This is a genomic window from Saccharothrix sp. ST-888, assembly GCF_000955975.1.
In the GTDB taxonomy this organism is placed as follows: Bacteria; Actinomycetota; Actinomycetes; order Streptomycetales; family Streptomycetaceae; genus Kitasatospora.
The window spans coordinates 1-57671 of sequence record NZ_JYJF01000015.1 but is presented as its reverse complement, the minus strand read 5'-3'; the positions used below and the strand labels follow the sequence as shown (position 1 = coordinate 57671).

49 protein-coding genes (1 of these 49 running past the window's edge) are annotated in these 57671 nt (G+C 73.2%); 15 read left to right on the top strand and 34 right to left on the bottom strand.

Going from position 1 to position 57671, the window contains the following annotated elements; genetic code table 11:
- On the bottom strand, window positions 1–1901 hold the 5' portion of the coding sequence (locus UK12_RS08575) for a DUF5682 family protein (RefSeq protein WP_045301377.1). 739 nt of this gene lie to the left of the window's left edge; the window shows 1901 of its 2640 coding nt (coding positions 1–1901); the start codon lies at window positions 1899–1901; its stop codon lies off the left edge, out of view.
- A gap of 31 nt (window positions 1902–1932) precedes the next feature.
- Window positions 1933–3045, bottom strand: a complete 1113-nt coding sequence (locus UK12_RS08570; protein WP_045301375.1) for an ATP-binding protein — start codon at window positions 3043–3045, stop codon at window positions 1933–1935.
- Between the two features lie 237 nt (window positions 3046–3282).
- On the opposite strand from UK12_RS08570, the gene UK12_RS08565 reads away from it, so the two are divergent.
- Both UK12_RS08565 and UK12_RS08560 read left to right on the top strand, forming a co-directional pair.
- Window positions 3283–4602: an SWIM zinc finger family protein gene (locus UK12_RS08565; protein WP_045301373.1), complete on the top strand. Its 1320-nt coding sequence runs from the start codon at window positions 3283–3285 to the stop codon at window positions 4600–4602.
- Window positions 4603–4876: 274 nt separating this feature from the next.
- Window positions 4877–6589: a DUF5691 domain-containing protein gene (locus UK12_RS08560; RefSeq protein ID WP_045301371.1), complete on the top strand. Its 1713-nt coding sequence runs from the start codon at window positions 4877–4879 to the stop codon at window positions 6587–6589.
- A 131-nt stretch (window positions 6590–6720) separates the two neighbouring features.
- Here the strand turns inward: UK12_RS08560 and UK12_RS08555 are convergent, their stop codons facing one another.
- Complete coding sequence (locus UK12_RS08555; RefSeq protein ID WP_231591098.1) at window positions 6721–7194, bottom strand: cobalamin B12-binding domain-containing protein; 474 nt, start codon at window positions 7192–7194, stop codon at window positions 6721–6723.
- A 333-nt stretch (window positions 7195–7527) separates the two neighbouring features.
- On the opposite strand from UK12_RS08555, the gene UK12_RS08550 reads away from it, so the two are divergent.
- Entirely contained in the window at window positions 7528–8328 is an 801-nt protein-coding gene (locus UK12_RS08550) for an esterase/lipase family protein (protein WP_045301367.1), read from the top strand.
- A 107-nt stretch (window positions 8329–8435) separates the two neighbouring features.
- Window positions 8436–9230 carry a M23 family metallopeptidase gene (locus tag UK12_RS08545; protein WP_156178605.1) on the top strand — a complete coding sequence of 265 codons (795 nt, stop codon included), beginning with the start codon at window positions 8436–8438 and terminating at the stop codon, window positions 9228–9230.
- 93 nt (window positions 9231–9323) lie between these two features.
- On the opposite strand, the gene pcrA is transcribed toward UK12_RS08545, so the two are convergent.
- Window positions 9324–11699 (bottom strand): DNA helicase PcrA, encoded by a 2376-nt coding sequence (pcrA, locus tag UK12_RS08540; protein WP_231591102.1) that lies wholly within the window; start codon window positions 11697–11699, stop codon window positions 9324–9326.
- 583 nt (window positions 11700–12282) lie between these two features.
- On the opposite strand from pcrA, the gene UK12_RS44325 reads away from it, so the two are divergent.
- The gene (locus UK12_RS44325; RefSeq protein ID WP_045301363.1) at window positions 12283–13311 is read left to right on the top strand and encodes a C40 family peptidase; all 1029 of its coding nucleotides are present in this window, start codon (window positions 12283–12285) and stop codon (window positions 13309–13311) included.
- Window positions 13312–13354: 43 nt separating this feature from the next.
- Here the strand turns inward: UK12_RS44325 and UK12_RS08530 are convergent, their stop codons facing one another.
- Entirely contained in the window at window positions 13355–14860 is a 1506-nt protein-coding gene (locus UK12_RS08530; RefSeq protein WP_052681718.1) for a glycosyltransferase family 39 protein, read from the bottom strand.
- 55 nt (window positions 14861–14915) lie between these two features.
- Window positions 14916–16223 carry a hypothetical protein gene (locus UK12_RS08525; protein WP_045301361.1) on the bottom strand — a complete coding sequence of 436 codons (1308 nt, stop codon included), beginning with the start codon at window positions 16221–16223 and terminating at the stop codon, window positions 14916–14918.
- A 211-nt stretch (window positions 16224–16434) separates the two neighbouring features.
- Here UK12_RS08525 and UK12_RS08520 point away from each other — a divergent pair, with 211 nt between their 5' ends.
- Window positions 16435–17760: an acyltransferase family protein gene (locus tag UK12_RS08520; RefSeq protein WP_082119434.1), complete on the top strand. Its 1326-nt coding sequence runs from the start codon at window positions 16435–16437 to the stop codon at window positions 17758–17760.
- 19 nt (window positions 17761–17779) lie between these two features.
- Here the strand turns inward: UK12_RS08520 and UK12_RS44320 are convergent, their stop codons facing one another.
- Genes UK12_RS44320 through UK12_RS08510 form a run of 3 tightly spaced genes read right to left on the bottom strand, consistent with a single transcriptional unit; the run spans window position 17780 to window position 20233 of the window.
- Window positions 17780–18058 carry a helix-turn-helix domain-containing protein gene (locus UK12_RS44320; protein WP_269432000.1) on the bottom strand — a complete coding sequence of 93 codons (279 nt, stop codon included), beginning with the start codon at window positions 18056–18058 and terminating at the stop codon, window positions 17780–17782.
- Window positions 18059–18114: 56 nt separating this feature from the next.
- Window positions 18115–18792, bottom strand: coding sequence for a LuxR C-terminal-related transcriptional regulator (locus UK12_RS08515; RefSeq protein WP_045301359.1), 678 nt, complete (start codon window positions 18790–18792; stop codon window positions 18115–18117).
- The gene (locus UK12_RS08510) at window positions 18785–20233 is read right to left on the bottom strand and encodes an ATP-binding protein (RefSeq protein ID WP_045301420.1); all 1449 of its coding nucleotides are present in this window, start codon (window positions 20231–20233) and stop codon (window positions 18785–18787) included. Before UK12_RS08510 ends, UK12_RS08515 begins: the two co-directional genes overlap by 8 nt.
- A 135-nt stretch (window positions 20234–20368) precedes the next feature.
- On the opposite strand from UK12_RS08510, the gene UK12_RS44315 reads away from it, so the two are divergent.
- Window positions 20369–22015, top strand: a complete 1647-nt coding sequence (locus UK12_RS44315; protein ID WP_052681716.1) for a PspC domain-containing protein — start codon at window positions 20369–20371, stop codon at window positions 22013–22015.
- Window positions 22012–22224 carry a hypothetical protein gene (locus UK12_RS08500; protein WP_045301357.1) on the top strand — a complete coding sequence of 71 codons (213 nt, stop codon included), beginning with the start codon at window positions 22012–22014 and terminating at the stop codon, window positions 22222–22224. Before UK12_RS44315 ends, UK12_RS08500 begins: the two co-directional genes overlap by 4 nt.
- 27 nt (window positions 22225–22251) lie before the next feature.
- Here UK12_RS08500 and UK12_RS37255 read toward each other — a convergent pair whose 3' ends face one another.
- From UK12_RS37255 to UK12_RS08470, 6 genes are all read right to left on the bottom strand, one after another.
- Complete coding sequence (locus UK12_RS37255; protein ID WP_063838226.1) at window positions 22252–23223, bottom strand: Rieske 2Fe-2S domain-containing protein; 972 nt, start codon at window positions 23221–23223, stop codon at window positions 22252–22254.
- 209 nt (window positions 23224–23432) lie between these two features.
- Entirely contained in the window at window positions 23433–25028 is a 1596-nt protein-coding gene (guaA, locus tag UK12_RS08490; protein ID WP_045301355.1) for a glutamine-hydrolyzing GMP synthase, read from the bottom strand.
- Window positions 25029–26152: 1124 nt separating this feature from the next.
- Window positions 26153–27988, bottom strand: a complete 1836-nt coding sequence (locus tag UK12_RS08485; protein WP_045301352.1) for a GMC family oxidoreductase N-terminal domain-containing protein — start codon at window positions 27986–27988, stop codon at window positions 26153–26155.
- An 85-nt stretch (window positions 27989–28073) separates the two neighbouring features.
- Window positions 28074–29705: a succinic semialdehyde dehydrogenase gene (locus UK12_RS08480; RefSeq protein ID WP_045301350.1), complete on the bottom strand. Its 1632-nt coding sequence runs from the start codon at window positions 29703–29705 to the stop codon at window positions 28074–28076.
- A 94-nt stretch (window positions 29706–29799) separates the two neighbouring features.
- Window positions 29800–31452 carry a serine/threonine-protein kinase gene (locus tag UK12_RS08475; protein ID WP_045301348.1) on the bottom strand — a complete coding sequence of 551 codons (1653 nt, stop codon included), beginning with the start codon at window positions 31450–31452 and terminating at the stop codon, window positions 29800–29802.
- A gap of 208 nt (window positions 31453–31660) precedes the next feature.
- Window positions 31661–32779 carry a hypothetical protein gene (locus tag UK12_RS08470; RefSeq protein WP_156178603.1) on the bottom strand — a complete coding sequence of 373 codons (1119 nt, stop codon included), beginning with the start codon at window positions 32777–32779 and terminating at the stop codon, window positions 31661–31663.
- A gap of 109 nt (window positions 32780–32888) precedes the next feature.
- On the opposite strand from UK12_RS08470, the gene UK12_RS08465 reads away from it, so the two are divergent.
- A complete protein-coding gene (locus UK12_RS08465) occupies window positions 32889–33401 on the top strand; it encodes an SHOCT domain-containing protein (protein WP_045301346.1) in 513 nt (170 codons plus the stop codon).
- 78 nt (window positions 33402–33479) lie between these two features.
- On the opposite strand, the gene UK12_RS08460 is transcribed toward UK12_RS08465, so the two are convergent.
- On the bottom strand, window positions 33480–35393 hold the full coding sequence (locus UK12_RS08460; RefSeq protein WP_045301344.1) for a serine/threonine-protein kinase: 1914 nt from the start codon (window positions 35391–35393) through the stop codon (window positions 33480–33482).
- Window positions 35394–35687: 294 nt separating this feature from the next.
- On the opposite strand from UK12_RS08460, the gene UK12_RS08455 reads away from it, so the two are divergent.
- Window positions 35688–36149: a hypothetical protein gene (locus UK12_RS08455; protein WP_045301342.1), complete on the top strand. Its 462-nt coding sequence runs from the start codon at window positions 35688–35690 to the stop codon at window positions 36147–36149.
- Between the two features lie 121 nt (window positions 36150–36270).
- Here UK12_RS08455 and UK12_RS08450 read toward each other — a convergent pair whose 3' ends face one another.
- From UK12_RS08450 to UK12_RS08435, 4 genes are all read right to left on the bottom strand, one after another.
- On the bottom strand, window positions 36271–37398 hold the full coding sequence (locus tag UK12_RS08450; protein WP_045301340.1) for a GuaB3 family IMP dehydrogenase-related protein: 1128 nt from the start codon (window positions 37396–37398) through the stop codon (window positions 36271–36273).
- A gap of 126 nt (window positions 37399–37524) precedes the next feature.
- A complete protein-coding gene (gene guaB, locus UK12_RS08445; RefSeq protein ID WP_045301338.1) occupies window positions 37525–39027 on the bottom strand; it encodes an IMP dehydrogenase in 1503 nt (500 codons plus the stop codon).
- A gap of 316 nt (window positions 39028–39343) precedes the next feature.
- Entirely contained in the window at window positions 39344–40030 is a 687-nt protein-coding gene (gene shbA / locus UK12_RS08440) for an RNA polymerase sigma factor ShbA (RefSeq protein ID WP_082119429.1), read from the bottom strand.
- 305 nt (window positions 40031–40335) lie between these two features.
- The gene (locus UK12_RS08435) at window positions 40336–40947 is read right to left on the bottom strand and encodes a response regulator transcription factor (RefSeq protein ID WP_014136228.1); all 612 of its coding nucleotides are present in this window, start codon (window positions 40945–40947) and stop codon (window positions 40336–40338) included.
- A 525-nt stretch (window positions 40948–41472) separates the two neighbouring features.
- Here UK12_RS08435 and UK12_RS08430 point away from each other — a divergent pair.
- Window positions 41473–41799 (top strand): WhiB family transcriptional regulator, encoded by a 327-nt coding sequence (locus UK12_RS08430; protein ID WP_045301334.1) that lies wholly within the window; start codon window positions 41473–41475, stop codon window positions 41797–41799.
- Window positions 41800–41884: 85 nt separating this feature from the next.
- On the opposite strand, the gene UK12_RS08425 is transcribed toward UK12_RS08430, so the two are convergent.
- From UK12_RS08425 to groES, 3 genes are all read right to left on the bottom strand, one after another.
- The gene (locus UK12_RS08425; protein WP_045301333.1) at window positions 41885–42886 is read right to left on the bottom strand and encodes a LysR family transcriptional regulator; all 1002 of its coding nucleotides are present in this window, start codon (window positions 42884–42886) and stop codon (window positions 41885–41887) included.
- 208 nt (window positions 42887–43094) lie between these two features.
- Window positions 43095–44726 carry a chaperonin GroEL gene (gene groL / locus UK12_RS08420; protein ID WP_045301331.1) on the bottom strand — a complete coding sequence of 544 codons (1632 nt, stop codon included), beginning with the start codon at window positions 44724–44726 and terminating at the stop codon, window positions 43095–43097.
- A gap of 96 nt (window positions 44727–44822) precedes the next feature.
- Window positions 44823–45128 (bottom strand): co-chaperone GroES, encoded by a 306-nt coding sequence (gene groES, locus UK12_RS08415; protein WP_045301329.1) that lies wholly within the window; start codon window positions 45126–45128, stop codon window positions 44823–44825.
- A gap of 261 nt (window positions 45129–45389) precedes the next feature.
- Here groES and UK12_RS08410 point away from each other — a divergent pair, with 261 nt between their 5' ends.
- Both UK12_RS08410 and UK12_RS08405 read left to right on the top strand, forming a co-directional pair.
- A complete protein-coding gene (locus UK12_RS08410; protein WP_156178602.1) occupies window positions 45390–45800 on the top strand; it encodes a DUF6234 family protein in 411 nt (136 codons plus the stop codon).
- A gap of 72 nt (window positions 45801–45872) precedes the next feature.
- Window positions 45873–47072: a class I SAM-dependent methyltransferase gene (locus UK12_RS08405; RefSeq protein WP_045301325.1), complete on the top strand. Its 1200-nt coding sequence runs from the start codon at window positions 45873–45875 to the stop codon at window positions 47070–47072.
- On the opposite strand, the gene UK12_RS08400 is transcribed toward UK12_RS08405, so the two are convergent.
- From UK12_RS08400 to tsaB, 5 genes are all read right to left on the bottom strand, one after another.
- Window positions 47048–47929, bottom strand: a complete 882-nt coding sequence (locus UK12_RS08400) for a polysaccharide deacetylase family protein (protein WP_082119428.1) — start codon at window positions 47927–47929, stop codon at window positions 47048–47050. The two genes, UK12_RS08405 and UK12_RS08400, sit on opposite strands and share 25 nt — an antisense overlap.
- A gap of 71 nt (window positions 47930–48000) precedes the next feature.
- Complete coding sequence (locus UK12_RS08395; RefSeq protein WP_045301323.1) at window positions 48001–48261, bottom strand: hypothetical protein; 261 nt, start codon at window positions 48259–48261, stop codon at window positions 48001–48003.
- The gene (gene tsaD, locus UK12_RS08390) at window positions 48258–49340 is read right to left on the bottom strand and encodes a tRNA (adenosine(37)-N6)-threonylcarbamoyltransferase complex transferase subunit TsaD (RefSeq protein ID WP_045301320.1); all 1083 of its coding nucleotides are present in this window, start codon (window positions 49338–49340) and stop codon (window positions 48258–48260) included. Before tsaD ends, UK12_RS08395 begins: the two co-directional genes overlap by 4 nt.
- Entirely contained in the window at window positions 49333–49917 is a 585-nt protein-coding gene (gene rimI, locus UK12_RS08385) for a ribosomal protein S18-alanine N-acetyltransferase (RefSeq protein ID WP_231591097.1), read from the bottom strand. Before rimI ends, tsaD begins: the two co-directional genes overlap by 8 nt.
- Window positions 49914–50567: a tRNA (adenosine(37)-N6)-threonylcarbamoyltransferase complex dimerization subunit type 1 TsaB gene (gene tsaB / locus UK12_RS08380; RefSeq protein WP_045301318.1), complete on the bottom strand. Its 654-nt coding sequence runs from the start codon at window positions 50565–50567 to the stop codon at window positions 49914–49916. Before tsaB ends, rimI begins: the two co-directional genes overlap by 4 nt.
- A 133-nt stretch (window positions 50568–50700) precedes the next feature.
- Between tsaB and UK12_RS08375 the strand changes: the two genes are divergently transcribed.
- A complete protein-coding gene (locus UK12_RS08375) occupies window positions 50701–51297 on the top strand; it encodes a hypothetical protein (protein ID WP_052681714.1) in 597 nt (198 codons plus the stop codon).
- A 127-nt stretch (window positions 51298–51424) separates the two neighbouring features.
- Here UK12_RS08375 and UK12_RS08370 read toward each other — a convergent pair whose 3' ends face one another.
- From UK12_RS08370 to UK12_RS08345, 6 genes are all read right to left on the bottom strand, one after another.
- Entirely contained in the window at window positions 51425–51622 is a 198-nt protein-coding gene (locus tag UK12_RS08370; RefSeq protein WP_045301314.1) for a hypothetical protein, read from the bottom strand.
- A 160-nt stretch (window positions 51623–51782) separates the two neighbouring features.
- Window positions 51783–52295 (bottom strand): tRNA (adenosine(37)-N6)-threonylcarbamoyltransferase complex ATPase subunit type 1 TsaE, encoded by a 513-nt coding sequence (tsaE, locus tag UK12_RS08365; protein ID WP_045301312.1) that lies wholly within the window; start codon window positions 52293–52295, stop codon window positions 51783–51785.
- An 89-nt stretch (window positions 52296–52384) separates the two neighbouring features.
- Window positions 52385–53791: an alpha/beta fold hydrolase gene (locus UK12_RS08360; protein ID WP_045301310.1), complete on the bottom strand. Its 1407-nt coding sequence runs from the start codon at window positions 53789–53791 to the stop codon at window positions 52385–52387.
- On the bottom strand, window positions 53788–54987 hold the full coding sequence (alr, locus tag UK12_RS08355) for an alanine racemase (RefSeq protein ID WP_045301309.1): 1200 nt from the start codon (window positions 54985–54987) through the stop codon (window positions 53788–53790). Before alr ends, UK12_RS08360 begins: the two co-directional genes overlap by 4 nt.
- A 223-nt stretch (window positions 54988–55210) precedes the next feature.
- Window positions 55211–56758, bottom strand: coding sequence for a bifunctional ADP-dependent NAD(P)H-hydrate dehydratase/NAD(P)H-hydrate epimerase (locus UK12_RS08350; protein ID WP_045301307.1), 1548 nt, complete (start codon window positions 56756–56758; stop codon window positions 55211–55213).
- A gap of 16 nt (window positions 56759–56774) precedes the next feature.
- Window positions 56775–57143 (bottom strand): holo-ACP synthase, encoded by a 369-nt coding sequence (locus tag UK12_RS08345; protein ID WP_045301305.1) that lies wholly within the window; start codon window positions 57141–57143, stop codon window positions 56775–56777.
- Window positions 57144–57234: 91 nt separating this feature from the next.
- On the opposite strand from UK12_RS08345, the gene cspE reads away from it, so the two are divergent.
- Window positions 57235–57444: a transcription antiterminator/RNA stability regulator CspE gene (gene cspE / locus UK12_RS08340; RefSeq protein WP_045301303.1), complete on the top strand. Its 210-nt coding sequence runs from the start codon at window positions 57235–57237 to the stop codon at window positions 57442–57444.
- The last annotated feature ends 227 nt before the right edge of the window (window positions 57445–57671 follow it).

The following is a 57671-nucleotide window of genomic DNA, read 5'->3' as shown; positions in this document are numbered from 1 at the left end:
AGGCGGCTGCGCATGGCGGTTGCGCCGTCCGCGTCGAGGCCGGCGCAGGCTGCTGGGAGGCCGATGCAGATCCGGTCGGCGAGACCACGGGCGACGCCGTCCAGGGCGCTGCCGTCGGTGCCCCGGACGTCGCCGTAGCGCAGCGCCCGGACCAGTGCGGGGAGGGCGTCGGCGAGGTGGGCGACGTCGGTGTCCAGTGCGGCCCGGTCGGCGAGGATCCGCATCACGGCGGGCAGTGCGGCGGGCAGCCCGGCAAGCAGGCAGTGTTCGGCGAGGCCGGTGAGTTCGGCGAGTTCGGTCGCGCCGACGGCGTTCTCGACGGCCTTGCCGGTCGCCGCGTCCTCGACCGTCGTTCCCCACTGGGCGGCTTCGACGACGCGTACCGCGAACTCCGGCTCCCAGCGCAGTCGCCAGCTCTCCCGGAAGGTGCCGGTGGAGTTGACGGCGGATCGGCTGGGGGTGCCCCAGCCGAGGCCGAGCAGCCGCAGGCGGTGCAGGAGTCGGGAGCGGGCGGCGTCCAGCTCCTTGCGCAGGTCGAGGTCGAGCGTGCGCTCCCCGGGCTCCGGCTTGAGCCGGAGGCTGCGCTGGAGTCGGGCGAGGTCGCGTTGGAGCGGGACGGCGGGCACCGCGTCGGGAACCTCACCGAGGGCGTCGCCGACCACCAGCCGGTCGTGCACCAGGGCGAGGGCGACGTCGGAGCCGTCGCACATGACGGACCGTACGGCGTCGAGGGTCTCGGTGAGCCCCGCGAGCGGGCGGCCGCGCATCACGGCGAGCGTGTCGGCGAGGCGGACGGCCTCGATGACGTGGGCCGAGGAGACCGGGTGGTCCTCCGCCCTGAGCAGCTCGGCGACCCTGGTCATCCAGCGGACCACCGGCTCGGACCCGGCGGTGAAGAGGTGCTGGTACCAGCCGGGCGAGTCGATCCCGGCGCCGTAGCCGGTGTGCTGGGAGAGCCTGCGGTGAGTCCAGGGCACCCAGGTGATGTCGGTCTTCACCTTCTTGGGCAGCCCGGCGAGCTGGGCCCGGTCGTGGGCGACGGTCGGCATGGTCTGCAGGGCGGGGACGTGCCAGGCGCCGCAGACCACGGCGATCCGGGTGTGCCCGGCGCGGCGGGCGGCACGGATCTGCTGGCGCATGTGGGCCTCGCGCAGTTCGTCCCGGCGGCCGACGGCCACGGCCGTGCCGGGACCCGGGCCGGCGGCGGTGCCGCTGCCCTCCGGGTCGGCGGCGGGGCGCGGCTCGCGCAGGGCGGTCATCGCCTCGGCGACGGCGGCGAAGGGGGCGAGGGCGTCGGCGCCGGGTGCGCGGTGCTCGATCACGTCCTCCCACCAGCGCTCGGGGTCGTCGTGCCCGGCGGCCTGTGCGAGGGCGCCGATCGGGTCGTGGACGACCGGCTGCGCGCCCGCCGCGCCGGCCTCGGCACCGCCCTCCGCCCCGCCCTCCGAACCGGTCGACGGCCCGGTCTCGGATCCGGGCTTCGAACCGGTCTCCGGCGCGGTTGCCGGCGCGTTCTCCGGATCGGTCGCCGCCGGTGCCGGGGAAGTGCCCCCCGGCACTCCCCCGGCACCCTCTACCAGGGCGAAGGTCTGGGCGGCGGGCAGATCGATGAACCTGACCGGGATCTCGTGCTCGATCGCGTGCCGGATGGCGACCCATTCGGGCGAGAAGGCCGCGAAGGGCCAGAACGCGGCCTTGGCCGGGTCGTCGACGGCGTGGGCGAGCAGGGCGACGGGCGGCACCATGTCCTTCTCACCCGCCAGCGCGATGATCTGATCGGCCTCGGGCGGGCCCTCGATCAGGACGGCGTCCGGCCGCAGTTGCTCCAGCGCGGCGGCCACCGCGCGGGCCGAGCCGGGCCCGTGGTGCCGTACGCCCAGCAGGGTCACGTCGGTGCTCATGGTGTCCTCCCCTCTCAACAAGTCCGGTGGATCAGCGGGAGTTCTCGCGGGCGGCGCGGTAGAAGTCCTTCCAGCCGTCGCGCTCGCGGATCACGCCCTCGACGTACTCGCGCCAGACCGCCTGGTCGGCGACCGGGTCGCGGACCACGGCCCCGGCGATGCCGGTGGTGACGTCGGCCGCGCGCAGCACGCCGTCGCCGAAGTGGGCGGCCAGGGCGAGGCCGTTGGTGACGACCGAGATCGCCTCGGCCGTGGAGAGGGTGCCGCTGGGCGTCTTGACCTTGGTGCGGCCGTCGGCGGTGATGCCGTCGCGCAGCTCACGGAAGACGGTGACGACCCGTCGGATCTCCTCGGCGCCACCGGGCAGCTCGGGCAGGTCGAGCGAGCGACCGAGCTGGTTGACCCGGCGGGTGACGATGTCGACCTCCTCCTCCAGCGTGCCGGGCAGCGGGAGGACCACGGTGTTGAACCGGCGGCGTAGCGCGCTGGAGAGGTCGTTGACGCCGCGGTCGCGGTCGTTGGCGGTGGCGATCAGGTTGAAGCCGCGGACGGCCTGGATCTCGGTGCCGAGCTCAGGTATCGGCAGCGTCTTCTCGGACAGGATGGTGATCAGGCTGTCCTGGACGTCCGCCGGGATACGGGTCAGCTCCTCGACCCGGGCGATCATGCCGTCGGCCATCGCCCGCATCACCGGCGAGGGCACCAGGGCCTCCCGGCTCGGGCCCTGGGCCAGCAGCTGGGCGTAGTTCCACCCGTAGCGGACGGCCTCCTCCGGGGTGCCCGCGGTGCCCTGGACGAGCAGCGTGGAGTCGCCGCTGATCGCCGCGGCGAGGTGCTCGGAGACCCAGGTCTTCGCGGTGCCGGGGACCCCGAGCAGCAGCAGCGCGCGGTCGGTGGCCAGCGTGGTGACGGCGACCTCGACGACCCGGCGCGGGCCGATGTACTTGGGGGTGATCACGGTGCCGTCGGGCAGCTCGCCGCCCAGCAGGTACGTGGCGACGGCCCACGGCGAGAGCCGCCAGCGCTCGGGGCGCGGCCGGTCGTCCTGCTCGGCGAGGGCGGCCAGCTCGGCGGCGAAGGCGTCCTCGGCGTGCTGACGCAGGACCTCGGCCGGGGCGGTGGATTCACTCGTAAGGGTGGTCATCAAAAGCTCCTCGGGGTCGGCCGCCGAGCCCCTTGGCGAGGGTGCCCGGACGGTTGTGGATCAGTGGGGAGCATCGGCGCAGATGTCTTCTGACGTGCGAGAACGGGTGAATCGTACGTACGTTCCCGACTCGCAGGAACAACCATGCACCCACCCACTGACAACGGACGCCGGCTCGATGACCGGGTGTCAGTTCGCCGGGCCCGTCTGTCAGTGGCCCGTCCTAGCGTCGTCGGCATGGAGGAACGCTGGAGCACCGAACACGTCCTGTCCCTCGCGCCCGACCAGGCGTCGTGCAAGGCGGCCGGAAAGCTGTCGGCGCCCGCCCCCTGGTCGCAGACCGGCTGGGGGCAGGGCGCGCTGTGGGGGCAGTGCAGGGGCAGCGGCAGTACGCCGTACCGGACAGTGGTCGAGCTGACCACGCCCGCGTACAAGTGCACCTGCCCCAGCCGGAAGTTCCCGTGCAAGCACGCACTGGGGCTGCTGCTGCTCTGGAGCGGCAGCCCGGAGGCGGTCGCCGAGGCCGCCGAGCCGCCCGAGTGGGCCGCCGAGTGGCTGAACGGCCGTCAGCAGCGCAGCGAACAGGCGGTCCAGCGGCGGACGGCCAAGGCGGAGGCGGCCGACCCGGCAGCGGCCCTGCGCCGGGCCGACCGGCGGGCCGCCCGGGTCGCGGCCGGCGCGCAGGAGCTGCGGCTGCGACTGGCCGACCGGGTGCGGCACGGGCTCGCCGACCACACCGCCGCCACCGGCGGCTGGGGCGAGGTCGCGGCCCGGATGGTCGACGCCCAGGCCCCCGGCCTGGCCTCCCGCGTCCGGGAGTTGGACGACACCCCGCAGCAGGGCCTGCTCGCCGAGTACGCACTGCTGCACCTGCTGGCCGGCGCGTACGGCCGGGTCGAGCAACTGCCCGACCCGCTCGCCGCGACCGTCCGGGCCCGGGTCGGCTTCACCACCGAGACCGCCGAGCTGCTCGCCGGGCCGACCGTGCGGGACCGCTGGCTGGTACTCGGCACCCGGGACACCTCGGACGAGCGGCTGACCACCCGCCGGCTCTGGCTGCGCGGCGCCAAGACCGGCCGGCCGGCCCTGCTGCTCGCCTTCGGCCGCCCCGGCCAGGCGCCCGACCTGGCCCTGCCCACCGGTCGGCTGCTGGAGGCCGAGCTGGCCTTCCACCCGGGCGTCCGGCCCCTGCGAGCCGTCCTCGGCACCCGGTACGGCGCTCCCGAGACGGGCCCGGCCGAGGCACCGGCCGGCCTCTCGGTGACCGAGGCGGTCGCCGAGTACGGCGCGGCGGTCGCGGACGATCCGTGGCTGGAGTCCTGGCCGACCACCCTGAGCGGCGTCGTGCCCGTCCTCGGCTCCGACGGCTGGCAGCTGACGGACGGCCGGCACGGCGTCCCGGTCCGTCGCGGCAGCGCCCCGGAGTCCGCGCTCTGGCGGCTGGCCGCGGTCTCGGCCGGCCACCCGGTCACCCTCTTCGGCGAGTACGGGCACGCGGGCTTCGCCCCGGTCACCGCCTGGGGCCACGACCACCGCCCGACGGGGGTGGCCCAGTGACCTTCCGCCCACCGTCGTCAACTGCCCGACGGAGCCCGGCAGTCCGGGCCGGCCTCGACGGCCTGCCTGACAGGCCCGGCAGGCTGGACGGGCTCGACCGGGCCACCCGGCGCCCAATGTCGGCGCACTCCGCACGCGGGGCGAAGCAGCCGACCGGGCCGGCCGAGCCGCCCACCCGGACTCGCCCACCGCGCACGGACCACGTCCCCGATCCGGCCGACATCGCACGCACCGCCGCGGACCGACCCGCCCGCCCGAGCAGAGGAGCCGACCAGTGACCGCTCTCACGACCGCCAGCGACAGCTGGGAAGAACTCCGGACCACCGCCATGCTCGGCACCGACCGCCGCCCGCTGCCCGAGCTGAGCGGCTCGCCCGCGCTCACCGGAGCCGCACACTCCGTGGACCGCACGGACGCCGCCACCGCACTGCTGGAGCTGGCCGCGCTGGAGACCGTCCGGCGCCGGGCCGGAGCGGTGGCCGCCGAGGCCGACGCGCTGCCCGAACCGGCCGCGCCCGACCCGCGCCGCGAGCTGCCCGAGGCAGCGGCCCGCCGCCTTGCCGTCCTGGTCGGCGGTCGGGGCAGCGCGGGCATGGTGGCCAACCTCGGCGAGCTGCTGCCGCAGTGGCTCGCCACCGCCCGGGAGCGTGACTACCGGGCACCCGCCGCACTCGTCCCCGCGCTGCTGGACGCGGCCCGGGCCCGCAGCGAGCTGCGGCCCGACGCGGTCGCGCTGGCCGGCCCGCTCGGCCGCTGGCTCGCCGAGCGGAACCCGGACTGGCGGTTCGTCACCCGCACCGCGGTGGAGCCGGGCACCGAAAACAGCACAGTCCCGACCGGCCCGGGCGGCACCACCGATCCGGGCGGCACCACCGATCCGGGCGAACGGCTCTGGCAGGAGGGCCTGTTCGCCGAGCGGGTCACCCACCTCACCAGGCTCCGCCGCAGCGACCCGGCCGCCGCCCTCGACCTGCTGCGCTCCACCTGGTCCACCGAGCGCGCCGAAGACCGCCTGCTGTTCCTGGACTCCCTGCAGGAGGGCCTGTCGCCGCTCGACGAGCCGTTCCTGGAGGCCGCGCTCTCGGACCGCAGCAAGAACGTCCGGGCCACGGCCGCCGAACTGCTCTCCACCCTGCCCCGGTCGGCACTCGCCGCCCGGATGGCGGAGCGCGCCCGCGCCGCCGTGCGCCTGGCCCGCCCGGCGGCCGGCACCGACGGCCTCCGGCTCGCCATCAGCCCCCCGGCCGAGTGCGACGCGGCGATGCAGCGGGACGGCATACCTCCCAAGTCGCCCACCGGGCGGGGCCAACGGGCCTGGTGGTTCGGCGAGATCATCGCGGCGGCCCCGCTCGACCTGTGGACCTCCGACGTCGGCCGCACTCCCGAGGAGCTGCTCCGACTGCCCGTCGTCGACGCCGACCCGGGAGACATCGACCCCGGCGCCATAGAGGGCAGTGACGCCACCGAGAAGGGAGTCAACTACCCGGCCCAGGTCGGCAGTTGGGCCGAGGACCTCCGCGAGGGGTGGGCGCGGGCCGCCGTCCGCCAGCACAATGCCGACTGGGCCCGGGCCCTGCTCGGACCTGTTCCGCAGCCCGGCCGGGCAGGTGCTGCGGCGGGTGCACCGGCCAAACTGCTCGCCGTCCTGCCGGCCGCCGAACGGGCCGCCTGGACAGCCTCGTTCATCGAGAGCCACGGCCTCGGCGAGGCGTTCCAACTGCTGGGCGCCTGCGCCACCCCGTGGACGCCGCCGCTGAGTACCGCCGTGGTGGCGGCACTTGAGCGCGCCGCCCGGTCCGGGGCCTACCCGTGGAGCCACAGCGGGGTACTGGGCATGACGGAGCGCGCACTCGCTCCCGAAACCGCCCCGGCCGTCGAGGCGTTGGCGTCCGGCACCGCCCCGGACAGCACCTGGGCCGACACCTTCAACCGGCTGGCCGCGACACTGCGTTTCCGGGAGGCGATGCTGGCCGAGCTCACCGCATAACGCCAGGACAGCGGTCCGGGCCGGGCCGGCTCAGGACGTGCAGTTGCCCCGGAGGCACGGCACTCGACCACGCCCCGGGCTACCCAGACCGGCAGCAGCCGGTGCCAGGTACCCGATGGCCGTGGTCCGCCTCAGCCGGCGGCGCGCAGGTTGGCCTCGACCCAGGCCACCACGTCCCGGGTCGGGGTGCCCGGGGTGAAGATGTCGGCGACGCCGATCCGCTTGAGCTCGGCGATGTCGTCGTCCGGGATGATCCCGCCGCAGAAGACCTTGATGTCGGCGGCGTCCCGCTCCTTGAGCAGTTCGATGACCCGCGCGCACAGGGTCATGTGCGCACCCGAGAGGATCGACAGCCCGATACCGTCCGCGTCCTCCTGGATCGCGGTGTCCACGACCTGTTCCGGCGTCTGGTGCAGGCCGGTGTAGATGACCTCCATACCGGCGTCGCGCAGCGCCCGGGCGATGACCTTGGCACCGCGGTCGTGACCGTCCAGCCCCGGCTTGGCGACCACCACACGGATCGGCCCTGACACACCCATCACTGCCTCCTGGACCACGTCGTCCGCCACACCGGCCGACACGGTCGGACGCGCGCGGTTAACCACCGATAACGAACCTGAGGGGAGGTTAGCGCCACCAGGGCCGGTTGGCTGTTTCGCCCGTCAAGAGGAGGGGAAAATCACAGCACCACCCACCCGTCACCCCCGTACATACCCGCTTCCGTGCGGTGCGTACCCACCGTTGTGCCCCGTCCACGCCCGGGTCGGCACCGCATGCGCCGCCGTGTGCACTGCGCGCGCCCGTATGTGCACTGCCCACGGCCGTCCGAGCACTGGAGACTCCCGGGCAAGCGCTGTCGCACCCGCCCGTGCGAGCACCGCCCGCCCCGGCGCCGACCGGCCCGTGGGTACCCGCGCAGCCCTGCCGGGGAGAGCCGAATGACCATCCCGTTCCAGCGGACCGCCGACACCGTCCGTGGCGCGGGCGCGGAGGCCGCCGCCCTCGCCGGCCACCTGCTCCGCTATCCGACCGGCGTCCCGCCGGAGCGGCAGCCGCGCCCCTGTCCCGGGCGCTACGCGGCGGCGCCCGCGCACCACGGACCGGTTCTGCTGCTGCACGGCTTCATCGACAACCGCGCGGTCTTCGCCCCGCTCCGCCGCGCACTGGGCAACCACGGCTGGACTCATCTGCACGCCCTCAACCACAGCCCGCTGACCAGGGATGTGCGCGCCGCCGCCGTCCTGCTGGCCCGGCACGTCGAGTGGGCCAGGCAGGCCCACGGCGGCGCTCCGGTCGCGCTGGTCGGCCACAGCCTGGGCGGGCTGATCGCCCGGTACTACGTCCAACGCCTCGGCGGGGACGAACTGGTCGACACCCTGGTCACCCTGGCGACCCCGCACGAGGGGACGACCGCCGCCCTGCTCCCGACCCCGTTCCCGATCACCCGTCAACTGCGGCCCAGCAGTGCCCTGATGTCCGAGCTGCGGCTGCCTGCACCGGACTGCCGTACCCGATTCACCGCCGTCCGGGGCGAGTTGGACGAGCTGATCCTGCCCGGCCCGCACGCCTGGCTGCGCCACCCGGACCTGGCCGCCGACAACCGGCTGATCGCGGGCGCCGGGCATATCGGCCTGCCCTCGCACCCGCGTGCGGTCGAGTCCGTACGGCTCGCGCTGGAGGCGGGGGAACGGGGCCGCACCGGAGCCGAGGAGCCTCCGACCGAGCGTCACGCCTCGTGAGATGTGCGTTTTGTCCGTACTGTGCCGCAAGCACTACAGTCTCGGCTGCTCTCCCCGGTCTCCGATCCCCCGGTCTCCGACCCGGCCTCCGACCTTTCGAGGCAACCATGACAGCCGACAGCCTCCGTTCCGCTTCCCGGTCTGCCGCCCGTGCCCAGGCACGCGCCCGTGAACGGGCCGCCGCCCGGACGGCGGTGCTGACGGTGGCGCTCCCCTCCGTGGCCACGCTCGCCGTGTTCGCGGCGGCCGCCCTCGGCACGACCGTCATCGCGCCGGCCCCCACCACACAGGCCAGGGCGACCGGGGCGACCGGGCGGGCCGACACCCCGGGGTCCGGCCCCACCGTCGCAGCCGGCGAATTCAACGACCGATCCGCCGGCCAATCCGCCGATCGGGCGAACCGTTCGCAGTCCCGTGACAACCTGGCGGAGCGTCAACAGGACGCGCAGCAGGGCCTCCGGCACCAGCAGGAGGCCCCGGAGAAGGCCCAGGAGGAGCAGGACCGCCCCCGCTTCGTGCTCCCCGTGGCCGAGCGCGGTCTGAGCGCCGGGTTCGGGGCGACCAGCACCCACTGGCGGACCCGGCACACCGGTATCGACTTCCCGGTCCGCCGGGGCACCCCGGTCCGGGCCGTCACCGACGGCACCGTCCACGTGCGGTGGAACCCCGCCTACGGCTACCTGGCCAAGGTCACCGCCGCCGACGGCACCCAGACCTGGTACTGCCACCTCAGCACCTACCGGATCCGAAGCGGCCCGGTACGGGCCGGGGACGTCATCGCCTACTCGGGCAACAGCGGCAACAGCACCGGCCCGCACCTGCACTTCGAGGTCCGCCCGGCGGGCAGCGGTCCGGTCGACCCGGTGCCCTGGCTGCTCGAACGCGGCCTGGATCCGCGCTGACCGGCCCGGGCGGAGGCACGGCAAGCCCCCCACCCGGGGCAGCCGGTCGGCCAAAACTGGCCCACGCCCCACGCCCCGGGGCGGGTCAGGCTGTCAGAGCTTCTCCACCGGCGCGTACCGCAGCAGCAGTTGCTTGCGTCCGGCACCACCGAAGTCGATCGTCGCCTGCGCCTTGTCGCCCACGCCCGTGGTGGCCACCACCGTGCCGAGGCCGAAGCTGTCGTGGGTGACCCGGTCGCCGACCGCCAGTGCGACCACCTCGCGCTCGACCACCCGCCGCGCCGACTGCCCCCAACCGGCCTTCGGCCCGGCGGCCGTCCGCGAGGCCGAGGACGACGAACCGTACGACGACGACCGCGAGGACGACGACGAGGACGAGGACGACGAGCGGGAGGAGGACGAGAAGCCGCGGGAGGACGGTGCCGACGCCGCACCCGTCCGCTTCCACTCCACCAGCGTCTCCGGGATCTCCTCCAGGAAGCGCGAGGCCGGGTTGTACGAGGGCTGGCCCCAGGCGCTGCGCAGCACCGAGCGGGTGAGGTAGAGGCGTCGGCGGGCTCGGGTCAGGCCGACGTACGCCAGCCGGCGCTCCTCCTCCAGCTCCTTGACCTGGTTGAGCGCGCGCATGTGCGGGAAGATCCCGTCCTCCATGCCGGTCAGGAAGACGACCGGGAACTCCAGGCCCTTGGCGGTGTGCAGGGTCATCATCGTGATGACGCCCGCGCCGTCCTCGTCGTCCGGGATCTGGTCGGAGTCGGCGACCAGCGCGACCCGCTCCAGGAAGTCGGCGAGCGAGCCGACCGGCGGCGCGCCCTCGTCGTCGGCGTCCGGCCGCTCGCCCGGGTCCTGCTCGTACTCGAGGGCGACGGACGCCAGCTCCTGGAGGTTCTCCACCCGGGTCTCGTCCTGCGGGTCGGTGGACGCCTGGAGTTCGGCCAGGTAGCCGGTCTCCTCCAGGACCGCCTCCAGCACGGCGGCCGGGCCGGCGCCCGACTCGACGACCTGGCGCAGCCCGGCCATCAGCGCGTTGAACTTCTTCACCGCGTTGGCCGAGCGCGCGGCCATTCCGTACGCCTCGTCGACCCGCGCCAGCGCCTGGGCGAAGCTGATCCGCTCGCGTGCGGCCAGTGCGTCGATCATGGCCTCGGCGCGGTCGCCGATGCCGCGCTTGGGCACGTTGAGGATCCGGCGCAGCGGCACGGTGTCCTCGGGGTTGGCCAGCACCCGCAGGTAGGCGAGGACGTCCCGGACCTCCTTGCGCTCGTAGAAGCGCACTCCGCCGACGACCTTGTAGGGCAGGCCGACCCGGATGAACACCTCTTCGAAGACGCGGGACTGGGCGTTGGTGCGGTAGAAGATCGCCACGTCACCCGGCCGGGCGTGGTCCGCGTCCGTCAGCCGGTCGATCTCGTCGGCGATGAACTGGGCCTCGCCGTGCTCGTCGTCGGCGACGTAGCCGACGACCTTCTCGCCGTCCTCGCCGGCCGTCCACAGGTTCTTCTTGCGGCGGTTGGTGTTGCGCTCGATGACGGCGTTGGCGGCGGTGAGGATGGTCTGCGTGGAGCGGTAGTTCTGCTCCAGCAGGATGGTGGTGGCGTTCGGGTAGTCCTCCTCGAACTGGAGGATGTTGCGGATCGTGGCGCCGCGGAAGGCGTAGATCGACTGGTCGGCGTCACCGACCACGCAGAGCTCGGCGGGCGGCACCTGGGCCAGCCGCCCGGCGGCCTCGTTGACCCAGTCGCCGTCCACGGTCCGCTTGGGGGCGGCGGCGACCGCGCCGCCGCTGAGCTCGCGGACCAGCATGTACTGGGCGTGGTTGGTGTCCTGGTACTCGTCGACCAGGATGTGCCGGAACCGGCGCCGGTAGTGCTCGGCGACGTCGGGGAACGCCTGCAGCAGGTTCACCGTGGTCATGATGATGTCGTCGAAGTCCAGCGCGTTGGCCTCGCGCAGGCGCCGCTGGTAGAGCGTGTACGCCTCGGCCAGCTTCCGCTCCGTCGGGTTGGCGGCCTGGCCGGCGTAGGTCTCCTCGTCGATCAGCTCGTTCTTCAGGTTGCTGATCTTCGAGGTGAAGGACTTCGGCGGGAACTGCTTCGGGTCCAGGTCCAGGTCACGGCAGACCAGGGACATCAGCCGCTGCGAGTCGGCCGAGTCGTAGATGGAGAAGCTGGAGGTGAACCCCAGCAGCTTGGACTCCCGGCGCAGGATCCGCACGCAGGCGCTGTGGAACGTGGAGACCCACATCGCGCGGGCGCGCGGGCCGACCAGCTGCTCGACGCGCTCGCGCATCTCGCCGGCCGCCTTGTTGGTGAAGGTGATCGCCAGGATCTCGCCCGGCTGCACCCCGCGTGCGCCCAGCAGATGGGCGATCCGGTGGGTCAGCACCCGGGTCTTGCCGGAGCCGGCGCCGGCCACGATCAGCAGCGGGGAGCCCGCGTGCAGCACGGCCTCGCGCTGCGGGTCGTTCATCCCCTCCAGCAGCTGCGCCGGGTCGATCACGGTCCGGGCGGCGCCGTTGCGGTGCCAGGCGTCACGCTCGGTGGCGGCGGCGTAGTCGGTCTGGAACAGGCCGTCGGGGAGCGCCTCCTCGTACGGGGCCTCCTCGTACGGGGTGCCCTCGTACGGAGCCTCGTCGTACGGCTCGTAGGGCTCGTACGGCTCATCGGTGCCGTGCGGCGGCTCGGCGGCGGCGGTCGGCTTCGACCCGGCGGCAGGGGCCTCGAAACCGGGGAGCGGGAGGTCGTCAAAGAGGCTAGTCATGGCCCTTCGAGTCTATGACCCGGCGCCGACAACCCCGGGCGCGATCCCACCACTCCGGCACCCGGCCGGTTCGCGACCACTCCGACACCGTTCCGATCAGGACTTTTCAGCGGAATGGTCACTTCCGCAGAAATCCGTTCAGCGCCGTGACTCTCGGCCCTGCGGGCCCCACCGGCCGACTAGCGTCCCGCTCCGAAGCCGGTCCGCAGCGGGTTCCCACCCGCACCAGGTTCCACCCGTACCAGGTACCGCCTGCACCGCCCGTGGCCCGGCTCGAAAGGAGAACGCCGCCATGGCGTTGCACAGAAAGCCCCGCCCCGGCCGCTTCCGCCCCCGTACGGTGGCGGGGGTCGCCACCGGAGCCGCCGTCTCGGTGACCGCCTCGGTCACCGCCCTCGCCGCTCCCGCCCACGCCGCGCCGCCGCCCTCCGCCGCGCAGATCAGGTCGCAGGTGGACGGGCTCTACCGCGAGGCCGAGCAGGCCACCCAGCGCTACGACGGTGCCAAGGAGCAGGCCGACGCCCTCCAGCAGCAGGTCGGGCGGCTCCAGGACGAGCTGGCCCGCAAGGCCGCCGCGATCGAGGCCACCCGCACCCGGCTCGGTGCCCTCGCCGCCGAGCAGTACCGCAGCAGCGGTCTCTCCACCGCCCTCCAACTCGCCCTCGCCGACGACCCGCAGCAGTTCCTGCAGCGCGCCGGGATGCTCGACCAGGCCGGGGCGATCGAGCAGCAGGCCCTCCAGCAGTACGGCCAGCAGCAGGTCGCCCTGGACGCGCAGACCGCCGAGGCCCGGTCCCGGCTGGCCGAGCTGACCCACTGCCAGCAGCAGCTGGACACCGAGCGGTCCGCCGTCCAGCAGAAGCTGGCCCAGGCGCAGGCCCTGCTCGCCGAGCTCACCGGCGCCGCGTCGGACGCCGGGGGCGCCGCAGCCGCCGATACTGCCGCAGCCGCAGCCGCAGCCGCAGCGGCGTCGGGCCGAGCCGCTGCCGCGATCGCCTTCGCCCGGTCCCAGCTCGGCAAGCCCTACGCCTGGGGAGCCACCGGCCCGGACGCCTACGACTGTTCCGGCCTGGTCCAGGCCGCCTGGCAGTCCGCCGGGGTCTCGCTGCCGCGCACCACCTACGCCCAGATCGTCGCCGCCCCCCGGGTCGGACGCGGCCAACTACACCCCGGTGACCTGGTGTTCTTCTACTCGGGCATCAGCCATGTCGGCCTCTACGCCGGAAACGGCCGCATGATCCACGCACCGCACCCGGGCGCACCGGTCCGCTACGAGTCCGTGGACGCCATGCCCTTCGCCGGAGCCGTCCGACCCGCCTGACCCGCCCGACCTGCCAGACCGGGCCGGCCGTCCGGCCCGTGGGTCACCGCTCCAGCAGCGTCACGACCATCCCCGGCACAGCCGTCACCGTGCGCTTGGGGAAGAGCCTGGTCAGCGCCTCGGCCTGTGGCGGGTCGTACTCCTCCAGCGGCTTGTCCACCGAGGAGCCGGTGGCGACCACCCACACCCGGGAGGTGTCGCCGATGCAGGGGACGGGGTCCGTGCACAGCTGCGGGTAGATGTCGCCGACGGCCTCCGCGCTGCGTGCCACCAGGACGTCGTTCAGCTTGACCCGGTCCGGCAGGTAGTAGTGCAGCGCGGTGTCCACCTGGAGGTACGCGAGCGAGCTGCCCCGCAGCGCCACGATGCCGTCGCCCGGCCGGTAGCCGTCGGCGATCACCTTGGCGGCCGACTCGGCGTCCCAGTTCTCCCGCGCGAACTGCCGGCGGCTGTCGAGCTGGTCGTGCGCCCCGGCCAGCAGGACCACCACCAGCCCGAGCGGTGCCAGCCACCGCGGCCGCAGCGCGGTCAGTCCGGCTCCGGCCAGGACGGCCCAGGCCGGCAGGGTGAACAGCAGATAGCGGTCCAGGAAGTACGCGGTCGAGCCCTGCGATATCAGCCAGATCAGCACGATCGGCAGCACCGCCATCAGCCCGATCTCGACCGCGTACCGCCGTCCGGCTGGCCAGGCCAGCGGCAGCACGGCGAGGGCCAGCATCAGCAGGCTCACCGCGGCGGACCCGAACAGCGAGCGCCAGAAGAAGTCGACCACGTACTGCAGGTCGGGCGAGCCCAGCCACCCCAGCTGCCGCCCGACCTGCCGGCGGCCCAGCAGCGCGAGCGGCACCACCGGCAGCAGTCCGGCCCCCGCCGAGAGCACGAAGCCCACCAGCGCGGGATGCCGCCGCTGCTGCCACCAGCGGCCGAGCACGACCAGCCCGTGCGCGGCCAGGAAGACCAGCGAGATCATGTGGAACATCCCGGCGACCGTCACCGTGCCGCCGTACGCCGCCCAGCGCAGCGGCCGGGGCCGCTCCAGCGCGCGCAGCAGCAGCCAGGTCGCCGCCGACACCGCGAGCACCACGACGGCGTACCCGCGCATCTCCTGGGCGTACCGGGAGACGGACGGCACCAGTGCGAACAGCGAACCGGCCACCATCCCGGCACGCCGCCCGAACAGCCGCTCGCCGGTCAGCGCGACGAACGCCGCCGCACCGGCCATCGCCAGCGCCGAGGGCAGTCGCACGGCGGTCAGCGAGTCGCCGAACAGCGCGATCCAGTAGTGCATCAGCAGGTAGTAGGCGCCGGTGACCGCGTCGACGTGGCCGAGCAGGTCGAACAGCCGGCCGGTACTCCGGTGGGCGGCGTCCAGGGTGACCAGTTCGTCGCGCCACAGGACCGGACGCCAACTGCCGTAGACCCCGATCGCCAGGGTGAGCAGGGCGCAGCCGAGCCAGTGGAAGCGACCGACGGCCGGACGGCGGGCGCCCAGCGCATGGCTGGGCGCCCGCCCGGCTATCGGTACGGTCCCCGTCGCGCTCGCGGTCATCGCAGGCTCCCCCTCACTGTGGCTCTCATCAGCATGCGCATCAACCGCGAGTCCATCACGGCGAGTTGGTGTAGACGAAGACGACATAGCCGCCGTAGGCGGCGGAGCAGAGCGCGGCGAAGCCGAGGACGGCCGCCGCCGCCCCCCTGGTCCGCAGCCTGGCCAGTCCGGCCGCCAGCGGCAGCAGCAGGGCGAAGGCCGGAAGCAGGAAGCGGGCCCGGGAGTTGAAGTACGCCGCGTCGCCGAGCGCCAGCAGCAGCATCATCGCGCTGAACACCAGCAGGGTCAGCGGCTGCCGCTGCAGGACGCAGACCGCGAAGAGCAGCACCGACGCCGCGAGCGTCCCGGCCACCACCGTGTCGGTCAGCCAGACCGGCCCGGCGTTCACCAGCATGGAGCGGAGCACCCGGTAGGTGGAGCGGCCGAAGTCGAACTGGGACTGCCAGGCCTCCTGGACCTTGAAGTACCCGTCCCAGCTGCCCTTCTGCACCCCCACCCAGCCGACGAAGCCGACGAAGCCGAGCGGCGCGATCGCCGCCCCGAGCACCGGCCGCCACCATCCGAACCCGGCGGCGCCCATCGACCCGGCGGACCCGGTCCGCCCCGCGCGGGACCGGCGGTAGTGCCACCAGTGCGCCGCGAGCGTGCCGAGCGCCCCGAGGCCGACCGCCGCCGCGACGGCCACGCCGGTCGGCCTGGTCAGCCCGGCCAGCGTGCTGAGCGTCCCGGCCCAGAGCCAGCGGTGCGTCACCGCCGCGTACATCGACCAGGCCGCGAAGGCGGTGAACACCAGCTCGGAGTACGCCATGTTCTCCACCACGGCGTACGGGGTCACCCCCCACAGAACGGCCGCGATCACACCCGTCCGCCGGCCGTACAGCCGGGCGGCCACCGCGAAGATCCCCCAGGCCGCGAGCACCGCGCCGGCCCAGGCCACCAGCAGTGCGGCGTAGTTGACCGGCAGCGGCAGCAGCCACCAGGCCAGCTTGACCAGCATCGGGTAGACCGGGAAGAACGCGTACGCCTGGTAGGGGCCGTACGGTCCGGGGACGGGCTTGGAGCCCGCGTAGCCGTGCACGGCGATGTCCTGGTACCAGTACGCGTCCCACATCGTGCTCAGCCGGTGCAGGCTGTCGGTGCCGTGCTTGACGTCCCACAGCGCCAGCAGCGCCAGCCCCACCGCCCTGACCGCCGCGTAGCCGAGCAGGGCGGGCGCCGCGTAGCGGGCCGCGGCACCCAGCCGGTCGAGCGAGGGGCCGAGCGGACGGCGGCGGCCGGGGCCCGGCGGGGCCTGGCGCGGCGCGCCCGGAGCGGCCACCGCCACCGGTGTGCGCGCCCCGCCTTCGACCGAGGTGTCTGACATCGTGCTCCGTCGTTCGGGCCGGTAACGGGCGGGCTGGGATCGGGTCTTCGCGCGGCGCACTCCGAATCCGTCCGCATACGCGAGGGCGCACCCATTATGGCCCCGGAAGAAATCGAGCCGTTCACCCGCCCGACGATCAAGGATTGTGCCCGGCGCCAAGCGAACAGGCAATCGGTGTACTGATGCGACGGCTTGGGCTAGCCTCCGAACCGTGACCGTAATCGAACAGCAGCCTGCCAAACCCATCGGCGGCGCCGCCAAGCCGCCGACAGACCAACCGGCCCTGCGCATGGGCTGGTTGGATGCACTCAGAGGTGTGGCAGCCCTGCTGGTCGCCGTACACCATTTCGGGTTGATCCGCCTGCTCCCTTACGGGGGAACAATTAACCGGGAGTTTGATCTCGGTATATACGCCGTCATGCTGTTCTTCCTGGTCAGCGGTTACATTGTCCCCGCCTCACTGGAACGGCGCGGCGATGTCCGGGGCTTCTGGATCGGCCGGATCTTCCGGATCTATCCACTGCTCATCGTGGTCATCACGGCCGCACTGCTGATCCTGCCGCGCGCGCACTCCGCCGTGCCCGACGTCGTGGTGGACCACCCGCTGCGCTCCTCGCTCGCCAACGTCCTGCTGCTGCACGAGATGCTGAACGTGCCGAGCGCACTGGGCGCGATGTGGACGCTCTGCTACGAGATGGTCTTCTACTTCTTCGTCGGCGCGCTCTTCGTCCAGGGCCGGCACCGGCTCAGCAGCCCGATCGCCATAGGCTTCGCCGGGCTGGCCCTGCTGCTGGGCGCCGCGGTCACCCCCGCCATGATCACGGTCGACCGGGAGTCGACCCGCAACCTGATCGTCGGCGCCACCGTCGTGATGGCGATGGGCCTGGCCTGCATCCTCACCGGACGGACCGCGCTGGTCCGGCTCGGCTCCCTGGTACTGGGCGGGCTCGGGGCGGTGCTGCTGTTCCTCAACGCCAGGTCGACCTTCTTCGAGTCGATGACGATCCTGGCGACGATGTTCGCCGGCACCGCGATCCACCGCATCGAGCGCGGCCAACTCGACCGCCTGCAGGGCCTGCTGTGCTGCGGCTTCGTCCTGGTGTCAGGCGTCCTGGTCGGCTTCCTGTACAACCACGGCGACGCCTTCTACCGCACCTGGACCTCCAGCTGGGTGGGCTTCTCGCTCCCCTACGCCGCCGCCTGGGCCACCTTCGGCCTCGGCATGCTGCTGCGCAACCGCCGCTTCCCACGCGTGCTGACCTGGCTCGGCGCGATCAGCTACTCGGTGTACGTGGTGCACATCCCGGTCCTGCACGCGGTCACCTGGCTGATCCCCGGCGACGCCTTCCCGCACCACGGCCCGGGCAAGTTCGTCCCCGCACTGATCTTCCTGGCGGCCGTCCTGCTGTTCAGCCACCTGACCTACCGCCTGGTCGAACTGCCGGGGCAGAACCTGGGCCGCCGCCTCCTGAAAACCCTGAACACCCGATCCGCCCGGCACCCCGAGAACCCGCCCGCCGCCGAGTCCCCGGCCTGACCCCTCGCCGCGCCGGCCGTCACGGCCGGTGCGGCAGCCACCCCTGCCGGACCGCCCGCACGCCCGCCTCGAACCGGCTGCGGGCGCCCAGCCGTTCCATCAGGTCGGTGGCGATCCGGCGCGCCGTCCGCGGCGAGACACCGAGCCGCTTGCCGATCGCGTCATCGGTGTGGCCCTCTGCCAGCAGCCTCATGGCCGCCGCCTCCTGGGTCGTGAGCCCCTGGTCGTCACGGATGACCGGCGCGCCGAGCGGCTGCGCGGCCCCACCCCTGTCACCGCCCCCGGGCCGCCCCGGCAACGGCGAGTCCCCCGCCGCGGAACCGCTCGCGTCGGGGGACTCGCCGTTGCCGTGCGTCAGACCAGTCGGCGTGCCGTGGCCCAGCGGGTCAGCTCGTGACGGTTGCTCAGCTGGAGCTTGCGCAGCACCGCCGAGACGTGGCTCTCCACGGTCTTGACCGAGATGAACAGCTGCTTGGCGATCTCCTTGTACGCGTAGCCGCGCGCGATCAGCCGCAGCACCTCGCGCTCGCGCTGGGTGAGACGGTCGAGGTCCTCGTCCACCGGCGGGGTGTCGGTGGCGGCGAAGGCGTCCAGGACGAAACCGGCCAGGCGCGGCGAGAAGACCGCGTCGCCGTCGGCGATCCGGAAGACCGCGTTGACCAGGTCGGTGCCGGTGATGGTCTTGGTGACGTACCCGCGCGCGCCGCCGCGGATCACGCCGATCACGTCCTCGGCGGCGTCCGAGACCGACAGGGCCAGGAAGCGCACCCCGCCCGGGTCGCCCATCAGCGGGGCCGAGCGGCGCAGCACCTCCACACCGCCGCCGCCGGGCAGGTGGACGTCGAGCAGCACCACGTCCGGCCGCTGCTCGGCGACGACCTGCACGGCCGACTCGACGTCGTCCGCCTCGCCGACCACGTCGATGCCGGTGATCTCGGTCCGGCCGATCTCGGCCCGGACCCCCGTGCGGAACATCCGGTGGTCGTCCACCAGGACGACCCGCGCCACCCGCTCCGGTGCAGCGTCAGTCATCAGCTCTCTCCATCTCCAGCTCGACCTCGGTACCGCCGTCCGGCGCGGGCCGCACCCGTGCGGTGCCGCCGTTGCGCTTCATCCGGCCGATGATCGACTCCCGTACGCCCATCCGGTCCTCGGGCACGGTGTCCGGGTCGAAGCCGGGGCCGTGGTCGCGCACGAACACCGACACCGTCCTCCCCTCCACCTCTGCGTACACCTGGACCGGTCCCCCGCCACCGTACTTGGCCGCGTTGACCATTGCCTCCCTCGCGGCCTGCATCTGTGCCGCGATCCGGTCGTCCATCGGGCAGTCGCCGACGCAGACCAGCTCCACGGCCACGCCGTGCCGGTCCTCGACCTCGGCGACGACCTCGCGGATCCGCTCGGCCAGGGTGTCGGGAGCGGCCTCGGCGGCGGCCTCCGGACGGTAGAGCCACAGGCGCAGTTCGCGCTCCTGGGCGCGGGCGAGGCGCAGCACCTCCTTGGGGTCCTCGGCGCGGCGCTGAATGAGCGTCAGGGCGTGCAGGACGGAGTCGTGGATGTGGGCGGCGATCTCGGCCCGCTCCTGGGCCCGGATCCGCGCGGTCCGCTCGGCGCCGAGGTCCTGCCACATCCGCAGCACGTACGGGCCGACCAGCACCAGCACGCCGGCCAGTACGGCGACCGAGGCCTCGATCACGGCGGACAGGGTGGAGTCGCTGTCCTGCAGGAGCAGGAAGCCGACGATGCCGACCACCACCAGCAGCACACCGGCACCGACCCGGGTGTACGCGGCCCGTCGCTTGGTGCCCTCCAGGCCGAACCAGCGCTGCCAGCGCGAGTCGTCGGCCTGCCGCCAGACCAGGGCGACGCCGACGCCGACGGTGAGCAGCGGCCAGACGTACGGCTTGGCGGTCTGGATGTGCAGCGCGCTGAGCAGCGCCATGATGCCGACCACCAGCAGCAGCAGGGCGAACAGCTGCCCCAGGCCGCCCCGGGTGCTCTCCGCCGTGAGGGCCGGCGCTTCGGCCGGCGCGGTGCCGGCCTCGGCGGGTTCGCCGTGGAAGGTGCGCTGGAGCAGCTCGCGCAGGCGGCCGAGCCGGTGCGGGCCGCCCTTGCGGAGTTCGCCGAAGCCGCCCTCGGCTGGGACGAAGGTGCCGTTGCGGTAGACCCACTGGGTGCCGCCCCGCGCGGGCTCGCCGATCCCGATCGGCACCACGAACCAGAACGCCGCGTAGAGCAGCCCGCCTATGCCCTGGGCGAAGAACAGCAGGACGAACGCGGCCCTGACCCAGACGACCGGCAGTCCCAGGTGCACCGCGAGCCCGTGGGCGACACCGCCGAGCATCCGCCCGTTCGGGCTGCGGTACAGCTTGCGGAACGGCGGGCGCTGCGGGTCGTGTGCGGTCGGATCGGGCCCCGCCGATGACGGGCCGTCAGGGACGAGGGGCTTGGGGTCGGTACCGGGTGCTGCCACGCCACCGATGGTCACACGTTTGCGCGTCCGCGCGCATCAGGGTACGTCCCCGAGCTGCGTCTCAGGGAGAGATCAGGGTCCGCACCGGGCCGTTCCCGGTTGGGCTCGGCTGCTGCGGCCGGGAGGATGGAGGGCATGACGGACGAGCAGAGCACCGCGGCACAGGACACCGCCGCCCCCCGACCGGAGCAGCGGCCCCCGCTGACCCGCAGCGACAGCCACCGCGTGGTGGCCGGCGTGTGCGGAGGGCTCGGCCGGCACCTGGACATCGACCCGGTGGTCTTCCGGGTGGTCATCGCGGTGCTCTGCCTCTCCGGCGGGCTCGGGCTCTTCCTGTACGGGCTGGCCTGGCTGATCGTGCCGAGGGAGCCGGTCGAGGGGAAGCCCGGCCGGACCGAGCTGCAGCGGGTGCTGACCGGCCGGGTGGACGGGCAGTCGATCGGCGCGGTGCTGCTGACCGTGATCGGCACCGGGGTGTTCTTCTCCTCGATGGGCGACGGCGGGCAGATGTTCCCGTTCCTGCTGCTGGGCGGAATGATCTTCATGGCGGTCCGCTACGACCCCGAGCGGCGCCGCCGCGCCAAGGGGGGCGGGCACGACCACCCGCACGGTCCGTACGACCGCCTGGTGGGCCCGCCGGACGGACACCGCGACTGGTCGGCCTGGGGGGAGCAGGTCGCCCGGGATCTGCGGACCGGCTGGCAGCAGCACAAGGGCGACTGGGACGGCTACCGGGCCAGCTGGGACGCCTACAAGGCCCACTGGGACGAGCAGAAGGCTGGCTGGGACGACCGCAAGGCCGAGTGGGACGGCCGGCTGCGGATCAACCTGTCCAAGGAGAGCCGGCCGGCCGACGGCCCCGAGGACCGCACCCCGACCGACGAGAGTCTCCGGGCGGCGCACGAGCAGCACGCCGAGGCCCGCGCCGCCGGTGCCGTGCCGGCGGACACCCCGCCCCCCGGCCCGTCGGGCTACCTGTGGGACCCGCGTCACCCGGAGCGCAACCCGTACGCGGAGAACCAGCCCCTGCCCGGGGCGCCCCTGGCACCCGGCGCGCCCGCGCAGGCGTGGTGGCAGCGCGCCGATCTGCCGGAGGGCGATCCGCTGCGCAAGCCCGGTACGGCGGCCGGCGCTTCGGCGGACGCGGCGGCGACGGCGGCCCGGCCGAAGCGGCACCGCTCCTTCGTCGGCCCGCTGGGGCTGCTGCTCGCGATCGGCGCGGGTGCACTGGCCTGGGCGATCCCCTACGCCGACGGAACCGCGGTGCGGATCTCCACCGTGCTGGCGGCGGCGCTGCTGGGCCTGGGCGTGGCGATGCTGGTCGCGGCGAAGTTCGGCCGGGCGCGCGGGCTGCTCGTCCCCGCACTGGCGCTCACCGTCCTGCTGGCCGGGCTCTCCGGTTCGCAGGTCACCCTCGACTCGGCCTTCGGCAACCGCACCTGGGCCCCGACCTCGGTGTCCGAGCTGCGGGACGACTACTCCCTGGGAGCCGGTGACGCCCAGCTCGACCTGAGCGGGCTCGACCCGGCGGGCGGCACGCTCGGCACCACCGTCCGGGTGGGCGCGGGCGACCTGCGCGTGACCGTCCCGTCCGACGTGGAGGTGCGGCTGACCGTGCGCAACGTCGCGGGCAACATCCAGACCCCGAACGGCGAGGCCGCCTCCGGCGTCGGCAACAACCGGGAGTTCGCGATCCACCCGTCCAACGGCCAGGCGTCCAAGGGGACGCTGGACCTGACGGTGAAGGTCGGACTCGGAGACATTCAGGTGGAGCAGGCATGAGGAAGCACCGACTCGACCCCTTCTCGCTGATCGCGGGAGCACTGTTCACCGTGATCGCGGGCCTCTATCTGGTGGCCTCGCTCAACGACCGCTCGGTCGACGGACGGATCGTCATCCCGGTGACCTTCATCGTCCTCGGTGTGGCGGGCCTGGCCGGCGCGGTCACCGCGATGTCCCGCCGCGGCCGTACGGACTCCCCGGACCGGTGACACCTCGGGCCCGTCCCGAGGGGCGGTTCAGCTCTGGGCGGGCCCGAGGTCCAGCCGGTCGCCGTTCCTGGTGACGGTGTACCTGGGCAGCGGCTTGGTCGCCGGTCCGTTGATCACCGCGCCGGTCGCCGCGTCGAAGCGCGAGCCGTGGCAGGGGCAGTACAGCTGTCCGCTCTTGGGGGCGTTGACGGTGCAGCCGGAGTGGGTGCAGACCGCGGAGAGGCCGCAGAACTGGCCCTCCTTGGGCTGCACGATGTAGACGGCGTCACCGCTCGACGGGTCCGCGACCTGCGCCGATCCCCCGACCGGCACGGCCGAGACGGCGACCGACGCCTTCCCGCCCGCGGTCGGCGAGGGTGCCGGCGCTGCCGGGGTGGTGCCCGGGATGGCCGCTGCGGTCTTCTTCGGGCGCCCGAAGGTGGCCGTCAGCGACCCGGCGAGCAGTCCGCCCCCGCCGAGCGCGACGGCCGCGATCCCGCCGTCCATCAGGGAGCGCCGGTGGACCTGCCCCTCGACCAGGCCGCGCTCCCGGTCGCGTTCGGCCCGCCGGATGAGGTAGCCGTCGATCGACAGGTACGGCGTCCCGGCCAGCAGCAACGGGGTCCAGGCCAGCAGGTAGGCGAGGTCGTTGCCGAGGTAGTACGGCGTGACGTTCCAGCTGACGGTCAGGGCGAGGACGAGGCTGATCAGCGCGCCGCCGAGCGCCGCCAGCCGGCCCCAGAGCCCGAAGAGCGTGCCGAGCCCGACCGCCAGCTCGCCGAAGGCGATGAGCAGGGCGAAGAAGGTGGGCGCGTGCAGGGCGGGGCCGAGCAGGACGCCGACCGGGCTGGACGACCTGACCGCCCGGGTCTGCGAGTAGAAGGAGGCCACGTCACCGACGCCCGCCAGGTAGTGCGCGTCGGCGAGCTTGTCGACGGCCGCGTAGACGAAGGTGAGCCCGAGGAAGATCCGCAGCGGCAGCAGAGCGTACCGGGTGGCCATCGCCCGCAGCTCTGCCAACCGCTCGGCTCTGCCAGACCGTTCCTGTCCGTCGTGCGCCGCCGCCATGCCGACCCCTTCGTTCACTGCCTGTCAACTGCTGACCGGTCCGGTCCGATTCTGCCCTGTTTCGGACGGCTTTTCCCGTCTGCCGTGCAAACGGCAGACGGCCGCGCCGCCGCTCCCGTGGATACGGAGGCGACGGCGCGGCCGTTCGGAACCGGGGGAGACTACTCCCACTCGATGGTGCCCGGCGGCTTGCTGGTGCAATCCAGCACGACGCGGTTCACCTCGGGGACCTCGTTGGTGATCCGGGTGGAGATCCGGGCCAGCACGTCGTAGGGCAGACGCGACCAGTCGGCCGTCATGGCGTCCTCGGAGGAGACCGGGCGCAGCACGATCGGGTGGCCGTAGGTGCGGCCGTCGCCCTGGACGCCGACGCTGCGGACGTCCGCGAGCAGGACCACCGGGCACTGCCAGATCTCGCGGTCCAGACCGGCCGCGGTCAGCTCCTCGCGGGCGATGGCGTCGGCCTCGCGGAGCAGGTCCAGGCGGTCCTTGGTGACCTCGCCGACGATCCGGATGCCCAGACCCGGGCCCGGGAAGGGCTGGCGCTGGACGATCTCCTCCGGCAGGCCGAGCTCCTGGCCGACCATCCGGACCTCGTCCTTGAACAGCTGGCGCAGCGGCTCGACCAGCTGGAACTCGAGGTCCTCGGGCAGGCCGCCGACGTTGTGGTGCGACTTGATGTTCGCGGTGCCGGTGCCGCCACCGGACTCGACCACGTCCGGGTAGAGGGTGCCCTGCACCAGGAACTCGACCGGCTCGCCCGAGGCGCCGGCCTCGGCGATGATCTCCGCCTGGGCCTGCTCGAAGACCCGGATGAACTCCCGGCCGATGATCTTGCGCTTCTCCTCGGGGTCGCTGACCCCGGCGAGCGCGGTCAGGAAGCGCTCCTGCGCGTCCACGACCTTCAGCTGGACACCGGTCGCGGCGACGAAGTCCTTCTCGACCTGCTCGGTCTCGCCCTTGCGCATCAGACCGTGGTCGACGTAGACGCAGGTGAGCTGCGAGCCGATGGCCTTCTGGACCAGCGCGGCGGCGACGGCGGAGTCCACGCCGCCGGAGAGGCCGCAGATGGCGCGCTTGGTGCCGACCTGCTCGCGGATCAGCGCGACCTGCTCGTCGACCACGTTGGTGGTGGTCCAGGTCGGGGCGATCCCGGCGCCGCGGTACAGGAAGTGCTCCAGCACCTGCTGGCCGTGGTCGGAGTGCAGCACCTCGGGGTGGTACTGGACGCCGTAGAGCTTCTTCTCGTCGTTCTCGAAGGCGGCGACCGGGACCACGTCGGTGGACGCGGTGACGGTGAAGCCCTCGGGGGCGGCCGAGCAGGCGTCGCCGTGCGACATCCAGACCGACTGCTGCGCCGGGGTGCCCTCGAACAGGGTGGAGCCGGGCTTGGAGACCGCCAGCGGGGTGCGGCCGTACTCGCGGGCACCGGTGTTGTCCACCGTGCCGCCGAGGGTGACGGCCATCAGCTGGAAGCCGTAGCACATCCCGAAGACCGGCACACCGGCCTCGAAGATGGCGCGGTCGAGCTGCGGTGCGCCCTCCTCGTAGACCGAGGACGGGCCACCGGAGAGGATGATCGCCTTCGGGTTCTTGGCGAGCATCTCTGCAACCGGCATGGTGCTCGGCACGATCTCGCTGTAGACCCGCGCCTCACGCACCCGACGGGCGATGAGCTGGGCGTACTGGGCACCGAAGTCGACGACCAGGACGGTGTCGAGCTCGTGTGCGTTCTTGTCGGGGATAGCAGAGGACACGGACGGCCTTCCGGCAGCGGTATCGAGAGGTACAGCGCGCAGCACGCCCCTGGTCAGGGTGGTGGCGACTGGTGGGGGTGTCTGCACTTGAGTCTACCGGGCGGCCGGAAGACTGTGGCTTCACCCAGTTGCCATCCCGCCGCCCCGTGACCCCGCGGTGCGGCGAATCGTTGCACCGGACGACCGTACGAGCGCCTCGCACCCCCCAGGTTCGGGCCGCCCGGCACGGGCACCGAACCACGCGTGGATCTCACCTCAGTCCACCCGCACGCGTGGCGCCGCCGCCCCCGGCCAGACCGGGCGCGGCCCGCCGTGGGACCGTGCGCGGGTGCAGTGACCGGCCGGCAGGGGACAGCCTCCGGTCACGACTGACCAATGGAGGTGCGGCGGCCGGGACCTGGGACGCCCGGTCCCGGCCACCGCACCGTCCAGGTCGGCACCGCCCGCGCCGACCGCCCGCTCCAACCGCCCCCGACGTACGCCTGTGCGCCCTCGGCCCGGCACTACTACGGACCGTAGTCGGCCTGACCCCCCGCCCGGGAAGGCGTGAGGGGTGCCCCGCCGTGCGGCGGACAGGGTACGCCAGCCCGGTCGCCGAAAATTGGACTGTGCCGAACTGCGTCGAATCGGTTGCACAGTAAGGGCTCCGTCCACCACGATGCTGGTTGCGGGGGTCGGCCGGTCCCTCGTACAGCGCACCCTCGCTGCGCCGGGCAGCCGCTCGGAGCGCTTGAAGAAAACGGTTGTCACCTCACGCTCCGTGAGGGATGAACCGACCCGAGCATCCGGCGCGAGCCACCAGCCAACCGTCCGGACGGCGCTCCTCCCCCGGCGCCGTCACCCCAGCACCGGTGCTGCCCTGACGCCGCGTGCTGAGCGACAAAGGGCCCCGTTCCCCCGCGGGGCCCTTTGCCCTCTCCGAGCAACCTTCGGCAACCGCTCAGGCTGCACCACCAGGGGCGCGGGGAACTGCGCGAGAAACCACGCACCGCGGAAACCCAGGCACTCGATCCCGTTGCACTACCCAGGGACACGGGGAACTGAGCGAGAAACCATGCACCTTGGCGGCGGACTGATCGCGCCGTTCCCCGCGCCCCCGGTGGTGCAACCTACTGGCGGCGAGCTTAAGACCCGCCCTGCCTGGTCACCCGCGCCGGAACCTCCGGCACCGCCAGCAGCGGAAGCCGCAGCTCCCCGAAGGCCCCCGCCGGCACCGCCGGGCGAACCGGAGCCACCGGCGCCACCCGCCGGTAGGCCTCGCCCTGCCCGGGCCTGGGGTCGGCCTCGCCCCGGTTCGGCCACATTGACATGGCCCGCTCGGCCTGGGCCGTGATGGTCAGCGAAGGGTTGACGCCGAGGTTGGCGGAGATCGCCGAGCCGTCCACCACGCTGATGCCGGGGTAGCCGTGGAGCCGCTGGTAGGGGTCGATGACGCCGTGCTCGGGACGGTCCGAGATCGGGCAGCCGCCGATGAAGTGGGCGGTCATCGGGATGTCGAAGATCTCACCGACGGTGCCGCCGGCGAAACCGTTGATGGACTCGGCCAGCGCCTTGGCACCTTCCTCCGCGGCGGGAATCCAGGTCGGGTTGGGCGTCCCGTGGCCCTGCCGGGAGGTGAGCCTGCCCTTTCCCAGGCCGGTCTTCTTCAGTGACACGGTCAGCGAGTTGTCCAGTGACTGCATCACCAGCCCGATGATGGTCTTCTCCGACCAGCGGTACTGGTTCACCGACTGCGCGAAGATCAGCGGATGCCTGGCCGCCGTGACGGCGAAGCGCAGCCAGCGCGGTCCGCGCCCGGCGCCGGGCACTTGCTGGATGCTCAGCGCCCCCATCGCGTTGGACCCCTTGCCGTACCGCACGGGCTCGATGTGGGTGTTCCCGTCCGGGTGGATCGAGGAGGTGATGGCCACCCCCTTGGTGAAGTCGACCCGGCCCCCGGCCCCGGAGTCCCGGCCGGGGGCGGACGCCACCTTGGCGTAGCGCCGGTCCGTGGTCGAAGCACCCACCAGCGCCTCGGAGTTGGTGCGGGTGAGCTCGCCGAGCCGGGCGGAGATCGCCGGCAGGTGGCCCCGGTCACGCATCCGGTGCAGCAGCGTCTGGGTGCCGTACGTCCCGGCGGCGACCACCACCTCGGCGGCGGTGACCGTCCTCGCCCCGGCGGTGACCCGGTCCCGCGCGGGCGAGTTGGTCCGCCGGACGTCCACGGCGAAGCCGCCCGCGTCCAGCGGCCTGATCCGCTCCACCGTGGTGAGCGGGTGGATCTCGGCACCGTTGCGTTCGGCGAGGAACAGGTAGTTCTCGGTGAGCGTGTTCTTGGCACCGTGGCGGCAGCCGGTCATGCACTCGCCGCACTCGATGCACGCCCTGCGGCGCGGGCCCGCCCCGCCGAAGTACGGGTCCTCGGCCTCCTCGCCGGGGGCGGCCTTCGCGGCCCCGTCCGCGTCCTTGCCGTCGCCGAAGAAGACGCCGACCGGCGCGAGGTGGAAGGTGTGCCCGACGCCCATCTTCTCGGCGGCGGCCCGGAGATGGACGTCGGACGGGGTCACGGTCGGGTTGGTGCGCACCCCGAGCATCCGCTGCGCCTGGTCGTAGAAGGGGGCGAGCTCGTCCTGCCAGTCGGTGATGTCCCGCCACTGCCGGTCCTCGAAGAACGGCTTCGGCGGGACGTACAGGGTGTTGGCGTAGTTGAGCGAGCCGCCGCCGACGCCGGCGCCGCCGAGCACCAGGACGTTGGCCAGCAGGTGGATCCGCTGGATGCCGTACAGGCCGAGGGCCGGCGCCCAGAGGTAGTTCCTGGCGTCCCAGGAGGTCCTGGGCAGCTCGTCCGGGCCGAACCGCCGTCCGGCCTCCAGGACGGCGACCCGGTAGCCCTTCTCGGTCAGCCGCAGGGCCGCGACCGAACCGCCGAAACCGGAGCCGACCACCACCACGTCGTAGTCGTGCGCACCCTCGACCGCCATGCCGCTACTCCTTCGAAGCACCTTGCACCAAAAGGGAGTTGACCACCCAGGAGCCGACCGTCCCCGAGCCGACGGGCCCGGCCGGCTACTTGAGCCGGAACGCCTTCATCGCCTTGAGTCCGGTGGTGAAGAGCGCCGCGAAGCGCTCGTCGTCCAGGCCGAAGGCCGGCGCGAGCGGCATCAGCCGCTGGGTGGCTATGGTCTGCGCCTCGGTGTAGCGCAGGATGCCCTCGGCGCCGTGCCGGCGGCCGAGCCCGGAGTCGCCCATCCCGCCCATCGGCGAGGCGACCGAGCCGTACGCCGCCGCATACGCCTCGTTGACGTTGACCGTGCCGGTGCGCAGCCGGGCGGCGACGGCCCGGCCGCGGCGCGGGTCGGCGGTCCAGACGCTGGAGTTGAGGCCGTACGGGGTGGCGTTGGCGGCGGTGACGGCCTCCTCCTCGGTGTCGAAGCGGTAGATCGAGACGACCGGCCCGAAGGTCTCCTCGGCGCAGACCGCCATCTCGGGGGTGACGCCGTCCAGGATGGTCGGCTCGTAGAAGAGCGGGCCGAGGTCGGGCCGGGGCCGTCCGCCGGTGAGCACACTGGCCCCGGCCTTGGCGGCCTCCTCGACGTGCCGGGTGACGGTCTCCAGCTGCCGCTGCGAGACCAGCGAGCCCATGTCCGCCCCGTAGGCCAGGCCGCCGCCCAGGCGCAGCGCCGCGGTGCGGGCGACGAAGCGGTCCAGGAAGGCGTCGGCCACCGAGCGGTGCACGAAGAGGCGTTCGATGGAGATGCAGAGCTGGCCCGCGGAGGAGAAGCAGGCGCGGACGGCCCCCTCGGCGGCACGGTCGAGGTCGGCGTCGGCGAGCACCAGCATGGCGTTCTTGCCGCCGAGTTCCAGCGAGGCGCCGACCAGGCGGCCGGCGGCCTGCTGGGCGACCTGGCGGCCGGTCCGGGTGGAGCCGGTGAAGGAGACGTAGTCGGCGTGCTCGACCACGGCGGGGCCGATCACCGGACCGTCGCCGATCACGATCTGCCAGAGGTCGGCGGGCAGACCCGCCTCGACCAGCAGCTCGCGGGCCCACAGGGCGGTCAGCGCGGTCTGCGTGTCGGGCTTGTTGACCACGGCGTTGCCTGCCGCGAAGGCGGGCAGGGCGTCGCCGACGGAGAGCTCCAGCGGGTAGTTCCAGGGGGAGATCTGCCCGATCACACCCTTGGCCCGGCGGGACTCCACCGCGTGGGTGAGCACCGGGACGGCGCCGGAGCGGCGGCGGTCGCGCAGGTAGCCGGGGGCCTGGCGGCCGTAGTGCCGGGCGGCCATCGCGGCGGCCAGCACCTCCTCGAAGGCGTGCAGCCGGGCCTTGCCGGTCTCGGCCTGGATCAGGTCGAGCACCTCGTCCTGCCGCTTGAGCAGCAGGTCGTGGAAGCGCAGCAGCACGGCGGCGCGGCGGCGGACCGGCAGCGCGGCCCAGCTGCGCTGCGCGCGCCGGGCCAGCTGGTAGGCCACCTCGACGTCGGCCGGAGTGGACTCCGGCAGGGTGGCGAGCCGCTCGCCGGTGAGCGGTGCGGTGGTGTGCACCAGCTCGGGTTCACCGGTCGCGGTGACGCCCTGGACCAGCCGGGCGACCAGCGACGCCGGGATGGCCGAGGCGACCGTACGGGCGCCGCCGCCGGCCGCCGGATTGCGCAGCTCGCCCCGGACGGGGGCCTGACCGTCTGCCGTGATGTCCGTCATGGGCGCAGCCTAGGCGCTCGGCCGCCGGTGCGGTACCCGTCGGTAACACGCGATTTTCCCGTCCCGGCCGGTCGTTGCAGCGGGGCGAAGCCGGTCAGCGCAGCGGGGTGAAGTTGTTGAGCACCGTGGTGAACCGCCGCTGCGCGGTGATCCAGTCCTTGTCCGGGGCGGACACGTAGATGCCGTACGAGGTGCCGTTGTCGTCCCGGAACTCCACCTCCTTGGCGTGCCGCCGCGTGCCGTCCGTCGCGGTGAAGGTGAACTCCCAGGAGGCGGCCTCGTGACCGTTCACCTTGGTGTCGGCCAGGTTCTCGCGGTGGTAGTTGCCCAGCGTCTTGGTGATGCCCTCCTCCATCTGGAGGAAGTGCTCACGCGGGGTCAGCGGCTGTCCGACGGTGACCGCGAACTGCAGGAAGTGGATCCGGCCGTCCGGGCTGTAGAGGATCTGGCCGAGGTTGTCCGTCGAACGCACCCACGGCGGGCGCTCGTTGGGCACCGGGAAGCGGAAGCCCGCCGGATCGTCCACCCAGCTGTAGCCGCTCGGCGCCGGGCCGGGTGCGGTGGGCGCCTCGGAGATGGTCACGGCGGGGCCCGGGTCCTGCGCGGTCGGGTTGTGGTGCAGCAGCTTGGGCGCCGCGTACACGGCGCCGCCGGCCAGCACCGCGGCGACCACCAGGCCCACCGCGATCCGCAGGCCCTTGCGCCGCGCGGGCTTCGCCGCGGCGGGCGGCCCGGCCGGGGTGGCCGCCGCGGGCCCGGGTATCGGCTCGGCGGCGACGGTCGGCGCGGCGGGCTGCGCCTCCTCGGCGGCCGGTGCCTCCGCCTCCGGCCGGTCCACCACCGGGACGCTCTGGGTCGGCATCCGCTGCTCGACCTTCGGCGCCGGCTTGATGTCGATGGTGTGCCCGGCGGTCACCTCGGTCAGCATCCGCATGGCCTCGTCGGCGCCGGGACGCTCCTCCGGGTCCTTGGCCATCAGCGCGGCCAGCACGGGACCGAGCGCCCCGGCCCGGCGCGGCTCCGGCAGCGGGTCGCCGACCACCGCCGCCAGCGTGGTGATCGGCGAGGTGCGGCGGAACGGCGACTGGCCCTCCACGGCCGCGTACAGCGTCGCGCCGAGGCCCCACAGGTCGGAGGCCGGCCCCGGACGCTCGCCCTGGGCGCGCTCGGGGGCGAGGTAGTCGGGCGAGCCGACCAGGTCACCGGGCCGGGTCAGCTCGGCGGAGCCCTCGAAGGTGGCGATGCCGAAGTCCAGCAGCACCACCCGGCCGGTGTTGTGCTCCAGCAGCACGTTGGCGGGCTTCACGTCCCGGTGCAGCACGCCCAGCTGGTGGCCCCGGTGCAGGGCGGCGAGCACCTGGACGCCGACCTCGGCGGCCTCCCGGGGCAGCAGGGTGCCGTCCTGGCTGATCACGTCGGCCAGCGAACGGCCGTCGATCAGCTCCATCACGATCCACGGGCGGCCGTCCTGCTCCACCACGTCATGGATGGTGATCACGCCCGGGTGCTTGATCCGCGCGGCGGCCCTGGCCTCGCGCTTCATCCGGGACTGGAGAATCTCCAGCTCCTCCTCGGGGAGGTGGTTGACCGTCAGCTCCTTGACCGCGACCTCGCGGTCCAGCATCTCGTCCCGGGCCCGCCAGACCGTGCCCATGCCGCCCCGGCCGAGCCGGTCGCCCAGCGTGTAACGACCGACCAGCACTCGCTGCGCGTCTCTGGCCTGCGCCGACTGGTCCTGCACGCCCATGGCGACCGTTCCCCCTCATCAGCCCACCGTCACCCTGACGGAGGTGGTTCCGGTGCACCGTTGACTCACCGATAGGACAACTTCCATGCACAGGTTAGGCGCCCTGGAGCGCGCCCGGAATCTCGCCCCTCCCAGGTGACCTGGCTGTGACCTTGACCAAACGTCGCATTGTCCCAACTACTGGGCGGTACGCACGCGTACGAGCCGCTCAGCCCGCCAGCGACACCACCAGCGCGAGTGCCGCCACCAGCAGCACCAGCACGCCGCCCACCAGCAGCGGACCGAGCAGCGCGGGCGGCACGGTCGACCGCCGCCCGGCATGCCGCGCGTGCGGCTGTGCCGCGTCAGATCGTCTCCGCCGCAGCGCCGGACCGTCCGGGTGGCGCACCAGCGGCCCCAGCGGCCGACGGACCGGCAGATCCTGCGGGGCGCGCGCCCGCGGCCCGTACGGCTCCGGCGCCGCGCCGATCAGCGCGGCCAGCTCCCGCCGGACCTCCGCGATCCCCGGCCGGTCGGCAGGGTCGGGCCGCAGCAACCGCTCGACCAGCGGCGCCAGCGGCCCGCAGCCGTCCACCGGCCCCGGGCGCCCGGCCCGGATCGCGGCCAGCAGGGTCGGCAGGTCGTCCTCGGGGTACGGGGACCGGCCGGTGAGCAGCCGGTGCAGCAGGACGCCGAGCGCCCAGCAGTCCCCGGCGGGGCCGGTCTCCAGCGCCCAGCGCTCGGCCCCGGGGCCCAGCAGCAGCGATCTGGCGTCCAGGATGCGCCGGGCCTGGAGCGGGCTCGGCGGAGCGTCACCGGCGCCGCCCAGGGCCGCACACAGCTCCTCCTCGGCCACTCCGAGCAGCAGACCGCCGAGCAGCGCGGCGCCGTCCTCGCAGACGACCACGGTGTCCGGCGCTATGTTCCCGTGCGCCAGACCGGCCCGGTGCAGTGCCTGCAGCGCGCTCGCGAGGTCGGCGGCCAGCTCCGCGGCCCGGTACGGCGGGACCGGCCCCGACTCCAGCAGTTCGGCGAGCGACCGGCCCGGCGGACGCTCCTCGGCCACCCAGAGCAGTTCCTCCGCCGCGACGGCCTCGACCGGCCGCAGCAGTCTCGGATGCTCCGGCGCGCCCTCCACCGCCGCCGCCACCAGGCGGGCGATCCGCTCGCCGTACGCCGGGTCCGGCTCGGCCAACGGCTGCCCGGGTATCAGTACTTCCGGCAGGTCGAGCGCGTGCACCAGGACCTGGTCGCCGGTCCGCCGGTCCTCGGCGAGCATGCCGCGGCCCTGCGGACGCTCCGTCAACCGGTAACGTCCGGCCACCACTTGGCCAGGGGCCGCTCGCATGCGCCTTCCTCGGGGACGTGAGTCGGGTCTCGGATCTGGTCGGTTCTCGGATCTGCTCGGGCCGCTCGTCTCCCGCCAGGGTACGCGGCCCACTGAGTAGGCTCGGCCCATGGACTGGACCGATCTGATCGACGTGGCCTTCGACGTACTCGGCGGCGACAACGCCGACAGCAGGCAGTCGGCGCTGCGCGCCGTGCAGGCCACCGTGGTGGCGGGCGAGCAACCGGTCGCGGCCACGGCGGGCCGGCACCCGGACCACTTCCGCAAGGGTGCTCTGGTCCTGACCACCCACCGCCTGCTCTTCCTCAAGGACGGCAAGCCGCCGCTGCCGGTTGCGCTGGAGGCCGTCACGGACGCCTCGGTGACGAAGACCCGGCTGAACGGCGAGGTGCTCAAGGTCATCGCGCTGTCCGGCGCGCACCGCTTCGAGGACGTCGTCAAGGCCGGGATCTTCGCCGAGCAGATCCTGGCCGCTGCCGCCGCGGCCCGCCGCAGGACGGCCGCCCGGCCCGCCCCCGCCGCCGACCTGCTCGACCGGTTGGAGCGGCTGGCCGCCCTGCACACCTCCGGCGCACTCACCGACGAGGAGTTCAGCCGGGCCAGGCAGCGGCTGATCGGCTGAGCCGCCCGCGCCCGGACGCCACCGGCCGGTACGCCGGCCGTCGGCTCGCCAGGCGCCGGCCCGTCATGAACTCGGCCGTCAGGACGCGGGCTTGAAGGTGTCGAAGCCGACCTGCCTGGCCTGCGCGTTGGCGGACGAGTTCCAGTCGGCGTCCGGGATGGTCCAGTAGAGCGCGTAGCCGTAGTTGCCGGTGACGAAGCCCCGGTTCAGCGAGTGCAGCTTGGGGTTGCCGCTGTAGGTCCACTCCCAGTCGGCGGCGTTGGTCCACTGCTGGTAGGTGATCTGCTTGAGCTGGATGCGCTGGTAGTTGCGCATGGTGTTCGACTCGTCGGAGTCCTGCCAGTCCGCGAGGGCGCTCTTCCCCGGTGTGGTGGTCCAGTCCACCACCAGCTTCACGCCGTTGCCCTCGAACTTGCGGCTGGTGGAGTGGTAGTCCTCCCCCGCGTACTTCAGCCAGTCCGGGAGGACGATCGAGAAGCCCGAGGCGTCGTTGTACTGGTGGAACCCGGCCGGCACCGCCGGGTCGGCGGCGGGACTGCCGCCGGCCGTCGCGGGGGCGCTGCTCGCCGGCGGCCGGCTGCCTGCCGGGGCGGCAGTACCGGGGGTGGTGGCGGGCACCGGGGCGGCCGCCTTGGTGACCGTCGGCGAGGCGGACGCGGACGCGGCCGGGCTCACGGCGTCCGTGGAGCTCGCGCCCGCGGTGCTGCTGCCGCTGTTCCGCAGCAGCACGAACAGCACGGCCAGCACCAGCAGGACGACCACCAGCGCGGCCCCCGCGAGCACCGCCGGGCGCCGGACCAGGCCGGGCCTCCCGGGCCGCACGGCGGACGACGGCACCGCCGTGGTCTCGGGCTCGGCGCTCGGGACGGGGGGCACCGGCGCGGGCCTGGGTATCGGAGCCGCAGCAGGCTGTTCCGCCGCCCGGCTGCCGACCCGGACCGTCCCCAGCAGCCCGCTCACGCCGCGCCTGGGACTCTCGGTCGCGGCCGACCGGCCGGCCTCGGCGGCCCGGTCCACCTGCTCGGCCTTCCCCGGCTTCGCCGCCTTCACGGCCTTCTCAGCCTTCGCGGGGGCCTCGGTGGCCTTCTTCGGCCCGGCCGACGGCACGTCGACCGCGGGCGGCGGCACCGCCTGCTGGGTGGTGGACTCCGCCTTGCCGGTCGAGTCGGCGACGATCCGCTTGAGCATCGACCGGGTGGTGGAGGCGTCCAGCCGCCGGGCGGGGTCCTTCTCCAGCAGGCCGTCGATGACGGGCTGCAGCGGCCCGGCGTTCGCGGACCTGGGCAGGGTCTCGGTCATCACGGCGGTGAGGGTGGCCAGCGCCGACCCGCGGTCGTACGGGGGCTTGCCCTCGACCATCGCGTACAGCGTGCCGCCGAGCGACCAGAGGTCGGCGGGCGGTCCGGGCTTCTGCCCGCGCGCCCGCTCCGGCGAGATGTACGAGGGGGCGCCGACCAGCATGCCGGTGGAGGTGATCGAGACGTCGCCCTCGACGCTGGCGATGCCGAAGTCGGTGAGCACGACCCGGCCGTCCTCGCCGATCAGGACGTTCGACGGCTTGACGTCCCGGTGCAGGATGCCCTGGCTGTGCGCGGCGCCGAGCACGCCCAGCACGTCGAGTGCGATCTCGGCGGCCCGGCCGGGGCTCAGCGTGCCCTCCTCCTTGATGACCTCGGCCAGCGAGCGCGACTCGACCAGTTCCATCACGATCCACGGCCGCTCGTCCTCCTCGACCACGTCGAAGACGGTGACGGCGGCGGTGTGCCGGATCCGCGCGGTCGCCTTGGCCTCGCGCAGCGTACGGACGATCAGACGGTGCTTCTCGTCCTCGTCCACGCCGCCCTGCATCCGCAGTTCCTTGACGGCGACGATCCGGCCGAGCAGTTCGTCCTCGGCCCGCCACACGGTCCCCATCCCGCCCCGGCCGAGCACCTCGTTCAGCCGGTAACGACCGGCGAGGAGACGTCCGGTGGAACCGTGCGGCTGGGTCATTGGTGCCTCTTCCCCCATGTGCGGCGGCGTTCGGGATGACGGTGCGTCGGCAGGAGCCGCGGGCAGACCGACCGGGGCCATGGACTGCACCCGGCGGCGGGGCTCCGAACGCCAAGCCTCCATCATCCCCTGTCCCGGGGGCGCCTCACCACCCGCCCCGGGTCCGACCGTCGGGTTCCGGCCGGGACGACGATGGTCAGTGCCCGATCGGCCATCAGAAATGACTGTCTCCAGCCTCGTTGGCACTGCTAGCGTTCGCCGTCGTTCACAGAATCTCCCTGGGGGAATACCAGCATGAGCACACCGGCGCCCGGCACCGAACTCCCTTTTCCGGTCCCCGCACCCGCCGCCGCGCCCCGGAGCCCGGCCCTCGCCGTCGCCGCGGCGACCGGCGCCGCCGTGGCCGGCGCACTGGCGTACGGGTTCCTGATGAAGGCGCTCGACCGCGAGATCGGCTGGGTGGTCCTCGGCGTCGCGGCCGCGGTCGCCTTCGCCCTCGGGAAGCTGGGCGGGCGCAACCCCTCGCTGCCGGTGGCAGGCGCGGTGCTGTCGGTGTTCGGGCTGTTCCTGGGCCAGCTCTTCGGCATCGCGCTCTACGCCCACGAGCAGCTCGGCGCCTCCTTCCTCGACCTGTTCGGCTCGGAGCTCGACGCCACCTTCCGGATCTGGCAGGACACCCGCGGCGTGCTGGACCTGGTCTTCTACGGTCTCGCCGTCTTCGAGGGCTACACCTTCACCAGGCGCTTCGCAGCCTGACCGAGCCGAGCCGACCGGACAGGCCGGGCAAGCCGGGGCAGGCCCGGGCCGAAACGCGGCAGGGCCCCCGCCGAAGCGGGGGCCCTGCCGGATGCGTACGGTCCGTCAGCGACGGCAGCGCCTACCGGTGGTTGAGCGCCGGGTTGACGGTGACCTCGACCCGCTGGAACTCCTTGAGCTCCGAGTAGCCGGTGGTGGCCATCGCGCGGCGCAGCGCACCGAAGAGGTTCATCGTGCCGTCGGGGGTGTGCGACGGGCCGGTGAGGATCTCCTGGGTGGTGCCGACCGTGCCGAGGTCCACGCGCTTTCCGCGCGGCAGCTCGTCGTGGACGGCCTCCATGCCCCAGTGGAAGCCCTTGCCCGGCGCGTCGGTGCCACGGGCCAGCGCGGCGCCGATCATCACCGCGTCCGCGCCGCAGGCGACGGCCTTGGCGATGTCGCCGCTGTAGCCGACGCCGCCGTCCGCGATGACGTGCACGTAGCGGCCGCCGGACTCGTCCATGTAGTCGCGGCGGGCGGCGGCCACGTCGGCCACCGCGGTCGCCATCGGGACCTGGATGCCCAGCACGTTGCGGGTGGTGTGGGCGGCACCGCCGCCGAAGCCGACCAGCACACCGGCCGCGCCGGTCCGCATCAGGTGCAGCGCGGCGGTGTACGTGGCGCAGCCGCCGACGATCACCGGAACGTCCAGCTCGTAGATGAACTGCTTCAGGTTCAGCGGCTCGGCGGCGCCCGAGACGTGCTCGGCGGAGACCGTGGTGCCACGGATCACGAAGACGTCCACACCGGCGTCCACGACGGCCTTGGAGAACTCGGCGGTGCGCTGCGGCGAGAGCGCGGCGGCGGTCACCACACCGGACTCGCGCACCTCCTTGATCCGCTTGCCGATCAGGTCGGCCTGGATCGGCGCGGCGTAGATCTCCTGCAGACGGCGGGTCGCGGCGGCCTCGTCCGTGATCGCGGCGATCTCGTCCAGCAGCGGCTGCGGGTCCTCGTACCGGGTCCACAGACCTTCGAGGTTCAGCACGCCGAGGCCGCCGAGCTGGCCGATGGCGATGGCCTGCGCGGGCGAGACCACGCTGTCCATCGGGGCCGCCAGGAACGGCAGCTCGAAGCGGTAGGCGTCGATCTGCCAGGCGATCGAGACCTCCTTCGGGTCCCGGGTGCGACGGCTGGGGACGACGGCGATGTCGTCGAAGGAGTACGCCCGGCGGCCGCGCTTGCCTCGCCCGATCTCGATCTCAGTCACTTCGAGCCCTTCTGCTGCTTGCTTCACTCGCGCCGGGTCACCCCGACCGCCCCCAGTATCCCGCACCTGGGCGCACCGGTGCCCCGGAGCGCCCCGGTGGACGTTCCCGTCGGCGTCGGCGAACCGTCAGCGGCTGGTGTAGTTCGGCGCCTCGACGGTCATCTGGATGTCGTGCGGGTGGCTCTCCTTGAGGCCCGCCGAGGTGATCCGGACGAAGCGTCCCTTGGTCTGCATCTCCTCGATGGTGCCCGCGCCGACGTAGCCCATGGTCTGCCGCAGCCCGCCGACCAGCTGGTGCAGCACGGCGCCCAGCGGGCCCCGGTACGGGACCTGGCCCTCGATGCCCTCGGGCACCAGCTTGTCGTCCGAGGCCACCTCGGCCTGGAAGTAGCGGTCCTTGGAGTACGAGCGGCCCTGCCCGCGCGACTGCATGGCGCCCAGCGAGCCCATGCCGCGGTACGACTTGAACTGCTTGCCGTTGATGAACATCAGCTCGCCCGGCGACTCCTCGCAGCCGGCCAGCAGCGAGCCGAGCATCACGGTGTCGGCACCGGCGCACAGCGCCTTGCCGATGTCGCCGGAGTACTGCAGGCCGCCGTCGCCGATGACCGGCACGCCGGCCGCCTGGCAGGCCAGCGCGGCCTCGTAGATGGCGGTGACCTGCGGGACGCCGATGCCGGCGACCACGCGGGTGGTGCAGATCGAGCCGGGGCCGACGCCGACCTTGACGCCGTCCACGCCCGCGTCGATCAGCGCCTGGGCACCGTCCCGGGTGGCGACGTTGCCGCCGACCACGTCCACGCCCACGGCCGCCTTGATCTTGGCGATCCAGGCGAGCGCGTTGTGGCTGTGGCCGTGCGAGGTGTCCACGACCAGGAAGTCGACTCCGGCGCCGACCAGCGCCTGGGCGCGGTCGAAGGCCTCGGCGGAGGCGCCGACGGCGGCGCCGACCAGCAGCCGGCCCTCGGCGTCCTTGGCGGCGTTCGGGTACTGCTCGGCCTTGACGAAGTCCTTGACGGTGATCAGGCCCTTGATCCGGCCCTCGTCGTCGACCAGCGGCAGCTTCTCGATCTTGTGGCGGCGGAGCAGGCCGATGGCCTCCTCGCCGGAGATGCCGACCTTGCCGGTGATCAGCGGCATCGGGGTCATGATCTCGCGGACCTGGCGGCTGCGGTCCGACTCGAAGGCCATGTCACGGTTGGTGACGATGCCGAGCAGCCGGCCCTCCGGATCGGCGACCGGGACGCCGCTGATCCGGAAGCGGGCGCAGAGCGCGTCCGCCTCGGCCAGGGTGGCCTCCGGGCCGACCGTGATCGGGTCGGTGACCATGCCGGACTCGGAGCGCTTCACGAGGTCGACCTGGTTGACCTGGTCCTCGATGGACAGGTTGCGGTGCAGCACGCCGACGCCGCCCTGGCGGGCCATCGCGATGGCCATCCGGGACTCGGTGACCTTGTCCATGGCCGCCGAGAGCATCGGAATGTTCACCCGGACGTTGCGGGAGACCCGGGAGGACGTGTCGACCTCGTTCGGCAGCACCTCGGAGGCCCCGGGCAGCAGCAGGACGTCGTCGTACGTGAGCCCGAGCATGGCGAACTTCTCGGGTACGCCTGCAGCGTTATAAGACATGTGCGGGGTGACCTTCCTATGGGCCCCTCCTGGCCGAGGCCGGGCAAGGAGGGAGGGCCGTCGATCTGAATCGCACCCGGTCCGGGGTTTCCGGGCGCGTAGCTCTCAGCAGGGCGGAGACATCGGCCGTCGTACGGCCTCGGTCCGCCCGCGCACACCGGCTCAGGCTCAGGCCACCAGAACGCTCAACGCTTGGAGGAACCTCCAAGGGAACCTCGCGCACGCCTACGAAACTTTGGGCGACCTGACCAGGCGCCGATACCCCATGGTACTGGTGTCCGGGGTATTGGATCGCGCCCCCTTGACAACGCGGGCGCTACGAGGACTCTTCCGCCAGCGCCCGGAGCCGGCTCAGCGCCCGGTGCTGGGCCACCCGCACGGCACCCGGCGACATGCCGAGCACCTCGCCGGTCTCCTCCGCCGACAGCCCGGCGGCCACCCGCAGCAGCACGAGCTCACGCTGGCGCGCGGGCAGGTTGGAGAGCAGCTCCTTGGCCCAGGCGGCGTCGCTGCTGAGCAGTGCCCGCTCCTCCGGGCCGAGCGCCTCGTCGGGGAGCTCGGGCAGGTCGTCGGGCGGGATCACGGTGGAGCCGGGACCGCGCATCGCGGCCCGCTGCAGGTCGGCGATCTTGTGTGCGGCGATCCCGTACACGAAGGCCTCGAACGGGCGGCCCTCGTCCTTGTAGCGTGGCAGCGCGCAGAGCACCGCGACGCAGACCTCCTGGGCCACGTCGTCCACATGGTGCCGGGCGCCCCCGGGCAGCCGGACCAGCCGGCCCCGGCAGTAGCGCAGCGCGAGCGGGTGGACATAGGCGAGCAGTGCGTCGATCGCGGGACCCTCACCGCGGACCGCGGCGGCGACCAGCCCGCCCAGCTGCGCCGAGCCGCCGGTGCCGAGCACCGGCCGACGGGACCCGTCGTCCTCCGCGTACGACTGATCGGCCTGATCGGTCGCGGGAGCACCGGGCGGGGGCTCTTCGGACCGGGCCTCGTCGTCGTACATCGGTCCATGGTGCCTGGTCGGACCGGAAAACGCGGCACCGCGTCCGGAGTTGTGCATCGGAACGTTATGCACCGCACCACCGTGCGTCGCCACCGTCCGCATCGCGCCGCCTCCCGCCCCGCCCTCCGCAGCCGCCACCGGCCCGAAGGTGCCCTGATCCGTCCCGCTCGCCGAGCCTCCTGCGGCCGCACTCTTCGCCGCAGTCCCTGTCCGCCGGTCCCCGAGGTGCTCCACTACTCCATGGTGCAGCCTCGGGACCTCAACGTCATACGTCTGAGCGATCGAAACGGCCGGGCGGCCCTCTCTCAGCGGACCAGACCCCAGCGGAAACCGAGGGCCACCGCGTGTGCACGGTCCGAGGCGCCCAGCTTCTTGAACAGGCGCCTGGCATGGGTTTTGACGGTGTCCTCGGAGAGGAAGAGCTCCCGGCCGATCTCCGCGTTGCTGCGCCCGTGGCTCATGCCTTCGAGCACCTGGATCTCACGCGCCGTCAGCGTGGGAGCCGCGCCCATGTCGGGGCTGCGCAGCCGGCGCGGGGCGAGCCGCCAGGTCGGGTCGGCCAGCGCCTGGGTGACGGTGGCCCGCAGCTCGGCGCGCGAGGCGTCCTTGTGCAGGTAGCCGCGGGCACCGGCGGCGACCGCGAGGGCGACCCCGTCCAGGTCCTCGGCGACGGTGAGCATGATGATGCGCGCGCCCGGGTCCGCCGACAGCAGCCGCCGGACGGTCTCCACGCCACCGAGGCCGGGCATCCGGACGTCCATCAGAACGAGATCGGAGCGGTCGGCCACCCAGCGGCGCAGTACCTCCTCACCGTTCGTCGCAGTGGTCACCCGATCGACACCGGGCACTGTCGCCACCGCGCGGCGAAGCGCCTCCCGGGCGAGCGGGGAATCGTCGCAGACGAGTACGGATGTCATGACCGTCCTCCGCAGCTGATCCGCGTCACGTTGAGCCTCCTGGCTGGTTCGAACTCTCTCCGACACGGCCGATTGGCGACGGACTTCGTTGGGATCGTGGATCTTCCGCGACCGTTCCCGACGCCCAGCGCCCGCTAACCGCCTCCGCACAACCAACGACCGTCACTCGAATGAGTTACGGCCCTCAGGGCCATCTCCACCACTGTACGTGGCCGACCCATTACGGATCAGCCACCTCGCGGTGCACACGCCGCACTTTTGCGCGGTCCGCGCACCACGCGCGCACCATGAGGACCGCCCGCGCCCCCGGAGCCACCCGGTTGCCACAGCGATACCCGCCAAACACCATGCCCCTATTTGCCCGTTTTTATAGCTTCCGTACGGTCATTGACTGTTGTGTAACTCTGTGGGTGACTTGTCCCAGTGGCTGCCGTAAGTCATATTTCCAGGTGTCCATACCGGCCCCATCGCGACCTCGCCGAGCCGACGAGCCTCCAGGCGTCGAACCCTCGAAGGGAACAAGCCATGGCAGATTTCTCCCGCCTCCCCGGCCCCAACGCAGACCTCTGGGACTGGCAGCTCTCCGCCGCCTGCCGCGGCGTGGACAGTTCGCTCTTCTTCCACCCGGAGGGCGAGCGCGGGGCTGCGCGAAGCTCGCGCGAGGCAAGTGCCAAGGAGGTCTGCATGCGGTGCCCGGTGAGGGCCGAGTGCGCGGCGCATGCGCTGGCCGTCCGCGAGCCGTACGGCGTCTGGGGCGGGCTGACCGAGGACGAGCGCGAGGAACTGATGGGCCGTTCGCGCAACCGGCTGGCCGAGGTCCCACTCGGGCTGCCCACCGCAGCAGGTCACTGACGTTCCGATACCTCGTGGAGAAACGTTTCTTCACGAGGCTTTCGCGCGCCGTGGGAGCCACGGGCCGCCCGCAACGGGCCGCAGGTCAGCCGGTGACCGCAGAGCCCGAGAGCTGGTCCAGCATCAGCGAGACGGCCGGCACGTCGGCCAGGTCCGGCAGGGTCAGCGCCACCACCTGACGGACCGCCGGGTCGCCGCTCGCCGCTCGCACCGGCACCGCCGCGACGCCCGACTGGCGCACCGAACGCAGTGCGAGCCCCGGCAGCACCGCCACCCCGAGACCGGCCGCGACCAGGCCGACCACCGCCGGGTAGTCGTCGGTCGCGAAGTCGATCCGGGGCTCGAACCCGGCACCGGCGCAGAGCTCCACCAGATGCCCCCGGCACTGCGGACAGCCCGCGATCCACTGCTCGGCCGCCAGCTCGGCCAGGTCCACCGGGGTGCTCTCGTCCCGCCCGGCCAGCGGGTGCCCGGCCGGGAGCAGCCCGACCAGCGGATCGTCCAGCAGTGGCCGGACCACCAGGTCGGACCAGTCGTTGGCGGCCAGTGTGGCGGCGGCCTCCAGGGTCGCCTCGGCACGGGCCTCGCGCGGCATGCTGTGCGCATTGGCCGGGAAGAGCCCGCCCTGGGAGTCCGGGTAGCGGAAGGCCAGCGCGATCTCGCACTCACCCCCGCGCAGCATCGCCAGCGACTCCGGTGGCTCGGCCTCGACCAGGGAGACGCGCACCCCCGGATGGGCGCCCCGCAGCCGGGCGACCGCCGGCGGGACCAGCGTGGAGCTGGCCGTCGGGAAGGAGACCAGTCGCACCCGGCCGGCCCGCAGCCCGGCGATCGCGGCCACCTCCTCCTCGGCGGCGCAGAGCCCGGCGAGGATGCCGGTGGCGTGCTTGAGCAGCACCCGGCCCGCCTCGCTCAGCTGCATGCCCCGCCCCGAACGGACCACCAGCGGAGTGGCGACGGACTTCTCCAGGGCCTTCATCTGCTGGCTGACGGCGGGCTGGGTACAGCCGAGCTCGCGGGCTGCCGCAGAGAAGGAACCGGTCCGGGCGACAGCCCGCAGGACGCGCAGATGGCGGGCCTCGATCATGCCTCAGTTATAAGGCAGACTTTGGACATCGCAAAATTTCCCTGATGCGAAACGGTTCCGGGCACCGGTCCGGAGCGGAGACCGTACCGCACCGGGACGACCCACCGCGCCGACGGACGGGGCGCGACCGGCCCACCGGGAGAACGGCCGGAGGCCCGGCTCGCACCCCACAGGGTACGGGCCGGGCCTCCGGTCGCTGAAGCGAGCGTCAGTGCGAGTGGCCGTGGCCACCGTGCGAGTGACCCGCGGCGGCGTCCTCATCGACCTTCTTCTCCACCACGAGGGTCTCGGTGGTGAGCAGCAGGGAGGCGATCGACGCGGCGTTCTCCAGCGCGGAGCGGGTGACCTTGACCGGGTCGATGACGCCGGCCTTCACCAGGTCGCCGTACTCACCGGTGGCGGCGTTGTAGCCCTGGCCGGCCTCCAGCTCGGCGACCTTGGAGGTGATGACGTAACCCTCCAGGCCGGCGTTCTGGGCGATCCAGCGCAGCGGCTCGACCAGCGCGCGGCGGACGACGGCGACACCGGTCGCCTCGTCACCGGTCAGGCCCAGGCCGTCCTCCAGCACCTTGGCGGCGTGGACCAGGGAGGCGCCACCACCGGCGACGATGCCCTCCTCGACCGCGGCGCGGGTCGCCGAGATGGCGTCCTCCAGGCGGTGCTTGCGCTCCTTGAGCTCCACCTCGGTGGCGGCGCCGACCTTGATGACGCAGACGCCGCCGGCCAGCTTGGCCAGGCGCTCCTGCAGCTTCTCGCGGTCCCAGTCCGAGTCGGTGGCGGCGATCTCGGCCTTGATCTGGGCGACGCGGCCGGCCACGGCCTCGTGGTCGCCGGCACCGTCGACGACGGTGGTCTCGTCCTTGGTGATGGTCACGCGGCGGGCGGTGCCCAGCACGTCCAGGCCGGACTGGTCGAGCTTGAGGCCGACCTCCTCGGAGATGACGGTGGCACCGGTCAGGGTGGCCAGGTCGCCGAGGATGGCCTTGCGGCGGTCACCGAAGCCCGGGGCCTTGACGGCCACGGCGTTGAAGGTGCCACGGATCTTGTTCACCACGAGGGTGGAGAGCGCCTCGCCGTCCACGTCCTCGGCGATGATCAGCAGCGGCTTGGAGGTGCCGCCCTGCAGGATCTTCTCCAGCAGCGGGAGCAGCTCCTGGATGGAGGAGATCTTGCCCTGGTTGATCAGGATGTACGGGTCCTCGAGGACCGCCTCCTGACGCTCCGCGTCGGTGACGAAGTACGGCGAGAGGTAGCCCTTGTCGAACTGCATGCCCTCGGTGAAGTCCAGCTCCACGCCGAAGGTGTTCGACTCCTCGACGGTGATGACACCGTCCTTGCCGACCTTGTCGATCGCCTCGGCGATCAGCTCGCCGACCTGGGTGTCCTGCGCGGAGAGCGAGGCGACGGCGGCGACGTCGTCCTTGCCCTCGATCTCGCGGGCGCTGGCGAGCAGGTACTCCGAGACGGCGGCGACGGCCTTGTCGATGCCCTTCTTCAGGGCGGCCGGGCCGGCACCGGCGGCGACGTTGCGCAGACCCTCGTTGACCAGGGCCTGGGCGAGCACGGTGGCGGTGGTGGTGCCGTCACCCGCGACGTCGTTGGTCTTGGTGGCGACCTCCTTGACCAGCTGCGCGCCAAGGTTCTCGTACGGGTCGTCGAGCTCGACCTCGCGGGCGATGGTCACACCATCGTTGGTGATGGTGGGGGCGCCGAACTTCTTGTCGATGACGACGTTGCGGCCCTTGGGGCCGATGGTCACCTTGACGGTGTCGGCCAGCTTGTTGACACCGCGCTCCAGCGAGCGGCGGGCGTCCTCGTCGAACTGCAGGATCTTCGCCATGGTTCCGTTTCCTAGGGTTTCTGCGTACGTGAGCCAACAACCGCGCCCCGGGCCCCTGTCAGTGCTGACACGGATCCGGGGCGGGCTGGTTTCGTCTTACTTCTCGACGATCGCGAGGACGTCGCGGGCCGAGAGGACCAGGTACTCCTGGCCGTTGTACTTGACCTCGGTGCCGCCGTACTTCGAGTACAGGACGACATCGCCGACGGTCACGTCGAGCGGAAGACGCTGGCCGTCCTCGAAGCGACCCGGGCCGACGGCCAGGACGACGCCCTCCTGGGGCTTCTCCTTGGCGGTGTCCGGGATAACCAGGCCGGAGGCCGTGGTGGTCTCGGCGTCGAGCGGCTGGACCACGATGCGGTCCTCGAGCGGCTTGATGGCAACCTTGCTGCTGGCGGTCACGTCCGAGCTCCCCTTCGGAGATTACGGGGTTGTTCTACAGGTCGGTGGCGATTGCTGCGGGCCTGCCGTCGCGGGGGTCAGACACACTTCGTCGCATTAGCACTCACCCGGTGGGGAGTGCCAGGAACGACCATAGGCTGCCGTTAGCACTCAGTCAACCAGAGTGCCAACGGCGTGGCTCCGTGTTCCGCGAAACCCGGCCACCGCGCCTGAGTAGACGTACTCATGTGCGAACCACCGGTGGCCGGAACACTGACTGCCGTGTCGACTTCTACCAGGACCGGCCCCACCAGAGGGCTCGACGTGGCGATCGCCCTGACCCTGTTCGCCGTGAGCGTGATCGCCGCCGCGGTGGCGGCCGGCGCGGGTTTCCTCTGGCTGCTCGGCAACACCGACTGGATGCCGGACTCGACCCCGCGGCCCGAGCCGAGCAGGGCTCCGCTCTGGTGGATCCTCGCGGCACTCGTCGCCCTGGTGCTGCTGCTGGGCGTCGGGGCCGCGGTCCGCCGCTACCGGATCGCCGCCGCCGTCCAGTTCGTCCTCGCGGCCGTGCTGGTCATGGGCGGCCTCGGCACGTATGCGTACGAGCACCGCCACGACGGCGAACGGAAGCCCCAGCCGCTGCCCGCGAACTACCGGCCGTGCTACAGCGGCAGCAACACGTGCAACTGAGACGCCCCGCCCGGTCTGCGGCCGCAGTCGGCGACCGACCTGCGATGCCCGCCGAGCGGGGAGAATGATCCCGTGGAGATCGAATCGTTCCGGGCCCTGCTGACCGACGAGGGCCAGGCGCTGCTGGCCGAGCTGCGTGACTTCAAGGCCGGCGAGGAACTGGCCCTGGCCACCCGGCTCCGCCGCGCGCACCCCGCCCCGCTGGTGTCCGCCGCGCTGGCCCAGGCGCAGCTGCGGCAGCGGGCCAGGGCGAAGTTCGGCGACCAGGCGGACGAGCTGTACTTCACCCCCGACGGTGTCGAACAGGCGACCCGCCGCAGTGTGGCCGAGTGGCGCGCGCAGCGCTTCGCCGCGCTGGGCGTGCGCCGCCTGGCCGACCTGTGCTGCGGGATCGGCGGCGACGCGATCGCCCTGGCCCGGGTCGGGATCGCCGTACTGGCGGTCGACCGCTCCCCGCTGACCTGCGCCGTCGCCGAAGCGAACGCCGCCTCGCTGGGCCTGGCCGAGCTGATCGAGGTGCGCTGCGCGGACGTCACCGAGGTGGACGTGACCGGGTACGACGCGGTCTTCACCGACCCGGCGCGCCGCACCGCGCGCGGCCGGGTGTTCGATCCCGAGGCGTACTCGCCACCGCTCTCCTGGGCGATCGAGGCCGCCCGCCGTACGCCGTTCGGGGCACTCAAGGTCGCCCCCGGCATCCCGCACGAGCTGGTGCCGGATGGCGCCGAGGCCGAGTGGGTCTCCGACCACGGCGAGGTGAAGGAGGCCGCGCTCTGGTTCGGCACCCGGGCCGACCGGCCGCACCGGGCCACGCTGCTGCCGGGCGACCGCACGCTCACCGGCGGTCTGCTGCCGGACCCGCCGGCCGGTCCGGTCGGCCGCTACCTGTACGAGCCGGACGGCGCGGTGATCCGGGCCCACCTGGTCGCCGAGGTGGCCGAGCAGATCGGCGGGCGGCTGATCGACCCGATGATCGCCTACCTGACCTCGGACCGGCTGGTGCCCACCCCGTACGCGCACGCCTACGAGATCAGCGACGTGCTGCCGTTCAACGTGAAGAAGCTGAAGGCCCTGCTGCGCGAGCGCGGGGTCGGCACCGTGGTGATCAAGAAGCGCGGCATCGGCATCACCCCCGAGGAGCTGCGTCGCCAGCTCAAGCCCAGCGGCCCGAACGAGCTGACGGTGATCCTCAGCCGCACCGACCACGGCCCGCTGATGATGCTCGGCCGGCCCGCGACGGCGGAGGATCAGCCGGCGGGCGCCTGGATGTAGTCCTCCAGCCGGGCGACCGCGAAGCCCTGCTCCTGGATCCGGCTGAGCAGCTCGCCGAACATCTGGGTCATGGTCTCGCCCTTGAGCTCCGACGGGCCGCGGAAGTGGGCGAGGATGATGTCGCCCGGCTTCAGCTTCTTGTCGCCGGACTGGTACTGCATGTCGTGTATCTGCATCGACTCGCGCCAGAGCACCACGGCGCGCGGTCCGCACTCCTGCACGGCGGTGTTGAGGCTCTCGGTCTTCGCGCCGTCCCCGAACGGCGGGCGGAAGAGCAGCGGGGCCTTGCCGTACTGCTGGGTGAGCGCCGCCTGGTCGTCGCAGACCTCGGACTTCTGCCTGGCCGCCGATATCTTGCTCATCTGCGGGTGGTCCACGGTGTGGTTCTGGATGTGGTTGCCGAGGGCCTGCAGTGGCTTGAAGTAGCCGTAGTCGTTCTTGACTATGTCCTTGGTCAGGAACATCGAGATCGGCACCTTGAGGTCGGTGAGCATCTCGACGAACTTGGGGTCCTTCTCCGCACCGTCGTCGATGGTGACGAAGACGACCTTGTCCTTGGTCGGGACTTCGCTGAAGACCGGGACCGGCCCCTTGGCGGTGAGCTTGATCGGCTTGTCGGCCGGTGCGGCGGGCGCCTCGGGCAGCGGCTTCAGCTTCCACTTCTGCCAGGCCGCGGCGTCGGCCTGCGGGGCCGCCGAGGAGGCCGGGGCCTGCGGGGAGGCGGAGTTCTGCGGCGCTCCGGACGCCGGACCCTGGGGCGCCGCCGCGCCCTTGCCGCCCCCGCCACCGCTGCTGCAACCGGTCAGCGCCACCAGCAGCACCGCAGCCCCGGCCGCGTACGTCCTGAAGTTCCTCACCGAACCGCGCTCCCGTATTCGTGTATCGAACACTTATCGGGACGTCAGGCTATTCCACGCGGTTGCCGCGGTCATTCCAGATGACTGCTGGTGAAGCTCCACCGGTGCACCGGGCGGGACAGCAGCTCGGCGGGCGGGTCGGGGACCGGGCCCGGCTCGGCCGTCCACCAGGTGATCAGCAGCACCCGGTCCCCGGCCGCGGTGAACACCTCGGTCCGCTCCAGGCCGGCCGAGCCGCGCAGCGCGGGCACGGCGGTCTCCAGCGCCCAGCGGTGCAGCTCGCCGCCCCGGCCCTCGACCGCACGGGCCTCCCACATCGCGGCGAGGGTCACGACCGCAGGGCCTCGTGCGCGGCGGAGTGCAGATCGGTGTGCGGCACCGAGACCTCGGTGACCGGCAGCGAGGAGTCCGCCGAAAGGTCGAAGGAGGACGGCGCCCGGTCCCGCCAGACCATCTCGGCACCGAGCGCGGCGACCATCGCGCCGTTGTCGGTGCACAGGCCCGGCCGCGGCACCCGCAGCACGATGCCCGCCTTGTCGCAGCGCTGCTGGGCCATCTCGCGCAGCCGCGAGTTCGCCGCCACGCCGCCGCCGATCATCAGGTGGTCGACACCGTTGGCCTTGCACGCCTTGACGGCCTTGCGGGTGAGCACGTCGGTGACGGCCTCCTGGAAGGAGGCGGCGACATCGGCGATCGGCACCTCCTCCCCCGCCCGGCGCTTGGCCTCGACCCAGCGGGCCACGGCGGTCTTCAGGCCGGAGAAGGAGAAGTCGTACTCGGGGTCCTTGGCGCCGCTGAGACCGCGCGGGAAGGCGATCGCCTTCGGGTCGCCCTCGCGGGCCCTGCGGTCCACCACAGGGCCGCCGGGGAAGCCGAGGCCGAGCACCCGGGCGACCTTGTCGAAGGCCTCGCCCGCCGCGTCGTCGATGGTCGCGCCGAGCGGGCGGACGTCGGTGGTGATGTCCTCGCTGAGCAGCAGCGAGGAGTGCCCGCCGGAGACCAGCAGGGCCATCGTGGGCTGCGGCAGACGGCCGTGCTCCAGCTGGTCCACACAGATGTGCGAGGCGAGGTGGTTGACCCCGTACAGCGGCTTGTCCAGCGCCCAGGCGTACGCCTTCGCGGCGCTCACCCCGACCAGCAGCGCGCCGGCCAGGCCGGGCCCCGCGGTGACGGCGATGCCGTCCAGGTCGGCAGCCTTGATCCCGGCGGTGTCCAGGGCGCGCTGGATGGTCGGGACCATCGCCTCCAGGTGCGCCCGGCTGGCGATCTCGGGGACGACGCCGCCGAAGCGGGCGTGGTCGTTGACGCTGGAGGCGACCGCGTCGGCCAGCAGGGTGGTGCCCCGCACGATGCCGACGCCGGTCTCGTCACAGGAGGTCTCGATACCGAGGACGAGCGGTTCGTCAGCCATGATCGGGTTCCTTCACGTCGTGCTGCGGGACGTCCTGCTGCGGGGCGTCCTCCTGCGGGTTGTCGAGGCGCATGACCAGTGCGTCCACGTTGGCGGGCTGGTAGTAGCCGCGCCGGATGCCGACCGGCTCGAAACCGAAACGCTCGTAGAGCCGCTGGGCGCGCAGGTTGTCCACCCGCACCTCCAGCAGCAGCTCGGCGCAGCCGCGCCGGGCGGCCTCGGCGACCAGGTCGGTCAGCAGGGCGGCGCCGAGACCGGTGCCCTGCTGCCCCGGCGCGACCGCGATGGTCTGGACGTCGCCCTCGCTGGCCACGGCCATCAGACCGGCGTAGCCGACGACGGTGCCGTCCGGGGTGGTGGCGACGGTGTAGTGGCGGGTACCGCCGGGGCGGGCCTCGGCCAGCTCGGACCAGTACATGCCGTGCGACCAGGCGTCCTCGGGGAAGAGCCGGAGCTCCAGCCCCATCACCGGCTCGATGTCCCACCAGCGCATCGGCCGCAGGGCCACCGCGCCGGCGCGCCCGGCGCCGGGCCGATCGGCGAGCGCGCCGCCGGGTCGGTCGGTGAGCCCGCTCACGCCGGGAGCACCGCCTTGTACCCCACGGGCACCTGGGCGTCCGGGCGGCGCAGGTAGAGCGGGACGCAGGGCAGCAGTTCGCGCCCGGCGGCCAGCTCGGTGGCCGCGAAGTCGGCGAGCGCACCGGCCGAGACGTGCTCGGGAGCGTGCGCGCCGGGGAAGGTCTCGGGGTAGAGCAGCGCACCGGCGCCGACCGAGCGCTGCTCGGGGCTCAGCTCGGCGGGACGGTCCACGGCGGGCCCTTCGACCCGGGCGCCCGAGGCGTCGTACGAGGCCCAGTAGACCTCCTTGCGGCGCGCGTCGGTGGCCACGGTGAACGGCCCGGTGAGGCCCTCGGTGCGGGCCTGGTGGGCGATGGCGTCCAGGGTGCAGACGCCGTACACGGGCAGGCCGAGGGCGTGGCCGAGCGCGGCGGCGGTGACCAGGCCGACCCGCAGGCCGGTGTACGGACCCGGGCCGACGCCGACCGCGATGCCGGTCAGCCGGTGCTTGTCGACGCCTGCGGTGCGCAGCACCTGGTCCACGGCGGGGAGCAGCAGCTCACCGTGCCTTCTGGCGTCGACCTGGAAGGTCTCGGCGAGGACGGTCGTGCCGTCGTGGACGGCGGCGGTGACGGCGGGGGTTGCGGTGTCGAACGCGAGCAGCAGCACGGGGTCAAGGTTAGAGGGTCGCCAGGGTCGACATTTCGTACTGGTCCGGAACACACGTCCGGATCGGTCCTGCCCGGCCCGGCGGACCTGGCACGATGGGCCGGGACAGCACGAGGCGGCGATCGGAGCACACGTGGCGAGCACGCGTCCTGGATTGGTGGTCACCGGCCTGACCGTCGGCGCCCTGGCGGTGATCGGCCTGCTGGCGTTCCAGGCCGACGGCGCGCAGACCCGGGCCCTCGCGGCGAAGCCCTCGGCGAGCGGCAGCACCGGCACCAGCCCCTCGACCACCCCGACCACCGGCGCCGACCAGGCCCCGCCCCAGCTGCCCACGACCTCCGGCACCGGCCGCCGGGTGGTGTACTCGCTCGGCAGCCACGCGGTCTGGCTGGTGGACCCGAAGAAGACCCCGCCGGTGCAGGCCGCCTTCAGGGTCACCCCGGGCACCGCGGACCCGACCGCCGGGGACTACACCGTCTACAGCCGTACGGCCGCGGCCACCGGCACCGACGGGATCCGGATCGAGCACGTGGTGCGGTTCGCCCAGCAGAACGGCACGGTCTTCGGCTTCAGTGCCGCCGTGGACGCCGCAAGCGCCTCCCCGGCCCCCACGGCCTCGCCCGCGGACCCGACCAAGCCCAGGACCGGCGGCATCCGCTCCACCCGCACCGACGGCCAGACCCTCTGGGACTTCGCCCCGTCCGGCACCAAGGTCGTCGTCGTCCCCTGATCGCCCCACAGGCGGATCGGACGGTGCTCCGGAAGACACGCAGCAGGCCGCCCCGCCGGTCGCGGCTCACCGGGGCCCGGCCGCGGACGACACCCGCCCGCGCCCCGTCACGACAGGTCGAAAGAACTCAGGCGGCCCTCGGCGGCGCGGCGGGCGGCTCGGCGTCCGCCTCCGGGGTCGAAGTCGGCGGGGTCGACACGGCGGCGGCGGCCGCGCAGGCGGCCAGCAGTGCGCGCATCGGGACCGCTCCGGCCTCCTCGGCCGGACGGGGCGCCTCGACCCGCGGACGCGGGGCGGGCTTGGCGGCGGGGGTGGTGCTCTGCATGGCGCCTCCCTAGTTAGGCAGACCTAACCGCGACACCATCCCACCATGCCGGACCGCCCGACCGCAACACTTTGCCGACGTCCTGTCGGAAAGCTCCCTCGTACGTGCGACGGGCTTCACTCGATCCGGTGGTGGATCCGGCCGGACTGGGCCGATCGGTCTAGGCCGACTCGACAGCCAGCACCGCGAGATCGACCTCGGCCCAGCGCTCGCCGAGGCCGGTCAGCGTCACCTGGCGCGGGTCGGAGTCGTCCTCGGCCGAGGCCGCGCCGCCGATCGCCCGCTCGATCCGGACTTCGAGCCGGTCCTCGGTCAGCTGCTCGACCTTGCCCTCGCCCCACTCGACCACGACCACCGACTCGGGCAGCGAGACGTCCAGGTCGAGATCCTCCATCTCGTCCAGGCCGCCGCCCAGCCGGTAGGCGTCCACGTGCACCAGCGCGGGGCCGCCGGTCAGCGAGGGGTGCACCCGGGCGATCACGAAGGTCGGCGAGGTGACCGCCCCCCGGACGCCGAGGCCCTCGCCGAGGCCCCGGGTCAGCGTGGTCTTCCCGGCGCCCAGCTCTCCGGAGAGCAGCACCAGGTCACCTGCCCTGAGCAGGGCGGCGAGTTCCCGGCCGAGCCGGTTCATCCGCTCGGGCGAGGCAACGGTGATGGCGGTCTGCGAGCCCATCGGGGTCACGGTGTCCTTCCGGGGAGTGGTCGTGCGTCGGGCCGGGACGTGTCGGGACGTGTCCGGCCGGGTCCGGTCCGGGCCGCGGTTCATGCTTCGGGGCTGCCGTCCGCCCCTGCCAGGTCGCGTACGGCCTGCGGCAGCGGTGCCGCGCCGACGTGTTCGACGGCCTGCCGGAGCAGGGCGGCGAGCCGCTGGTTCACCAGCTCGGGGCGCTCCAGCATGACCAGGTGACCCGCGTCCTGGACGAGCACCAGCTCCGCGTCGGGCAGCTCGCGGGCGATCGTCTCGCTGTGCTCGGGCGGGGTGAGCAGATCCTTGGTGCCGGCCAGGACCAGGGTCGGGACGGCGCGCAGGGTGGCGAGCGCGGCGGTCTTCTCGTGGGCGCTGAAGGCCGGGTAGAACTCGGCGACCACGTCGATCGGGGTGGCGTCCAGCAGTTGCTCGGCGAACCGGACCACGGCCGGGTCCACGTCCTTGGTCCCGAACGAGAACCTGCGGTACAGCACACTCGTCAGGTCCGCACCGAGCCGGCGGGTGGCCTCCACCAGTTCGACCTGGCGGCCGAGCAGCCGCACCACGCCGGGGGCGAGACGGCGCAGCAGTTTGGCACCGGCTGCGGGCAGCCCGAGGGTGACGGAGTCCCAGTCGCCGGCCAGGGTGCCGATCAGGGCGACCGCGGCCACCCTGCCCCCGCCTGCGGCCGGGGCCGCCCCCACGCCGAACAGCTCGGGGTGCTGGTCGGCCAGGGCCATCACGGTCATGCCGCCCATCGAGTGGCCGACCAGCACGATCGGGCCCTCGGGGGCGACCGCGTCGATGACGGCCCTGAGGTCGCCGCCCAGCTGGTCGATCGAGGCGAGTTCCCCGTTCAGGTAGGACCGGGAGCGCTCGGAGCGGCCGTGGCTGCGCTGGTCCCAGAAGACCAGCCGCAGACCCTCGCGCAGCGCGGCGCGCTGGAAGTGCCAGCTGTCCTGGGCGAGGCAGTAGCCGTGGCAGAAGATCACGGTCAGCGGGGGCCGCGACTCGTGGACGGCTCCGAAGCTGCGGCGGTTGGCCGCCCCCACCAGCGCGCCCGAGCCCGCCAGCAGTCCGGGCAGGCCGGTCCGGTCGACCTGGTTCTCACCGCGCTTGCGGGTGAACCAGCCGCGCCCGGTCCGGCTCTCCTCCGGGTGCACCTGGACCGGGTCCGGCCAGCCGGTGCCGTCCAGTTCCACGTACAGCTGGGTGCCGTCCGGGGCGGTCACGGTGTGCGGGCGGCCGCGGAGCGAACCGTACGGTGCGGCGGCGTCCAGCTCCTGGCGCGCCCGGCGGCGCATGGTGCGGCCGACCGTCAGGCGCTCTATCGCCACGCCGGCGGCGGCGCCGGCCGCGACCACGCCGACCGAGATGCCGATCAGGCCGGCCCGGCTCACCCCGGCCGAGGCCGACTCTGCGGCCTTCGCGACCTTCGCCACGGCGGCCACCGGGCTGCTGCTGCCGGTCGGCTCGCTCACGGCCGCGGACCCGGACCCTGTGAGCCGCCCACGTACCGGCGGGCTACCCGGGCGCCGATCCGGGTGACGATCTCGTACGCGATGGTGCCGCTGGCCAGCGCCCAGTCCTCGGCCGTCGGCTCGCCGCGCTCGCCGCTGCCGAAGACCAGGACCTCCTCGCCGACCTCGGGCGTGTCGCCGCCCAGGTCCACCACGAACTGGTCCATCGCGACCCGGCCCGCGGCCGTCCGCCACTTGCCGCCGATCTGCACCGGGCCGGCTCCGCTGGCGTGGCGCGGGATGCCGTCGGCGTACCCGACCGGGACCAGGCCCAGGGTGGTCTCGCCGGGGGTCGTGTAGTGGTGGCCGTAGCTGACGCCGTGGCCGCCGGGGACCGACTTCACCAGCGCGAGCCTGGTCGTCAGCGCCATCACCGGGCGCAGCCCGAAGTCGGCCGGCGAGCCGACCTCGGGGACCGGGGACACCCCGTACATCGCCAGGCCGGTGCGGACCATGTCGTAGTGCGACTGCGGGAGCAGCAGGGTCGCCGGAGAGTTGGCGATGTGCCGCACCTCCGGGCGGAGCCCGGCGCCCTCGGCGTACGCCAGGGCGGCGGAGAAGGCGTCCAGCTGCGCCTGGATGGACGGGTGGCCCGGCTCGTCCGCCGCGGCGAAGTGCGACCAGATGCCGACCACGTCGAGCAGGCCCTCGGCCTCGGCCTGGAGCAGCCGGCCGACCAGTTCCGGCCAGTCGCGCGGCTGGCAGCCGTTGCGGCCCAGGCCGGTGTCGGCCTTCAGGTGCACCCGGGCGCTGATCCCGGTCGCGCGGACCGCCGCCAGCAGCTCGTCCAGGGCCCACTGGCCGCTGACCGAGACGTCCAGCCGGGCGCGGAGCGCCTGCTGCCAGGGGCCGCCGGGGGTCCAGAGCCAGCACAGCACCCGCGCCTGGTCCGGACCGATCCCGGCCGCGCGCAGCGCCAGCGCCTCCTCCGGCGTGGCCGTGCCCAGCCAGGTCACCCCGGCCGCGACGGCCTCGCGGGCACACTGAACCGCGCCGTGGCCGTAGGCGTCCGCCTTGACCACCGCCATCAGCGCAGGGCCGTCGGTACGGTCCCGCAGCGCGGCCAGATTCCCGCGCAGGGCGGCCAGATCGATGGTCGCCTCGACCCGCGCCCCGTGTGTGAGAAGGGCCGGACCGGTCGTGTTCGCAGTTGTCATCGCGTATCAGTCTCCCAGACCCGCGCGGTGCCCCCGCCGAACCCCTGGTCGACGCGGCGGCAGAACCTCTGGAGACGCCTCCGAAACCCTCCGGGGTTCCCGGACCGCGCACGATCCCGGCAGCGCGGAGAACGCCGCCGCCACCGGCGGGACGACCGGCCGAACGCCTGCGCGTCCCCGGCCCACAGCCGGAGCCCGCCCCCGGACGCGGGGAAGGCCGCGATCAGCCCGCTACGGATGTGCCGGGCGGCGTGTCGCGCCCCTGCCCGGCGGCCCGGACGGTCCGCCAGGCGGCGGGGAGGGCGGCGGCGACGTCCAGTGCGGTGGCCGGGGCGCCGCCCTCGGCGGCCTCGCGGCCGGCCAGCCCGTGCAGGTAGGACGCGGCCGAGGCGGCGTCGAGCGGGCCGAGGCCGGCGGCCAGCAGGGAGCCCGCCAGGCCGGAGAGCACGTCGCCGCTGCCCGCCGTGGCCAGCCACGGTGTCCCGGTCGGGTTCACCCGTACGTCGCCCTCGGGTGTGGCGATCACCGTCGTGGAACCCTTGAGCAGCACCGTCGCCCCGTACGCCTCGGCCAGCCGGCGCGCGGTGGCCAGCCGGGCCGCGGCCAGCTCCTGCGCTGCGGGCGGCGCGGCCGCAGGCCGCCCCGCGGAGGCGTGCACCGCCGGACCACCGGCTGCGTCGCCGCCCCCCGGGCGGGCCCCCGCGAGCAGCCGGGCGGCCTCGCCCGTGTGCGGGGTGAGCACGGTGGGCGCGGTACGTCCGGCCAGGGCGGTCGGGCCGAGGCGGGCCAGTTCGGTGAGGCCGTCCGCGTCGACCAGGACCGGGACCTGCCCGGCCAGCGCCTCCTCCAGCGCCCGGGCGGCTCCGTCGCCGGAACCGGGACCGACCACCCATGCCTGCACCCGCCCGGCCCCGGCCGGCGACCCCTCCGTGACCAGCGTCTCGGGAAAGCGCCGCACCACCTCCTCGGCCGCCGTGCCCACGTACCGCACCGCGCCCGCCCCGCCCCGCAGCGCTCCCGCCACCGCCAGCAGCGCCGCCCCCGGGTAGCGCGCCGATCCCGCCGCGACCCCGACGACGCCCCGCCGGTACTTGTCGCTCTCCGCCGACGGCAGCGGAAGCAGGGCGGCCAGATCCGCGTGCTGGAGGACCGTCACGGCGGGCCGGGGCAGGTCCAGACCGATGTCCACCAGCTGGAGCGCGCCCACGTACGAGGCGGCGGGGTCGATCAGCAGCCCCGGCTTGTAGCTGCCGAAGCACACCGTCACGTCCGCCCGCAGCGCGACGCCCGGCACCTCGCCGCTGTCGGGGTCGATCCCGCTCGGGACGTCGACGGCGACCACCGCACCGGGCCGCTCGGCGGTCGCGTACGGCTGCGCCTCGGGCCGCAGCCCGCCCCGGCCGCCGATGCCGACGATCCCGTCGAGCACCAGGTCGGCCCGTTCGAAGGCCCGCTGATCGGACGTCACCCGGCCGCCCGCCGCCCGCAGCGCGGCCAGGCCGCCCGCGTGCACCCGTTCGGGTGAGAGCAGGATCGCGCTGACCGCCGCGCCGCGCCCGGCCAGCCGGGCGCCCGCGTACAGCGCGTCGCCGCCGTTGTCCCCGCTGCCCGCGAGCACCACCACCCGGCTGCCGTACACCCGTCCGAGCAGCCGGGCACAGGTCGCGGCCAGTCCGGCGGCGGCCCGCTGCATCAGGGTGCCGTCGGGCAGTCGGGCCATCAGCTCGGCCTCCGCCGCGCGTACTTGCTCGACCGTGTGTGCGTGGCGCACGGTGCCCTCCCCGGGGTCAGCCTTCGGCGATCACTACCGCCGACGCTACGCCCGCGTCATGGCTGAGCGATACGTGCCACGACGTCACGCCCAGCTCCGCCGCACGGGCCGCGACCGTGCCGGTCACCCGCAGCACGGGCCGGCCGGACTCCTCGGTGTGCACCTCGGCGTCCGTCCAGCGCAGCCCGGCAGGCGCGCCGAGCGCCTTGGCCAGCGCCTCCTTGGCGGCGAAACGCGCCGCCAGCGAGGCCGCCCCGCGGCGCTCTCCGGACGGCAGCAGCAGCTCGGCCTCGGTGAACAGCCGTCCGGCCATGCTCGGTGTCCGTGCCAGCGCGGCCTCGAACCGCTCGATCGCCGCGACGTCGATCCCGACCCCGATGATCACCCGGGCAACTCCTTACGCGATCTCCCACATAGAACAGCGGGCCACTGGAAAGGATGGCAGTCACATCCACACCAGACAGAGGAAAGCACCGATGGCGAAGATCAAGGGTCAGGTCAAGTGGTTCAACGAGTCCAAGGGGTTCGGCTTCATCAGCCCTGCTGACGGCAGCAAGGACGTGTTCGTCCACTTCAGCGCCATTCAGGGGAACGGCTTCAAGACCCTTGCGGAGGGCCAGAACGTGGAGTTCGAGATCCAGGACGGCCAGAAGGGCCCGTCGGCCGTCAACGTGACGGCGATCTGACCGCACACGCGAAGGCCCGCCCCTCCCGAAGGAACCGGGAAGGGCGGGCCCACTGCCGTGCCTGCTACTCCACCGTGACCGACTTGGCCAGGTTGCGCGGCTGGTCCACCTCGTGGCCCTTGGCGGTGGCCAGCTCGCAGGCGAAGACCTGGAGCGGAACGGTCGACACCAGCGGCTGCAGCAGGGTCGGGGTGGCCGGGATGCGGATCAGGTGGTCGGCGTACGGC

Coding starts and splice junctions, on each gene's coding strand:
- UK12_RS08570 (WP_045301375.1), bottom strand. CDS start 3,045: ATGACCACCCTTACGAGTGAATCCACCGCCCCGGCCGAGGTCCTGCGT.
- UK12_RS08565 (WP_045301373.1), top strand. CDS start 3,283: ATGGAGGAACGCTGGAGCACCGAACACGTCCTGTCCCTCGCGCCCGAC.
- UK12_RS08550 (WP_045301367.1), top strand. CDS start 7,528: ATGACCATCCCGTTCCAGCGGACCGCCGACACCGTCCGTGGCGCGGGC.
- UK12_RS08545 (WP_156178605.1), top strand. CDS start 8,436: ATGACAGCCGACAGCCTCCGTTCCGCTTCCCGGTCTGCCGCCCGTGCC.
- pcrA (WP_231591102.1), bottom strand. CDS start 11,699: ATGAACGACCCGCAGCGCGAGGCCGTGCTGCACGCGGGCTCCCCGCTG.
- UK12_RS44325 (WP_045301363.1), top strand. CDS start 12,283: ATGGCGTTGCACAGAAAGCCCCGCCCCGGCCGCTTCCGCCCCCGTACG.
- UK12_RS08530 (WP_052681718.1), bottom strand. CDS start 14,860: ATGACCGCGAGCGCGACGGGGACCGTACCGATAGCCGGGCGGGCGCCC.
- UK12_RS08525 (WP_045301361.1), bottom strand. CDS start 16,223: ATGTCAGACACCTCGGTCGAAGGCGGGGCGCGCACACCGGTGGCGGTG.
- UK12_RS08515 (WP_045301359.1), bottom strand. CDS start 18,792: ATGACTGACGCTGCACCGGAGCGGGTGGCGCGGGTCGTCCTGGTGGAC.
- UK12_RS44315 (WP_052681716.1), top strand. CDS start 20,369: ATGACGGACGAGCAGAGCACCGCGGCACAGGACACCGCCGCCCCCCGA.
- UK12_RS08500 (WP_045301357.1), top strand. CDS start 22,012: ATGAGGAAGCACCGACTCGACCCCTTCTCGCTGATCGCGGGAGCACTG.
- UK12_RS08485 (WP_045301352.1), bottom strand. CDS start 27,988: ATGGCGGTCGAGGGTGCGCACGACTACGACGTGGTGGTGGTCGGCTCC.
- UK12_RS08480 (WP_045301350.1), bottom strand. CDS start 29,705: ATGACGGACATCACGGCAGACGGTCAGGCCCCCGTCCGGGGCGAGCTG.
- UK12_RS08475 (WP_045301348.1), bottom strand. CDS start 31,452: ATGGGCGTGCAGGACCAGTCGGCGCAGGCCAGAGACGCGCAGCGAGTG.
- UK12_RS08470 (WP_156178603.1), bottom strand. CDS start 32,779: ATGCGAGCGGCCCCTGGCCAAGTGGTGGCCGGACGTTACCGGTTGACG.
- UK12_RS08465 (WP_045301346.1), top strand. CDS start 32,889: ATGGACTGGACCGATCTGATCGACGTGGCCTTCGACGTACTCGGCGGC.
- UK12_RS08460 (WP_045301344.1), bottom strand. CDS start 35,393: ATGACCCAGCCGCACGGTTCCACCGGACGTCTCCTCGCCGGTCGTTAC.
- UK12_RS08455 (WP_045301342.1), top strand. CDS start 35,688: ATGAGCACACCGGCGCCCGGCACCGAACTCCCTTTTCCGGTCCCCGCA.
- guaB (WP_045301338.1), bottom strand. CDS start 39,027: ATGTCTTATAACGCTGCAGGCGTACCCGAGAAGTTCGCCATGCTCGGG.
- shbA (WP_082119429.1), bottom strand. CDS start 40,030: ATGTACGACGACGAGGCCCGGTCCGAAGAGCCCCCGCCCGGTGCTCCC.
- UK12_RS08435 (WP_014136228.1), bottom strand. CDS start 40,947: ATGACATCCGTACTCGTCTGCGACGATTCCCCGCTCGCCCGGGAGGCG.
- UK12_RS08430 (WP_045301334.1), top strand. CDS start 41,473: ATGGCAGATTTCTCCCGCCTCCCCGGCCCCAACGCAGACCTCTGGGAC.
- UK12_RS08425 (WP_045301333.1), bottom strand. CDS start 42,886: ATGATCGAGGCCCGCCATCTGCGCGTCCTGCGGGCTGTCGCCCGGACC.
- groL (WP_045301331.1), bottom strand. CDS start 44,726: ATGGCGAAGATCCTGCAGTTCGACGAGGACGCCCGCCGCTCGCTGGAG.
- tsaD (WP_045301320.1), bottom strand. CDS start 49,340: ATGGCTGACGAACCGCTCGTCCTCGGTATCGAGACCTCCTGTGACGAG.
- UK12_RS08370 (WP_045301314.1), bottom strand. CDS start 51,622: ATGCAGAGCACCACCCCCGCCGCCAAGCCCGCCCCGCGTCCGCGGGTC.
- tsaE (WP_045301312.1), bottom strand. CDS start 52,295: ATGGGCTCGCAGACCGCCATCACCGTTGCCTCGCCCGAGCGGATGAAC.
- alr (WP_045301309.1), bottom strand. CDS start 54,987: ATGACAACTGCGAACACGACCGGTCCGGCCCTTCTCACACACGGGGCG.
- cspE (WP_045301303.1), top strand. CDS start 57,235: ATGGCGAAGATCAAGGGTCAGGTCAAGTGGTTCAACGAGTCCAAGGGG.